Raw genomic sequence first — 57,671 nt, forward strand, 5'->3', positions numbered from 1 at the left:
TTTTTAAATAAATTGTATTATCTACATTAAAAACCTTTACATCAAGACAAAATATAAAGATAATAGAAAGAAATAAATTAATGGCTGTAAGGTGATGGTGATTCCATTGATCGAACAAGTAATAGAAAAAGCAAGTTCATATCTACCTACAAAAGATGTGCAATTTTTAGAAAAAGCATATGAGTTTGCATTAAAAGCACATGGCGAACAGTATCGTAAATCAGGTGAACCGTATATTCTTCATCCTATTCAAGTTGCAGAAATATTAATTGATTTGGAAATGGACCCTGACACAATCGCAGCTGCTTTTTTGCATGATGTAGTTGAGGATACTGATGTGAGCTTAGAACAGTTAAAAAGTGAATTTAATGATCAAGTAGCAATGTTGGTAGACGGAGTCACAAAGTTAGGAAAGATTAGATATAAATCACACGAAGAACAACAAGCTGAAAACCATCGGAAGATGTTTGTGGCAATGGCAAAGGACCTTCGCGTTATTTTAATTAAACTAGCTGATAGACTCCACAACATGAGGACTTTAAAACATTTACCGGCGGAAAAACAACGGAGAATAGCAAATGAAACATTAGAAATTTTTGCTCCATTAGCTCATCGTTTGGGTATTTCAACAATTAAGTGGGAGCTAGAAGATACTGCACTACGTTATCTGAATCCACAGCAATACTATCGTATCGTAAACTTAATGAAGAAAAAACGAGCTGAGCGAGAAGAATATATTGATGATGTAATCGGAAAAATCAGAGAGCGATTAAAAGAAGTCGGTGTAAACGCAGACATTCACGGTCGAGCTAAGCATATTTATAGTATTTATCGAAAGATGGCATTGCAAAATAAGCAATTTAATGAAATATATGATTTATTAGCCGTTAGAATAATTGTTGAAAATATTAAAGATTGTTATGCAGTTTTAGGAGTTATTCATACATGTTGGAAACCGATGCCTGGACGTTTTAAAGATTATATTGCTATGCCTAAAGCAAATATGTATCAATCGTTACACACAACGGTTATTGGTCCTAAAGGCGACCCTATGGAGGTGCAAATTCGGTCAGAAGAAATGCACAAAATAGCTGAATTTGGGGTTGCTGCTCATTGGGCATATAAAGAAGGAAAGACAGTCAATAATGCTCAAACATTAGAAAAGAAAATGTCTTGGTTTAGAGAAATATTAGAATGGCAAAATGACGCTCATGACGCCCAGGAATTTATGGAATCTTTAAAGATTGACTTATTTTCTGATACAGTGTTTGTGTTTACACCAAAAGGTGATGTGATTGAACTTCCGGCAGGATCAGTCCCATTAGATTTTGCATATCGAATTCACACTGAGATTGGTAATCGATGTATAGGTGCTAAAGTTAATGGGAAGATGGTTACATTAGATCATCGTTTAAATACAGGTGATATTGTTGAAGTTTTAACTTCAAAACATTCATACGGTCCAAGTCAAGATTGGATTAAGATTAGTCAAAGTTCTCATGCAAAAAATAAAATTAGACAATGGTTTAAGAAAGAACGAAGAGATGAGAATGTAGCAAAAGGTAGAGATCTTGTTGAAAAAGAAATCAAGAAGCATTCTATCGAGCCTAAAGAAGTTCTTACTACAGATAATATTGAAGTCGTTGCAAATAAGTTTAACTTTCAAGGTGAAGAAGATATGTATGCAGCTGTCGGCTATGGGGGTATTACTGCATCACAAATTGCTACAAGATTAACAGAAAAAATACGAAAGAAACGTGGACAAGAATTAGAAGAGCATGCACTAACCGAAAAGGTTTCTGATATTAAAAAATATACGCCTACGAAAAAAACGAGTATAGGTGTACGGGTAAAAGGAATTGATAACTTATTAATTAGGTTATCTAAGTGCTGTAACCCTGTACCTGGAGATGATATTATCGGTTTTATTACAAAGGGGCGCGGAGTATCTATTCATCGTGCCGATTGTACTAACGTTCAGACAGATGATGCAAAAACACGACTTCTCCCTGTAGAATGGGAAGGTAATAACCAAGAAACGAAAAATTATAATGTTGATATAGAAATCTCGGGATACGATCGTCGTGGATTACTAAATGAGGTCTTACAAGCCGTGACAGAAACACGGACCAATATGAATGCTGTATCAGGAAAATCAGATAAAAATAAAATGGCTACTATTTTAATGACGATTTCTATTCACAATGTTGATCATTTACAAAAAGTAGTTGATCGAATAAAGCGAATTAGAGATATTTATTCGGTTAGAAGAATTATGCACTAAAGGAGTTTAGGTTGTGAGAGTAGTTGTACAAAGAACGAAAGAAGCTAGTGTGACGGTAAATGAAGAAGTGGTTGGTAAGATTGATTATGGTTTCATGCTATTAGTCGGAATAACTCATGAAGATACAGAAGATGATGTTGCTTTTCTAGCAGATAAAATTGTTCATTTAAGAGTGTTTGAAGACAAAGATGAAAAAATGAATTTATCAATACTAGATGTCAAAGGACAAATTTTATCAGTATCGCAATTTACTTTGTATGGTGATTGTCGCAAAGGTAGACGTCCAAATTTTATGAGTGCAGCTAAACCAGATTACGCCAAGCATCTTTATGATCTTTTTAACGAAAAGCTTCGCGAAAAAGGAGTGACAGTTGAAACTGGTATATTCGGTGAGATGATGGATGTTCAACTTTTGAATCATGGACCTGTCACGTTAATTGTAGAAAGTAAGTAGGATACGAAGAGCTAAAACGTATGGGTTTTCAATACGAAAATCACATACGTTTTTTGTGTATCAGAATTTATAAATTTCTAACTTGGAAACTGTCTAGCGCAAGTAGCCTACGAACTCGATCACTTCAGACCTTCTCTTTCGGTCAAAAACCCGACCGCTACGTGCAGGTCTTCCAGTGTTTGTCGCCGATGGCGGGCGCCTTGCGCTTTTTTCTTGTGCTCAATTCTTTTTATCTGCAAAAAAACAAAGAGTTTTTAGCAGTCCTTTATAAAGTTAGGTTTTTTATTTGGAAAAGTGGACAAGATAAAGGGAAAAGAGTTTGAAAGGAAGTCGATTATGAGAGCAGGAAGTAAACAAGAAAGTGTAGGAAATGGGCACCATCAACTTATTGGAGTTGACTTTCACGACTTTATTCAGAAAGAGCAACAATTTACTAATTATGAATTAGCAGAAGAGTATGGAATTTCACTGAGGAATGTTAAAGAACTTAAAAGGAAGTTGTCTAGGAATTAAAAAAATTGTCGTTTATAGTATTGACAACAGTTCGGTTCCTACGTATGATAGAGTACAATGATTGGTAAATAATCTACAACCATTGAGGGAGCAAAGTAATTAAGGTTTTCATGGTAAGAGAGGAAATGTCGTGGCTGTAAACATTTCTCCATGTGCTTAATGAATGAACACTCCTTAGGTTTTTCCTTGAATCTTGGTAGGGGAAAACGTCAACAGGCGTTAACTGTTTAAAGTGGGACCTTTATTAATATATAAAAGTCCAATTAGGGTGGCACCACGGGATTTAACTCTCGTCCCTGGTATGTATATATCAGGGACGAGAGTTTTTTTGTATGTACATAATATTAGTCAAAGTTTTTATAGACATATTTAGATTTAAGGAGGAACATAAATGAATTTCAAAATACCACGAGGAACCCAAGACATATTGCCCGGGAAAGTAGAACTTTGGCAAATTGTCGAAAGTAAAGCTCGAGATATTTGTCGTCGTTATAATTATAGAGAAATTCGCACACCGATTTTTGAACAGACAGAATTATTTATGCGAGGTGTCGGTGACACGACAGATATTGTACAAAAGGAAATGTATACCTTTGAAGATCGTGGTGGAAGGAGCATTACACTTCGTCCGGAGGGGACAGCTTCAACTGTTCGATCTTTTGTAGAAAATAAGCTTTTTGGTGAACCTAGTCAGCCAACAAAGTTATTTTATATTGGACCGATGTTTCGTTATGAGCGACCACAATCAGGAAGAATGCGACAATTTGTTCAATTTGGTGTTGAGGCATTAGGAAGTGCAGACCCAACCATTGATGCTGAAGTTATTGCATTAGCGATGGAATTTTACAGAGAGCTAGGTTTAAAAAATCTTAAATTAGTTATTAACAGCTTAGGTGACGCTGAAAGTAGAAATGCCCATCGACTTGCATTAATTAATCATTTTCAACCAAGAATCCATGAGTTTTGTAGCGATTGTCAGGCAAGATTAGAAAAGAATCCACTTCGTATTTTGGATTGTAAAAAAGATCGTGATCATGAGTTAATGGGGAACGCACCTGCAATATTAGATTATTTAAATGAAGATTCAAAAATATATTTTGCAATTGTGCAAAAAGTCCTAAGTGATATGAAAATAGAATTTGTAATAGACCCTAATTTAGTAAGGGGACTTGATTACTATAACAATACAGCATTTGAAATTATGGTAGATGGAGAAGGCTTCGGGTCAATTACTACGTTATGTGGTGGCGGACGGTATAATGGTCTAGTACAAGAAATTGGTGGACCAGAGACGCCAGGTATTGGATTTGCTTTAAGTATTGAGCGTCTTCTCATGGCCTTAGAAGTTCAGCAAGTATCGTTACCATTAAACAAACACCTTGATTGCTATGTTATTGCAATGGGCGATGAGGCCAAACTTGTTGCTTCTAACATTAGCTTTAAAATTCGACAAGCTGGATTTTCATGTGACCAAGATTTTCTTAATAAGAAAATGAAGGCGCAAATGAAAGCAGCTGACCGCTTTAAAGCAAAGTATGTTGTAATCATTGGTGAAAGTGAAATAGAGAAGAATACAATTGTTATTAAGGAAATGGAAACAGGGGATCAACAAGAAATTCCTGTAGATAAATTAATTAACTTTTTAGGCGAAAAGCTGAAATAATAAGGAGGCAATACTTGTGATTGGAAGAACGCATAATTGTGGAGAGGTATTAGAAAAAACGATTGGTGAGAAAGTTCGTTTAAAAGGATGGGTACAAACTCGTCGTGATTTAGGACAAGTGATTTTTATTGATTTAAGAGATCGTTCAGGTATTGTACAAATTGTATTTCAACCTGAAGTTTCTGCAGAAGCTTTAGCGATTGCAGATAAAGTACGTACAGAATATGTTTTGGATGTGGAAGGTACAGTAATCGCTCGTGAGGAAGCTACAATTAACCCGAAAATGAGTACAGGTACAGTTGAAGTTCTTGTAGAAAAAATTGAAGTTTTAAATAGAGCGAAGACGTTACCATTTCAAATTGAGGATGAGACAAATGTATCTGAAGACATTCGTCTTAAATACCGTTACTTAGATTTACGTCGTCCTGAAATGCAAGAAACATTTAAATTAAGACATAATACTACAAAATTAATTCGTGACTATTTAGATGAGAAGGCATTTTTAGAAATTGAAACACCGATGCTAACAAAAAGTACTCCAGAAGGCGCACGTGACTATTTAGTACCTAGTCGTGTACATCATGGAGAATTCTATGCATTACCACAGTCACCGCAAATTTTTAAACAGTTGTTAATGGTTTCAGGTTTTGAGCGCTATTATCAAATTGTACGCTGTTTCCGTGATGAAGATTTACGTGCAGACCGTCAGCCTGAATTTACACAAGTAGATATTGAGACTTCGTTTATGGATAAAGAAGACTTGATTTCCATGATGGAAGAAATGATGATTAAAGTGATGAAAGAATTTAAAGGAATCGACATATCTTCTCCATTCCAACGTTTAACTTACGAAGACGCAATGAACCGTTATGGGTCAGACAAGCCAGATACTCGTTTTGGTTTGGAACTTGTAGAATTATCGGATATTGTTAAAAATTGTGGTTTAAAAGTATTTACAAATGCTATCGAAAATGGTGGTATTGTAAAAGGGTTAAATGTAAAAGGTGGAGCAACGAAGTTATCCCGTAAGGAAATTGATGATTTAGCAAAATTTGTTGCTATCTACGGTGCAAAAGGTCTCGCTTGGTTAAAAGTTGAAGAAGACGGTTTAAAAGGTCCTATTGCAAAATTTTTCACAGAAGAAGAAATTGAAGCAATGAGTAGGGCATTTAATGCTGAAGTTGGTGACTTACTATTTTTCGGAGCAGATAAAAAGAAAGTTGTTTTTGATAGCTTAGGAGCTCTTCGTTTGAAATTCGGAAAAGACCTAGGACTAATTGACAAGAACAAATTTAATTTCTTATGGGTGACAGAGTTCCCACTGCTATCTTATGATGAAGATGAGAAGCGTTATGTTGCTGAACACCATCCGTTTACAAGGCCTGTAAAAGAGGACGTAGAGTTATTAACAACTGCTCCAGAAAAAGTACGCGCTGAAGCTTATGATTTAGTGTTAAATGGATATGAATTAGGTGGTGGCTCACAACGTATCTTTGAGAGAGAGCTTCAAGAAAATATGTTTAGAGCGCTAGGATTTTCTGAAGAAGAAGCAAGAAATCAATTTGGGTTCCTAATGGATGCGTTTGAATACGGAACACCTCCACATGGTGGTATTGCTCTAGGGTTAGATCGTTTGGTTATGATTTTAGCGGGCCGTACAAATTTACGTGATACAATTGCCTTCCCGAAAACAGCAAGTGCAAGTTGTTTATTAACAAATGCACCTGGTGAAGTTAGTGGTGCACAATTAAAAGAATTAAATTTATCTGTTCTACCTAGAAAAGAAGAGAAAGTAAAAGCTTAACGATAGCCCTATTAATTTTAAAAATAATTTATAAATTTCTAATAGAGCTTGAGACAAAAAATGTTAATAGTGTTTACATTTTTTTGCTCTCATGTTATAGTTTGTTTACTTACGAATTCTAAATAGTTTTACTATTTTAAAAAATGAACAACTAACAATTAAATATACTTATCAAGAGAGGCGGAGGGACTGACCCGATGAAGCCCGGCAACCTGTTATACTTTTGTTTTGCTATTTAAGGCTAAATAAAAACAAAAGGCTATCTAAACAAGGTGCTAATTTCAGCAGAGCAAATGCTCTGGCAGATAAGTGAGGATATAAAAAACCTTTCCTTGTCTGGAAAGGTTTTTTTGTAGTATCAGAATTTATAAATTTCTAACTTAGAAACTGTCTAGCGCAAGCAGCCTACGAGCCCGCTCACTTTAGTTAAGCAACGGACTTCAATTACTGCTTGAGATCCTTCTTCGATTAGCCTCATGCAGCTTTGCTCCTGCGGTTACTCGTCGCACAAAACACTGCTTCGAGGAAGCTTGCTACGAAGCTATACTAGAAGACGCAGAAGTACATAGATTGCGGTCAAAGAGCAGACCGCTACTTGCCGACCTTCCAGTGTTTGTCACCGATAGGCGGGCGCCTTGCGCTTTTCATCGATTTTTATGTGGGTAGTAAGGTATTCGGGATTTAGGCTTAATATAATGAGATTTTTTTGAAGATTACGTGAATTAAGAAACACTTTTTGTTAATTATAGGGTAAGGGAGCTGTTTACATTGATTAAAATTGGTTTTTTAGGGTTTGGGACTGTAAATTCAGGTGTGTATGAGGGTATTACAGAAACTTTGGATTATTTAGAGTCTGTAATTGGTGAGGAGTTATGTATTACTAAAATATTAATTAGAAATAAATGTAGATACGTAGATGTAGCAAACTTTGAACTTATGACAGATAGACCAGAAGATTTTTTTAGCAATGAGTTTGATATTGTTTTTGAGGCTATGGGTGGAGAACAACCAGCGCTAGATTACATTACATTACTTTTAATGAAAAAAATACCTGTAATTACAGCGAATAAAGAGCTAGTCGCTAAACACGGACCTCTACTTGAAAATTTAGCAAGTAAATATAATTCATTTATCGGTTATGAGGCAACTGTTGCAGGAGGAATACCAATTGTCAACACACTCAATAGTCAGTTACAATGGAGCGCGGTAGAAAAGGTATCTGGAATTTTAAATGGAACTACAAATTATATCATTACAAAGCTTGCAAATGGAAAACGGTCGTTTGAAAGTGTCTTAAAGGAAGCACAACAATTAGGATTTGCTGAGGCTGATCCTACTGCTGATATTGAGGGATTTGATGCGTTATACAAACTTCAAATACTCTGTAAACTCTGTTTTGGATCTTGGGTTAGTGAAGAACAGTTTCAAAGAAAAGGAATGTCTCATCTCAAAAGTTGGCATTTTAAAGCTGGAGAGGCTCTTGGTTTAAAATTAAAGTATATAGCAGAAGCTTATTATGATGGTAGGGAAGTTCATGGTACAATCTCACCGTGTTTCATTGACAAAAACCATCCATTATCAGCAATTGAAAATGAAAATAATGGAGTTCATATTAAAGCGGCTTGGTTAGGAGATTTCGTCACTGTTGGTCCTGGAGCAGGTAAAAGACCAACGGCTACTAGTATGATTGAAGACTATCTCCATCAGTTATTAAAAAAGAACAATCAAACTAATAGAAAGAAACGTGTAAAGGCATATCTTCCAGATAGTCAACAATTTGTAATCTTTTATGAGAAAAGCAAAGAAAATGAAATCTATCAAAAGATAATAGACAGTACTTATGACGTGGAAGAAGTTTTACAGATTAATGATACTGAAAAAATAGCTATGATAATAAAAGCACGTGAAAAATGTTTGTCTATATTTGATGAAATTGATCAAGTTGATATTTTCCCTATACAGCGAGGCTCAAATGATAACAATGATCATGGAGATGGACTAACTACAGGTGGTCAAAATAAAATAAAAGCATATAATTGAGTGAATTTATATACTTAGCGTCATAAAATATATAACTAGTGACGCACAATTTAACGTTACTAGTTATAGTTATCTATAGAAGCTAAAATCTAATCCATTTAAGGGTAATTAACTAAAAAAATGTTTGTTTTACGTTAACGTGCATCTCAACTTGAAATCTAAAAAAGATCGTGATATTATAAAGTTAATCCATTAGAGTCCTGAGGTGTTCGTAGGATACTATACGTTTTGAGCCAACACTTTTAATATGGGAGCTTGAAGTTTTAGCTTGGCGTGCAGGCCTTCTTGAAAGGAAGTACAAGAAGTTAAACAGGGCACCCACCTGCGAGAGCAGGTTCAAAACTATGTTTTTACGGCACATTGGGACTCTAACTTTATACTAACTTTTTAAACCTAGGAGAGTTCCTAGGTTTTTTGTATAGCCTTGTTAGTTTTGGTTGATAGTATAAGAAGGGATATAATCGCCCCTAAGATGCAATAAACTTTCAAAACTTGAGAAAATCCAAAGCTTTCTGTGCATAGCTGACCGATTAATTGCTCAAAAGGTAGGATAAGTTAAATGAACAAAAAATGTAGATTGGAGAGTTTCCCTTGCTTATTGAAGTTTCAGCTTCTTGATAAAAATAATTGTTATTATTCAATCCGTGGGGAAAAATTTTCTGTTTAATGAAGATCTAAATTTACATCTAATGAAGTTTTATGATATATTCAAAATCGTGAAATAAGCATATAGGTATTTTGGAAGGAGAATTAACTAATGTTACATCAATTTTCTAGAAATGAACTAGCAATTGGACATGAAGGATTAACTATTTTAAAAAACAGTACGGTTGCTGTTCTTGGTATAGGGGGAGTCGGTTCATTTTCAGCTGAGGCTCTTGCCAGGTCGGGGGTAGGTCGGCTAGTTTTGGTAGATAAGGATGATGTTGATATTACAAATGTAAATCGCCAAGTTCATGCGTTATTATCAACAGTTGGAAAACCTAAAGTGGATTTAATGAAGGCAAGGATTGCAGATATTAACCCTGAATGTGAAGTGATTGCATTAAAGATGTTTTATACTGAAGAAACATATGAAACGTTTTTTGATTATGGGCTTGATTTTGTTGTAGATGCTTCTGATACTATTTCATATAAAATCCATTTAATGAAAGAATGTTTAAAACGCAAAATCCCTATTATCTCTAGTATGGGAGTTGCAAATAAAATGGATCCTACAAGATTAAGAATAGCGGACATTTCCAAGACTAGCTACGACCCAATAGCAAAAGTCATTCGAACAAAACTTAGAAAACAAGGTATACATAAAGGAATAAATGTTGTTTTTTCTGATGAACAACCGATTAAAATTAGAGAAGAAATAAGAAAAGAGATTGTATCCAAGGCACAAGAAGAATCTCCAATTCGAAAAGCTAAAATGCCTCCTTCATCAAATGCATTTGTCCCTTCTGTATCAGGTCTTATAATGGCAGGTCATGTGATTACCTCTTTACTCAAAGATATAAAAATAGAGCGCTAATAATTACTGTTACACCGCCCCTAAATGTCCGATATAGAATAACTTTCATCAGTGAAAGCTGATGATTAGTTACTCTTATGCCTGTGGTATAAGTTAAACTAACAATCAGTGGGGGATGAAGCAAAACTCCCTCTGATTGAAGTTCAGCTTTATATACAATTCAACATTCAAACACCCTCCTAATTAGACCTTTCCAAGATAAATTAATATTTTAATGAATTTCATTCAACTAATTTTGAAATTTTAGTGTCAGTCTTGTAGTTTTTATTCTTAAATAAAAATAAATTTTGTATGAATGTACAAAAAACAATCTTAATATTATACTAGATTTCTTATATATAACTAAAAAATGAAAGTTTGTGAAATTTTTTTGAACGATCTCATTGATTACTTTCAAAATCTTACATACAATGAAAGCGGTTACAACTAATGTTTACTAATCAAAAATAGTAATTTGGGTGATTTTACAAGGATTGGAGGTAACTTAGCACTAATGGTTTGTTGGGGATAAGCATGAATTTTATGGGGGGGTTACATTATGCAATTATTAGCAGCATTTAGTGCAATTATCGCGCCATTTATATTTTTAGTCCTTTTGAGAATGCCTGCAAAGCGTGGGATGCTTTACAGTGCAGTGATCGTAATTTTGTTTGCTTTTACAGTATGGGGATTAAATATCGAAATATTGTCTGCGTCTATTTTGCAAGGTTCACACAGGGCAATAACGATTTTATTTATTCTTTTCGGGGCCATTGTTTTGTTAAATACTTTAAAGAACACTGGAGCTGTTGATAGAATTAATGAAGGTTTCCGGAATATCTCTCCGGATATGAGAGTTCAAGTTGTTATAGTGGCTTTTCTATTTGGAAGTTTAATTGAAGGTGCGGCGGGTTTCGGAACACCTGCGGCGGTTACTGGACCATTGCTAGTGGCTCTTGGATTCACTCCTTTAGCTGCTGCCGCTACAGCACTAATTGCCGATAGTACAGCGGTATCATTTGGGGCTGTTGGAACTCCGATTATTGTGGGGCTAAGCAATATTGAAGGAGCAGGGGTCGAGCTCTTTAAAGAGGTTGGAATTTTAATTACATTAATGGATTTATTGGTAGGTACATTAATACCATTTATTCTAGTTCTTGTTTTAACAATTGCTTTTGAAAAGAAAAAAGGGCTATCAAGTGCATTTTCACTATTACCTTGGACGTTACTAGTAGGTGCATCCTATACTCTTTCAGCTGCTTTATATGCTTGGTTGTTCGGACCAGAATTTGTTTCAATTTTAGCGTCGATTACGGCAATGGCTATTGCGACATTAACAGCAAAGAAGAATATTTTCATTCCAAAAGTTGTATGGCAAGATGCTTTGGCTAAGGATTTTAAAGCGGAAGAGAAGAAATCTGATATGAGTCTTGTATCTGCATGGAGTCCATATTTTATTGTCGTTGTCTTGCTTTTGTTAACAAGAATTGTTACGCCAATTAAGCAATTCACGCAAAATACAATTGACCTGGGTTGGAATAATGTACTTGGAATAGAAGGAATTAATTCAGCGTGGCAAGTGCTATATTCTCCAGGAGCAGTTCTTGTACTCGCTGCAGTGATCTCGGTATTTATACAAAGGAGTACTTTTTCAAGTTTTACGAAAGCTTCTAAGGAATCATTAAATTCTGTTAAGGGGGCAGCACTAGCGTTAATTCCTACTTTGGCACTTGTGCAAGTATTTTCGAATTCTGGAATGAACACGAGTGATCTCGTGTCGATGCCGGAATATATTGCATTATCTATGGCGTCTACGTTTGGTGGCGTATGGCCATTTGTTGCACCTTATCTCGGAATTCTTGGAGCTTTTATCACTGGAAGTGCAACGGTATCAACACTTACTTTTGCTCCGATTCAGTACAGTGTAGCGATAGAGACAGGATTAAACACAAACCTTATTTTGGCGCAGCAAGTGGCAGGAGCAGCTGCAGGGAATATGATTTGTGTACACAACGTTGTTGCAGCTTTAGCGGTTGTTGGGCTTGTTGGTAAAGAAGGGGAAGTTATTCGTAAAACATTGGCCCCTGCCCTTATATATGGGCTATTAGTAGGAATTGCTGCTACAGTTTTATTTTTGACCTTGTAAACACAATTGCTTTACTCTTGGTTATGGAAATAATTTCATGGTAACCCAAATCTATTATCTTATATAATAGATTTGGGTTACTAAATTATTTAGTAGTTCAGTTGAGAGCGCATCCATCTAAGTTTAATCGCGTAAAATTCATATTTGTCATTATTAATGACCTAGGGGGAGAAAAAGTAAATGAAGGTTTCCTTATTTTTAACCTGTTTAGCAGATGTTGTTTATCCAGCATCAGTAGGGAAAAGTACAGTAGAAATTCTTGAACGGTTCGGCTGTGAAGTAGATTTTCCGAAAAAGCAAACGTGCTGTGGTCAGCCCGCTTTTAATAGTGGCTACCACCGTGAAACAAAAGAAGTAGCGAAGCACATGATTAATGTGTTTAGAGATGCCAAGTATGTTGTTTCACCTTCGGGTTCATGTACTTCTATGTTACATGAATATATTCATTTATTTGAAGATGATCCTGAATGGAAACAAAAAGCCGAAGAACTAAAAAGTAAATCCTATGAATTAACTCAATTTCTTGTTAATGTTTTAAAAATTAACGATGTGGGTGCAAAACTTCAAGCAAAGGCCACTTACCATACGTCATGTCACATGACTCGTTTATTAGGAGTAAAGGATGCACCAATGAATTTACTGAGAAACGTTGAAGGTTTAGAGTTTACAGAGCTTCCACATAAAGAGCAATGTTGTGGATTCGGAGGAACATTTTCAGTTAAAATGGTACCTATTTCAGAGCAAATGGTTAATGAAAAAGTACAACATATTGAAGAATCAGATGCAGAAGTTTTAATCGGAGCTGATTTAGGTTGTTTAATGAATATTGGCGGAAGAATTAATCGTCAAGGTAAACAAATAAAAGTCATGCATATTGCAGAAGTATTAAATAGTAAATAAGGTGGTGAAAGAATGGCAATAAAAATTGGGGAAGAAAAATTTTTTAATCGTGTAGAAAATGGAATTAACAATGATTTTATGCGTAAAGCCGTTGCTAGTGCACAAGAACGAATGCAAGGTCGTCGATTAGACTCAATAAATGCGTTAGGAAATTGGGAAGATTGGAGAAACCTTGCTGAGGAAATTCGCCAACATACACTTGAGAATTTAGACTTTTACTTGGAGCAGTTAGCAGAAAATGTGGTAAAGAATGGTGGCAATGTCTTCTTTGCTGAAACTGCCCAAGAAGCAAATGACTACATTAAAGGTGTGGTTTCAAAAAAAAGTGCTAAAAAGATTATAAAGTCAAAGTCAATGGTTACCGAAGAAATAAGTATGAATCAAGCTCTAGAATCTATTGGTTGTGAGGTAATTGAAACAGATCTCGGAGAGTGGATCTTACAATTAGATGACCATGATCCGCCTTCCCATATTGTTGTCCCAGCTCTTCATAAAAATAAAGAGCAAATTCGGGACACATTTATGGAAAAAAAAGGTTATGAGAAAACAAGTGATCCAAAAGAGTTAGCTCTATTTGCACGTGAAGTATTACGAAAAGATTTTTTAGAAGGTGAAGTAGGTATAACAGGTTGTAACTTTGCAGTTGCAGAGTCAGGGTCAATTTCACTCGTAACAAATGAAGGAAATGCAAGACTAGCAACAACAATACCTAAAACACAAATTACAGTAATGGGTATGGAGAGAATTGTACCTACTTGGGAAGAACTAGATATTTTAACTAGTATGCTTGCTAGAAGTGCGGTTGGGCAAAAACTAACGAGTTATGTTACGGGTTTAACTGGACCAAGAGAAGATGGAGAAGTCGATGGCCCGGAAGAATTCCATTTAGTAATAGTAGATAATGGTAGGTCAAAAATATTAGGTACTCAATTTCAAAGTGCCCTACAATGTATTCGTTGTGCTGCTTGTATCAATGTCTGTCCTGTTTATCGTCATGTAGGTGGACATTCTTATGGTTCTATTTATCCAGGGCCAATTGGAGCAGTTTTAAATCCATTATTAAGCGATTATGATGAATATAAAGAATTGCCCTATGCATCAAGTTTATGTGCCGCCTGTACAGAAGTTTGTCCTGTTAAAATCCCACTTCATAATCTATTAATTGAGCATCGGCGTGTAATGGTAGAAGAAGAAGGGAAAGCACCTTTTGCTGAAAAGTTGGCTATGAAAGGATATGCGTTTGCTGCATCTTCACCGAGTGTTTATAGTGTAGGAACGAAAACGGCTCCAACTGTAATGGGTCCGTTTACAAAAAATGGGTTTATCTCTGAAGGTCCTGGTCCGGTTAAGCTTTGGACAGATATTCGCGATCTTCCTGAACTGAGTAAAGGCAAAGATAAGTTCAGAACATGGTTTGAGAATCGTGACAAAGGAGGTAACTAATATGGCAGTTGGAACAGTTCATAATAAAGATAAATTTCTCAATAATATTGCTAAATCCCTAGGTAGGGAGCGTAAAGCAGAAGGTGTTATTCTCCCCGAGTGGAAAAACCGTCCGCAATATGAAGTTTTTAAGGGTCTGTCACAAGATCAATTAGTAGATCAATTAGAGGATCAGTGTCAACGAATTCACACTGTAGCTAAACGTGCTACACTACAAACATTAACAAATGTTCTAAAGGAGGCCATTTCAGAACTCGGTGGGAAATCTATCGTTAATTGGAAAGATCCTCGATTTGAAGAATATAACCTAATAGATACTTTTGCAGAATTTGCTAATGATGAAGGAAAAGAATATCATGTTTGGGATCCTACTCTAGGAGAAGAAAATGTTGAAATTGCAGAACGTGCGAACATTGGGATTACATTCTCTGATATAACGTTAGCTGAATCTGGTTCTGTCGTATTATTTAGTGATAAGGGAAAAGGGCGTTCTGTTAGTCTACTTCCTGCAACCTATATTGCTATTATACCAAAAAGTACAATTGTACCACGAATGACACAAGCTACTAAAAAGATACATGAAATGGCTCAAGAAAGTCGTCTCCCTTCCTGTATTAATTTTATATCGGGTCCAAGTAATAGTGCTGACATTGAATTAAATTTAGTAGTTGGGGTTCATGGACCAATAAAAGCTACGTATATTATTGTAGAAGATAAATAATAAATATTAAATAAAGCATCGGATTTTCCGATGCTTTATTTAATAATCAGGATTTATAAATTTCTATCTTGAAAACTGTCTAGCGCAAGCAGCCTACGAGCTCGGTCACTTCAGTCAAGTTACTGACTTCAATGTCTTCTTGGATTACTTCTTGAATATGCTCCATGCTACTTTGCTCCTGCGATTACTCGTCGCACAAAACACTGCTTCGAGGAAGCCTACTTCAAAGCTATGCTAGAAGACGCAGAAGCACGTAGATTTCGGTCAAAAACCCGACCGGTACGAGCAGGTCTTCCAGTGTTTGTCGCCGATAGGTGGGCGCCTTGCGCTTTTCTTGTAAATGGCATGCACTATCCTATTTACTTTGCAATCTTTTCTAAGTTTCCATTCTTGTCCATACGAAATTTTGGTGCTTGAACGTGTTCATCTTCATCTTGTAACAGTGCCATACGTCTTGCCCTATTCATTATTTGAATTAGTGATTGATAGTCTTCCTCAACAACTCGATGATCTTTTTCGAGTTTTGTAAGCTTTGTTTCTATTTCTTTTTTCTCGGTCATTAACTGTAAGTTTTCTTTCATTAATTTCTCGTTTTCTTTTCTTAATTCTAATGAACTACCTTCCTTAGATGCCATAGACTGAATAAATTGAAGTACATCTTTTAGACTTATACTTTGTTTTTGATCAGTTGTAACTCTCATTTCAGGTAATGGCATCATCGCAGTTTCCATTTCCGGTTGAAGGGTAGTAGGTTTATTTAACAATCTTCTTTTCATTTCTTTTCGTTGTTTTTTTGCTAGTTTTATTGCCTCATTATACTGATTTCTAACAACTGCATTCCATCGAAAACCACAGGCTGCTGAAGTTCTGTTTAGTTCATCGCCTACTTCGTCGAATGCTTTTAACTGAGTTCCACCCTCTCTAATGTGGCGTAATACAGTCTCTGCTAGTAATAAATCATCTTCTGATGACCAGGCATCTTGTCTTATTTTCATTAATCATTCATCTCCTAAAAATATTTGTTTTCTATTTTTCTACGCAATTATTTAAAACTTTTAATGTCAATTATTAGTAATACTTTTTCCAGTATTAAAAAAAAATATACATAGTCAGTTTGATTTTTTCATAGATGTAATATTTAAAAGTTAGAAGTCACTCATCTTTAAGTGGAATGTAGTAATCTAGTTTTTTCATTTTACAAGAATAGTTAACTATCTTGATATTCTTATCTTTCAAACTATTTAGAAGGCAGGTATTATATGTATTACTACAATGCTGAAACTAACTTGATAAATTCATCAGTTTGGGAATGATCTTATTTCACAACACAAGGACAACCAAACATATAGTTTGAGTTTTCTGAATTTGAACTTAAGTGTGATTAAGGCTCTGGGAACTAGATTGTTTAAAGAGTGGGGATAGTTTTGATTTAACTTGTAGTAAACATTAAAATAAAAAATGTAGAATGTAAGTAACTGCTCTAAAGCAATACTATTCATTCTACATTTACATTTAAATTCGTTGCTTAAAGTATTGAAGTCGCTTGTTTACGGTCATTTCATACCCGTTCTCCGAAGGGGTATAAAATTGTTTCCCAACCATATGGTCAGGTAAATATTGTTGTGGTACATAATTCTTTTCGTAGTTATGAGGATATTTATAGCCGACTCCGTGTCCTAATTCCTTTGCTCCTTTATAATGAGCATCTCTTAGATGAACAGGAATTTCACCTGTTTTTTCTTTTTTAACTGCCTCAAGAGCTTGGTCTATTCCTACAATTACAGCATTACTTTTAGGGGCTGTTGCTAAATATAAGGCAGCCTCTGCTAAAGGGATTCTTGCTTCAGGCATCCCGACAAAGTCAACAGCGTATGCTGCTGCTTGAACGATAAGTAGAGCATTAGGATCGGCAAGACCGATGTCTTCAGCTGCATGAACATATAGTCTTCTTGCAATAAATTTTGGATCTTCCCCAGCATATAGCATTTTAGCTAGCCAGTATAAAGTGGCATCAGGATCTGAGCCCCGTATACTTTTAATAAATGCAGAAATAGTATCATAGTGATTATCACCTTTTTTATCATAGCGGACAATCCTTTTTTGGATTGACTGTTCTGCAATTTGTAATGTAATAATAATTGTGCCATTTTCATTAGGTTCAGTTGTTAAAATAGCAAGTTCGAGTGCGTTTAATGCTGAACGTGCGTCGCCATTTGCGATATTTACTATATGATTAAGTGCACCTTCTTTTAATTCAATTGAGTAGTTACCAAAGCCGCGTTCTTTGTCACTAATAGCTGCTTTCACTATTTTTTTTAAGTCATTATCAGAATGTGGTTTTAATTGAAACAGCCTCGAGCGTGAAAGTAATGCTTGATTAATTTCAAACATTGGACTTTCTGTTGTAGCTCCAATGAGGATAACTGTACCATCTTCTACATATGGTAATAAAGCATCTTGTTGACTTTTGTTGAAGCGATGGATTTCATCGATAAACAGTATAGTTTTTTTCTCATACATCAGTAATCTTTCTTTTGCAATTTCGATAACACGACGAATATCAGCAATACCAGCTGTAACTGCATTCAGTTGCTCAAAAGCAGCAGAAGTAGAATTTGCAATAACCTTTGCAAGTGTGGTTTTCCCTGTTCCAGGTGGTCCAAAAAAAATCATAGGCGTCAAACGATCTGCTTTAATTGCCCTTCGTAATAAAGTGCCTTTTCCTAAAATTTCTTCCTGCCCTATAACCTCATCTATCGTTCTTGGGCGCATTCGACTTGCTAATGGCCCTTTAAGATTTTCATTTTTTTTTGCTGAATAATTAAATAAATCCACTGTATTCGTACTCCTCATAGTTTCTTTGAGTCAAAAATACATGATGACTGATCTAATTGCAACGATTATCTTATATATCTTTATTTCGGCTCCCTACAATTTTACGATTCGTGCTATAATTGATGAGGAATTTTAGGTTAGCTTTTACAAAATGGGGAAATATCATTTGATATAGAATACTCTAGCTCTGGTGCAATTGATGAATGAATTCATTTCTTTCGTTACGGCATACCACTGACTACTTTGTGTAGTCCTTTAAGTGTTTTTTGTCTGTGCTCTTGGTGCTTGTGTTTTTCTTACAGTGTCAGAATTTATAAATTTCTAACTTGAAAACTGTCTAGCGCAAGCAGCCTACGAGCTCGGTCACTTCAGTCAAGTTTCTGACTTCACTGACTTCCTGGATTGCTACTTTGCTCCTGCGATTACTCGTCGCACGATAAACAATTGCTCCTGCGATTACTCGTCTGACAGCAATGCTTCGAGGAAGCCTCCTTCGAAGCATTGCTGTCAGACGCAGAAGCACATAGATTGCGGTCAAAGAGCAGACCGCTCCTTGCCGACCTTCCAGTGTTTGTCGCCGATAGGCGGGCGCCCTGCGCTCGTGACCAAGGCGCTTGTGCTTTTCTTATGAGAGGATGAAACTAGTTGAGAAGAGAAAATGGAAGTATGATAAAAAGATGGCTAATTTTCTTAGTCGGGTTGATGGTGATGTCTCTAGGGGTAGTTCTAATGATTGAGGCTAATCTAGGGGTTGCACCATGGGATGTATTGCATATTGGGTTAACTAAAAAGATTGGATTGACAGTTGGTACTTGGTCAATTTTAGTAGGTATTTGTATTATTGTAATTGCAAGTTTAATAATGAAAGAATGGCCCAAGTCAGGAGCATTAATAAATATGTTATTAGTAGGTGTGTTTATCGACACATTTAGATTATTTATTGATACACCTACGACAATTGTGGGACAATATGTTATGCTTTTTACAGGAATTATTGTAATAGGCTATGGAATTGGGCTTTATATTGCACCAAAGTGTGGAGCAGGACCTAGAGATAGTTTAATGATTGCCATTACAGAAAAGAGTGGCTGGAAAGTTCAGTATGTTCGAGCAGTAATGGAAATTGTTGTTTTATCAATTGGTTGGAGTTTAGGAGGGCCTGTTTTTATAGGTACAATCCTATTTAGTTTAACAATTGGTAATATAGTAGGAATTACATTACCTCAATGTCAGCGTTTAGTAGATCGTATTATAGAAAGAGGGGTTAAAATTGAAGATTTCGACAAAAGGACGTTACGGATTAACCATCATGATGGCGTTAGCAAAGAAGTACGGTGAAGGACCAATCTCCTTAAAATCAATTGCAAAAGACCATGATTTATCAGAACATTACTTAGAGCAATTAATTGCACCACTTCGAAATGCCTTACTAGTGAAGAGTGTTAGAGGCGCATACGGTGGCTATATGTTAGCAAAAGAAGCAAATCAAATTACAGCTGGTGATATTATTCGTGTCTTAGAAGGGCCAATTAGTCCTGTAGAAGTTCTAGAAGATGAAGAACCAGCAAAAAGAGATCTATGGATAAAGATTAGAGATGCGGTAAAAGATGTTCTTGATAATACAACCTTAGAAGATCTGGCAAACTTTGAAGATAAGGGTGATCAAGAATACTATATGTTCTATATTTAGTCCATAATAATTTAGAATGTAATGTTTTGTAGAAAATCTAATTAATAATTCCTTAAAGTTTATTAATTAGATGTATCTTCATAGGTACATTCTATATTGATATTTAAGAAGGTGAAAATGAAAATAATGAAATCGATATATGTAGATCACGCAGCGACTTCACCTACACACTTGGCTGTTGTTGACGCGATGATACCGTTTTATTATGAGAATTTTGGAAATCCATCTAGTATTCATCAATTCGGTCGAAAAGCAAGACTTGTAGTAGATGAAGCTAGAGTTGTAATTGCAAAAACGATAAATGCATGTGAAAAAGAAATTATTTTTACTAGTGGTGGTACAGAAGCCGACAATTTAGCGGTAGTTGGCTATGCTATGGCTAATAGAGCGAAAGGAAAACATATTATTACAACTTCTATTGAACACCACGCTCTACTACATACATGTGGGCATTTAGAGAAAAATGGTTTTGACGTTACATATTTAAAGGTGAATGAATACGGCGAAATCATATTAGAGGATTTACGAAATGCAATTCGTGAAGATACAATTCTTGTGTCCATTATGTATGGTAACAACGAGGTTGGAACACTCCAACCAATCAAGCAAATTGGTGATCTTCTAGCTGAGCAAGGTATTGCATTTCACACTGATGCAGTTCAAGCGTATGGAATAGAAGAAATTAATGTGAAAGAAATGAAGATTGATTTTTTAAGTGCTTCTGCTCATAAGATCAATGGTCCAAAAGGTGTAGGGTTTTTATACGCTAACAGTAAACATAAAATACAACCGCATCTGTTTGGAGGAGAACAAGAAAGAAAAAGACGAGCTGGAACGGAAAATGTTGCTGGTATTGTAGGTCTGAGAGAAGCAGCACAAATAGCTATCACTGAAAGACAAGCAAAAAGCAAGCAATATCGTGCTTTTCGTGATAAGATGATTTCCATATTTAATGAACAAGGATTAACTTATGAAATAAATGGAAAAAAGACTTCCTGCCTGCCACATATTTTAAATGTAAGTTTTCAAGGGGTTGGAATAGAGTCATTATTAGTTAATCTTGATATAGCTGGAATTGCTGCATCTAGTGGTTCGGCGTGTACAGCTGGAAGTCTAGAACCATCCCATGTATTAAAGGCCATGTTTCCTAGTGATAAGGAAAGAACTATGTCGTCGATTCGTTTTAGTTTTGGTTTAGGAAATACTATAGAAGAAATTGAGCAAGTTGCCTATGAAACGGTGAAAATTGTTCAACGCATTAAAAAGTAATTGAGAGGTGGTGAGGTAATGCTCAATCATCAGCAAACTAAAGCTCCAAAAGATACTCGTGTTGTTGTAGGGATGTCAGGTGGAGTTGATTCTTCAGTAGCAGCATACCTCTTAAAAGAACAAGGTTATGATGTTATCGGAATATTTATGAAAAACTGGGATGATACGGATGAAAATGGTATATGCACAGCTACAGAAGATTACAACGATGTCATCCGAGTTTGTAACCAAATTGGAATTCCGTATTATGCTGTAAATTTTGAAAAGCAGTATTGGGACAAAGTGTTTACGTATTTTTTAGATGAATATAAAGCAGGTAGAACACCTAATCCAGATGTAATGTGTAATAAAGAAATAAAGTTTAAGGCTTTTTTAGAGCACGCGATGTCTTTAGGTGCGGATTATTTAGCTACTGGTCATTATGCAAGAGTTGAATATCGTAATGGTGAATACAAAATGCTTCGTGGTATAGATGATAACAAAGATCAGACTTACTTTTTGAATGCTTTGGGTCAGGAGCAACTCTCTAAAACGATGTTTCCAATTGGAGAACTGCCAAAAAAAGAGGTCAGAGAAATTGCAAAAAAAGCTGAACTTGCAACAGCGAATAAAAAGGATAGTACTGGAATTTGCTTTATTGGCGAACGTAACTTTAAAGAGTTTTTAAGTCAGTATTTACCTGCCCAACCTGGAGATATGCAAACTCTAGATGGGGAAGTAAAAGGAAGACACGATGGGTTAATGTATTATACGTTAGGTCAAAGGCACGGTCTAGGAATTGGCGGATCTGGAGAGCCATGGTTCGTTGTTGGAAAAAATTTAGAACAAAATGTTCTTTATGTAGCCCAAGGGTTTCACCATGAAAGTCTTTACTCTGAGGGTCTAACGGCTATTAATGTTAATTGGGTTAGTGAAAAACCTGTCAGTAGTAACTTCCAATGTACTGCTAAATTTCGCTACCGTCAGCCGGATAACGGTGTAACTGTTAATGTTAAAGATGAACGCATCTTAGAAGTAATCTTTGATGAACCACAACGAGCGATTACACCAGGGCAAGCTGTTGTTTTTTATAATGGTGATGAATGCCTAGGTGGCGGAACTATTGATAAAGTTATAAAAAAAGTGGACTAACCCCTTTTATTGGTGGAAGTCCACTTTTTCCCATTAAAATAATGTAGTTTTACTTTGTTTTTGTTAGACTTAATCTTAAAGAAATAAAGCGAGGGAATTAACTATATGGAAAATAAACATTTAGAAGCAGCCCGCCTCATTCAAGAAGGAAAAATTGAGGAAGCTGCTACGTTATTAAATGAATTGATTGAAAAAAATCCAAATGATGCATTGGCATACGTTAATTTTGGTCATTTGTTATCGATAATCGGAGATAAAGAACGAGCTATTGTTTTTTATAATAGAGCAATAGAAATCGATTCGAAATTAGCAACTGCCTATTACGGTGCTGGGAATACATTTTTTGATCAAGAGAAATATGAGGAAGCAATTGAGAAATTTAAAGCTGCTATTCGTTATGGTTTAGATGAAGCAGACGTATATTTTATGCTCGGACTATGTTACTACAATTTAAGACTTCTCCCTTATGCTTTAGCTAATTTGCAAACAGCCATTGAAAAAAATCCGAATGACATTGAATCATTATTTCAATATGGTTTAACGCTAGCGCAACTTGAACAAGTTGATGAAGCTATTCGTGTTTTTGAGCAAGTAGTAACAAAAAAAGAGGATCATGCTGATGCTTATTATAATTTAGGTGTAGCTTATGCATATAAAGAAGATGCCCAAAAAGCAATTAATATGTTTGATAAAGCATTAAAAATTCAACCAGATCATTTACTTGCGGGAAATGGAAAGAAGCAGCTAGAAGCATTACTCTCAGAACAATAATCCTTGAGAGAGGTAGTTATTATGAAGAATGAATACGAAAATGATGAACCTTATATTAAAGGTGAATTAATAAATTTAATTTTTAATAATGAGGAAAACTTTTATACGGTTGCTCGTGTTAAGATACATGCTACAAATGTTGAGATCTCTGAAAAAGTAGTTGCTATCGTTGGTACTCTTCCAAAGTTAGACGAAGAACACCTCTACACTTTTTTTGGTAAATTAACCGATCACCCTAAATTTGGTGTGCAGTTTCAAGTGAGCCATTTTGAAAAAGAAATGCCAAAAACAACGGAAGGAATTATTCGGTATTTAAGTAGTGATCGCTTCAAAGGTATTGGGCGTAAAACTGCTGAGGCTATCGTAAATAAATTAGGAGAACAAGCCATTTCCAAGATCATTGAAGATAAAGAAGTTTTAAAGAAAATTGCTTCATTAAACGATGAAAAAATTCAGCTTATACATGATCAAGTAATTGAAAATCAGGGAATTGAACAAATATTAATTGAACTTTATAAGTTTGGGTTTGGAGCACAGCTTGCTATAAAGATTTTTCAAACGTATAAAGATGAGACGTTACAGGTAATTCGATCAAATCCCTATCAATTAATTCAAGATGTTGAAGGAATAGGTTTTGCAAAAGCTGATACGTTAGGGCAAGCAATTGGTTTTACGAAAGATCAACCAGAACGAATTCATGCGGGATGTCTACATATCGTTCAGGAAGTATCTATGCAAGAGGGTCATGTGTTTATTAATAAAGCTAATCTTATTGAAGAAGCTATATCATTACTTAGTGATCAAAGTTTTTCAATAGTTATGAAAGAGGTTGAGAAACAACTACTTTACCTAGAAGAAGAAGGGAAATTAATTGTTGAGGGAGATCACGTTTATTTACCTTCACTATTTTATGCAGAAAAAGGGTTAGTAACTAATATTTCAAAACTCATAAAAAATAAGGATCATATTGAAGAATTTCCTGAAGCTGAATTTTTAAAAGCGATTGGTGAAACAGAGGAAGATTTAAAAATCGAATATGCTTCGTCTCAAAAAGAAGCTATCAAAACAGCATTACAATCTTCAATCATGATACTAACTGGTGGACCAGGTACTGGGAAAACAACTGTTATAAAAGGAATTGTTGAGTCATTCGCTAAATTACATGGTATATCTCTTAATAAAAAAGATTATGGAAAGAATAATCCCTTTCCAATTGTACAAGTGGCTCCTACAGGGAGGGCAGCAAAAAGAATGGCTGAAGCCACAGGGTTACCTGCAGAAACTATTCACCGTCTTTTAGGTTGGAAAGGTGGTCATACAGGTTTTGAAAAGGATGAAGATAATCTTATAGAAGGAAAATTGTTAATCATTGATGAGACTTCAATGGTTGATATTTGGCTTGCAAATCAGCTTTTTAAATCATTACCAAATACTATTCAAGTAATATTAGTTGGTGATGAGGATCAGTTACCCTCTGTAGGCCCAGGACAAGTGTTAAGTGAACTTATTCATTCAAATGTAATACCTACAGTTAATCTTGTCGATATATACCGTCAGTCAAAAGAATCCTCAATTATTCAGTTAGCTCACAGCATGAAGGAAGGGCAACTTCCGATGGATATTTTGGAGGCGAAGCCAGATAGACGTTTTTTTTCTTGTCACCAAGACCAGGTCGTAACAGTTATTGAACAAATTTGCACAAATGCAATTAATAAAGGTTATACCGCTAAAGAAATACAAGTTTTGGCTCCTATGTACAGAGGTAATGCCGGTATAGAGGCACTTAATCTAAAGCTCCAAAACATTTTTAATCCTAAGAAAGAAAAGCAAAGGGAAATGCTCTTTGGTGAAGTTACTTATCGAGTAGGAGATGTTGTACTACAATTGGTAAATAACCCAGATGAAAATGTATTTAATGGAGATAGAGGAGAAATTGTTGCCATTATTTATGCTAAAGAAAATATTGAAAAACAGGATCAAATGGTTATTTCTTTTGATGGAATAGAAGTTATCTATACGAAACAAGATTTAAATCAAATAACATTAGCCTATTGTTGTAGCGTTCATAAATCTCAAGGAAGTGAATTTCCAATTGTAATCATGCCAATTGTCAGAGGTTACCATCGGATGCTTAGACGAAACCTTGTCTATACTGGAATTACAAGAGCAAAAGAATACTTAATCCTTTGTGGCGAAGTAAAAGCCTTCCAAACTGCAATTGATCAACAAAATGAGATGAAACGAAATACATTATTAAAGGAAAGGCTAATTAATCACGTTACTTTGTCGACTTAATATTTTGATTGGTAGTAGTTCACTAGCATGTTTTTTGTATATAAACAAATCATATTAATGTTCGGAAAGGTGGAGGATATTCTTTGCGAACATTTTCTGTTCTTAATGGTTTATCCGTCATTTCTTTAGCAAATGGTGAAGAAATTGGCAAAATTATTGATTTATTGTTCTTTGAAACAAACGTCAAAGGGGTAATGGTTGATAAAAAAGGGTGGTTAAATCGTCATTTATTTGTACCAATTGAAGAAATTCATGCAATAGGTAAAGATGCATTAACAATTAAAGATGTAGAAAGCCTACTCATTTATGATAAAAAGAAATATCCTTTCTATACACTTCATAATGGAGTAAATCATATAGGTGGTAAGCCACTAATGACAACTGAAGGGGAAACAGTAGGCTTGGTCGAAGATGTATATTTTAATGAAAAATTGGGAAACATCGTAGGGTATGAGGTGACGGACGGTTTAATCGCTGATATTAAAGAGGGAAAACAAGTATTAAAAACAAATTCTCCTTTAACAATTGGTGAAGAGGTTCTGATCATCGACTTAAATTGTTAAAAGGAGGCTCTTTCCTTGCGGTGTCCCAATTGTAAAGGTAAAGATATCGGTAAAATTGGTACAAATCAATATTATTGTTGGCATTGTTTCATTGAGTTATCGATCGTTAATGGCCGTTATTCACTCCACCAGGTTGAAGAGGACGGAAGTTTAAGTTCACTTGATGATCTATTTGAAGATGAAGATATGAGTGTAGAAAGTGGTTAAATGTCCTTCGATTATCATAGCTGATAAATAGCCATTATCTGTAAACTTGTATCTTCAAAAAAACGTTCATCTAGTGTTAGAGGTTAAAGAGTTTGACCAAAGTCAAAGAAATAACACTCTAAAATTGGTGGTGAATGAAGTGCGAAGAACTACATTATTGGCATTAGGTATAGGTGCTGCTGCGTTCTCTATGACAGACAGAAAACGCCGTAAAAGAATGGCACGTATTATTGAACCGATTAAAAACATGGAAATGGCACAAATGATGCCGTCAAAACGTACAGTGAAAAAACTTCAAAAGCGCATGATGCGTACATTTTCGTAAGCTAAAGGTCCTTTAGGCAAAAAACTAGACCGTTCAGTTTTGTGAGAGAAAAAGTGAATTCACAAGCTAAATAACGGAGAATTTCGCATTCAAATCCCATAATATCAACATTGTAATAAGCATAAAAACCGCACAGATATAACATCTGTGCGGTTTTATCCTGTTTTCTTTTCCTATTGTAACTCACTGCTAACGGACACAGTGGACCTTATTTTACCGATTTGATCAAATGAAAAGGTTCACTAGCTTCCCATCACATCTTGATCGAAATTTCTTTGCCTTATTACTAGATATTTTGCAAGCAAAAGTACTTGGTATTCCTATTATATTTTAACAGTTTTTGTTAAAGACTAGAGTAGTAAGTATAAATTTTGGGGTGTTTAAGATGGATCTACTACCAATGAAATGGCTATTACGTTCAGTTAGTCTTTTAGTTATTCTCTTATGTCTTTACGTATTTTTATTACTATCTCCGATTTGGGAGCCACTTGTAACCGTAATTATTCGAATTTTTATTCCCTTTATCATAGCTGGAGTAATTACATATTTATTGCATCCAATTGTAGAACAATTAAAAACTATAGGGATAGCCAGACCCATATCAATCTTACTCATTTACATTGTCATTATTGTAATTTTTTCTTATTTATTATTGAAAGGAACCCCATATATTATTGAGGAGATAAAAGACTTATTAGAAAATATTCCTCATTTTGCAAATATATATCGAGAGTTAGTTAGTGATTTTTATAGACAGACTTCAATGATGCCAGAAGGTTTTAGGGCTACTGCAGAAGGCTGGTTGACTAACATTGAAACAATAGCTGCTCAAGGTCTTGTAGGAACAGTGGCAAATTTACGTGGTATAGTAGATTACTTCTTTATGTTAATCATCATTCCATTTATTGTATTTTATTTACTAAAAGACTTTAATTTATTAGAAAAAACAACTTGGTATTTAACACCTAGAAAATGGAGAAATTCTGGGCGAGAGCTTCTAAGAAATATTAATATTTCATTAGGAAATTATATTAGAGGACAATTGTTAGTTTGTTTATCAGTAGGTTTTATCGCAACTATTGGTTTATGGTTAGTTGGAATGCCTTATGCAGTAATTTTAGGGATTTTTATAGGAATAACGAATATAATACCATATTTTGGTCCGATTATTGGTGCGTTACCAGTAGCTATCATTGCTTTTACAGAATCTTTTCAATTAGTTATGCTAGGGTTGTTAGTAAATTTCGGTATTCAACTAATTGAAGGTAATATTCTTTCCCCTTTGATTGTTGGTAAGAGTTTACACATGCATCCAGTATTAATTATCTTTGCCTTAGTAGTAGGTGCTGAAGTTGGTGGAGTAATTGGGTTAATTATAGCTGTGCCAATTTTAGCTATAATAAAAGTATTAATTATGCACATTCGTGAATCGTTGCAAAAAGTCAATGAAGAGTAATTGAAAAGATTTATCGTGTTAAAATTATCGATCTTATTTTGACTGCCAGTAAGTAAATATCATGAAAATTACCGTAGAAAAAATAAAGTGCTAAGGGTTTGTTGACAAAGGGATTTTCCGTATCTATAATGTCATTTATAAGTGTAAATATTGTTAACTTGATGAAGGAAAAAATTTTGTTAAAGACCATCTAACTAATGGAAACATTATGCAGAGAAGGATTTCCATGGCTGAGAGAAATTCTAGATGAAGATTAACAAATAGCTAGTCCTGAAAGCAGGCAAAACCTGCCGGTGTAAAAACCGTTATTATTGTAAGGTGATGAACGTTTTTAACGTTTATAACTAGGGTGGTACCGCGTGAGCTCAGCTCTCGTCCCTTTTAGGGATGGGGGCTTTTTTATATTTTTCTTATGCAAAATTAATATATAAGCTTAAGAAGTACATAATGCAATATGTATATATTTAATTAAGGAGGAAATATTGATGAAACGATTAACTTCTGCTGAAGTAAGACAAATGTTTTTAGATTTTTTCAAAGAAAAGGGACATGCAGTTGAGCCAAGTGCTTCTTTAGTACCTCATGATGATCCGTCTTTACTATGGATTAATAGTGGCGTTGCTACATTAAAAAAATACTTTGACGGTAGAGTAATACCTGAGAACCCACGAATAACAAATGCCCAAAAATCAATTCGTACAAATGATATCGAAAATGTAGGAAAAACGGCTCGTCATCATACGTTTTTTGAAATGTTAGGTAACTTCTCAATTGGTGATTATTTTAAAAGGGAAGCTATCGAGTGGGCTTGGGAATTTTTGACAAGCGAAAAGTGGATCGGTTTTGATCCAGAAAAACTCTCAGTTACAATTCATCCAGAAGATCATGAGGCTTTTGATATTTGGGTAAAGGAAATCGGCTTACCAGAGGAAAGAATTATTCGATTAGAAGGTAACTTTTGGGACATCGGTGAAGGACCTAGTGGGCCTAACACGGAGATTTTTTATGACCGTGGCGAAAAATATGGAGCTGATGAAAATGACCCAGAACTTTACCCGGGTGGAGAAAATGAACGCTATTTAGAGGTTTGGAACTTAGTTTTTTCACAATTTAACCATAATCCTGACGGTACTTATACTCCGCTTCCGAAAAAGAACATTGATACAGGAATGGGACTAGAAAGAATGGTATCAGTCATTCAAGATGTTCCAACAAACTTTGATACTGATTTATTTGTTCCAATTATAAAAGTAACAGAAGAAATTTCAGGAGTTTCTTACGGAGGGGATAAAGAAATTGATGTTTCATTTAAAGTAATTGCAGATCATGTACGTACAGTAAGTTTTGCAATTTCTGATGGAGCATTGCCTTCAAATGAAGGGCGAGGGTATGTACTACGTCGTCTAATTCGTAGAGCGGTTCGATATGCGAAATTAATTAACATTGATCGACCATTTATGTATGAACTTGTTCCAGTTGTTGGAGAAGTTATGGTAGATTTCTACCCAGAAGTAAAAGATAAAACTGAATTTGTACAAAAAGTAATTAAAAATGAAGAAGAACGTTTCCATGAAACATTAAACGAAGGTTTAACTATTTTATCGAAAATCATTGAACAAGCGAAATCATCAAAAGAAGAAACGATTTCAGGTGTCGACGTATTCCGTTTATATGATACGTATGGCTTCCCAGTAGACTTAACAGAGGAGTATGTAGTTGAAGCGGGACTTTCAATTGATCGTGATGGTTTTGAAGTAGAAATGGAAAAGCAAAGAGAAAGAGCTAGGTCAGCTCGTCAATCTGAATCATCAATGCAATCACAGGATCGTGTTTTAGGTGAACTTACAGTTACCAGTAAATTTGTAGGTTATGATAATCTCTCTTGTGATTCAACTATTAATGCAATAATCAAGGAAGCAGAACTTGTAGAAGAAGCTACAAATGGAGAGGTAGTAAAGGTAATCGTTGATCAAACTCCATTTTACGCCGAAAGTGGTGGGCAAGTTTCAGATAAAGGAACAATGAAAGCCGATGGTGTTCATATCGAGGTTGAAGATGTACAAAAAGCTCCTAACGGACAAAATATTCACACAGTTCGAATTGTTGAAGGGGTAATAAAAAGTGGTATGTCAGTAACGTCAACTGTTGAAGAGACAGAACGCAATGGAATTGTAAAAAACCATACTGCAACACATATTCTACATCGAGCACTTAAAGATACTCTCGGAGAGCATGTTAACCAAGCTGGTTCTTTAGTTTCTGAAAATCGATTGCGCTTTGATTTTTCACATTTTGGTCAAGTAACTACCGAAGAAGTAACAAAAATTGAAGCTATTGTTAATGAAAAAATTTGGGATGCAATTAGCGTGAATATTTCTAATAAGAAGATTGATGAAGCAAAGGCAATGGGGGCAATGGCACTTTTCGGCGAAAAGTATGGAGACGTTGTACGAGTTGTACAAGTTGGAGACTATAGTCTTGAGCTATGTGGTGGTTGTCACGTGAAAAATACAGCTGAAATTGGTCTTTTCAAAATTGTATCAGAATCTGGCATAGGTGCCGGAATCCGACGTATTGAAGCTGTAACTGGTAAAGGCGCATATGAACATATGAACAGCCAAGTAGATATAGTGAAAGATGCAGCAAATCTTCTTAAGTCGAATATGAAAGATGTGCCTGAGAAGGTGAAACAATTACAAACCCAAATACGAAAATTGCAGCGCGAAAATGAATCGTTGGCAGCGAAGTTAGGAAATATTGAAGCAGGCGGTTTAGTAGATGATGTACTGAAGGTAAATGAAATTTCCGTTATTGCTAAACAAGTAAATGTAGCAGATATGGATAGTATTCGTGGGTTAGTAGATAATTTGAAAAATAAATTAGGTTCAGGTATTGTTGTGTTAGGTGCTGTCAATAATGAAAAAGTAAACATTGTTGCGGGCGTAACCAACGACTTAGTTAAAAAGGGTTATCATGCTGGTAAAATTGTCAAAGAAGTAGCTACTCGTTGTGGTGGTGGCGGTGGTGGTCGTCCTGATATGGCCCAAGCTGGAGGGAAGAATCCAGCTGAATTACAGTCAGCATTGGAATTTGTTCCAGAATTTCTTAAAACAATTTCCTAAATAATTCATGTTAGTGTACAATACAGTTATATGAAAAAATTTGTCCAAATTTGTTGGAAGATAATGGACATGAATAATCAATGTGCATTGTAGGAAAAGAGGTGTTTGTGATGAGTTCAATGGATAATACGATGAAATTTAACTTCCAAGATGACTCAGTAGATACGAATGTTCAAGAAGTACTACTTACTGTCTATGAAGCGTTGGATGAGAAAGGATATAATCCGATTAATCAAATTGTTGGATATTTATTATCAGGTGATCCAGCATATATTCCAAGGCATAAAGATGCAAGATCACTAATTCGTAAGCTTGAAAGAGATGAATTAATAGAAGAATTAGTAAAATCGTATTTATCACAGCACCAAGAGGAGTAATATGAGAACATTAGGTCTAGATGTAGGAACAAAAACAATAGGAGTTGCAGCAAGTGATGAACTAGGTTGGACAGCCCAAGGGATTGAAACGATTAGAAGAGATCAGGATGATCCAGAAAAAGATTGGGAGAAGCTTAAAGGGTTAATCTCAGAACTGGATATAAACAAAATAGTCGTAGGCTTACCTAAAAATATGAATGGTACAATTGGTCCAAGTGGAGAAGCTTGCAAAGCTTTTTCAGAAGAAGCTAAATTCCGATTTAATTTACCTGTTATTTTATGGGATGAACGTTTAACAACAGTGGCAGCTGAAAGAATGCTTATTGCTGCTGACATGTCTCGTAAAAAAAGAAAAAAAGTTATAGATAAAATGGCAGCAGTCATGATTTTACAAGGGTATTTAGATTCGGTATTAAAATAAGTGTATGTTAGCAATAGTATTGCAGATATTATATCTATGTCATTACACTGATTAGATAAAAAATTAATGAGGTGTTATTTGTGGAAAAAGCAGAAAGAGAAAGAATTATTATTCCTGATGAAAATGGAGACGAGCATTTATTTGAAGTGTTATTCACATTCGACGTGGAAGAAACCGGCAAATCTTATATGGTATTAATTGCAGCCGGAGACGAAGAAAACGATGAAGAAGAGGTTGAGGTTCATGCTTTCCGTTACGAAGAAAAAGGTGACGGAGACGATGATCTATCACTTCATCCAATCGAAACTGATGAAGAATGGGATATGGTTGAGGAGATGCTTAACACATTCTCTGAAGGAGAAGAAGAGTAATAACTAACTTAAAGGACGGAACTCTCTTTACTGAGTCCTGTCCTTTTTTTGTATAATCAGAATTTATAAATTTCTAACTTGGAAACTGTCTAGCGGAAGCAGCCTACGAGCGGTTACTTCATTCAAGTTTCTGAGTTCAATGCCTTCCTGGATTACTTCTTGAAGATGCTCCATGCTACTTTGCTCCTGCGGTTACTCGTCGCACAAAACACTGCTTCGAGGAAGCCTACTTCAAAGCTATGCTAGAAGACGCAGAAGCACGCGGAAGCCAAAGAGCGGCTTCTGTCAAAGGCCGCCCCAGTGAAGCTACTACTTAGATTACTACGAAGTGGTTTTGCAACGAGCATACGGAGTGGCACAGGAGCAGCTGCTCGTGACCAAGGCGCTTGCGCTTTTCTTGTTCAAAGAAAGTGAAAGTATAAAATTTTGAAGCTAGAAAGCTTCCCTCGCCTCGTCGATAAGTCGAGAGCGAAGGTATATCGTCTGTTCGTCGCATAAACATTGCTTTAAGGAGTGTTGTAGGAGAAGTTGCTTATGAGACTAAGCGTTTGGATTTTTCTTAATATGATAGGCTAGTCGAATTTTACATATAGGTTTGAGTGGATTGAATTCCCACAACAATATTCTACATTTTTAATGATATTTTGTAGAAATATAGTATAATAGGGGTATTGTTTGTATGAATATGTAATGAAAAAATAAAAGAAATACCCTCTATTAGTGGGTTTTGAGGGGGAAAAATGGATGGAGAAAGAAGAAAAAAAGAAACAAAAGCTCGAGATAAAAAGAAAAAAATTACAAGAACGTCAAGAAGAAGCGAGCATTGTTCGTAAAATTGTTTTAGCGTGTTTATTATTCATTATAATTGCTTTGGGTATTGCAGGGACATCGGCATATTATTATGTGAAATCAAGTTTAGGACCAATGGATGAAACTGATGAGGAAATGATTGATATTCATATTCCTATTGGCTCCACTAGTACTCGAATTGGAAATATTCTAGAAGAAAATGGACTTATCAATAATTCTAGCTTTTTCCGGTACTATATTCGTTATAGAAATGAAAGTGGATTTCAAGCTGGAGATTACCAATTATCTAAATCTATGACTATGGATGAAATTATCGTTGCTTTAAAAGAAGGAACATTACTTCAAGACTACGCTGTGAGTTTTACTATTCCTGAAGGAAGATGGTTGGAGAATATCTTAAAAACCATCTCTGAAAATACGAATCATGAATTGAAGGATTTAGAGGAAAAAGTAAAAGATGAACAATATCTTAAAGAGTTAATTAATCGCTATACAGTTTTAACTGAAGATATTATAAACGAAGAGATACGTTGGCCACTAGAAGGTTATTTATTTCCAGCAAGGTATGACTTTGTTGAAGAAAATCCTTCGATAGAAACTATAATTGAATCGATGTTAACAAGGACAGAGCAAGTAGTAGGTCGCTATTTTGACGATTTAGAGGATAGTGAATATACAACACACGAAATATTGACTCTGGCTTCAATTATAGAAGGTGAAGCTCAAAAGAGTGAGGACCGTTATAAAATTTCAGGTGTATTATATAATCGACTGAATCAGAATATGCGTTTAGAGGTTGACCCAACTGTTGCATATGCTCATGGTGAGCATTTATCAAGAACGTTATATGCTCATTTGGAAATTAACTCACCGTATAATACGTATCGTATCACAGGAATTCCAGTAGGACCTATTAATAATCCTGGTGAAGCTTCAATTAAAGCTGCTCTACAACCAGCAGAGCACAATGACCTTTTCTTTTATGCGACAAACGAAGGTAATGTGATTTACTCTGAAACATTCCAGCAACATCAAGAAGTACTAAGAGAGTATCGTGACTAGTGTTTGATAGAAAACTTTATAATACAACATGCATTATACGTAGATATTTTGGCTAAGCTTTAATAAAGATATTTGTAATCATTACCTGGAGGGATATCTACTCCGTTTTCTCTTTTTTACAATGTAAGAAAGGCTAATATTTTGAAGCTAGAAAGCTGTCTAGCGCAAGCAGCCTACGAGTTCGGGCACTTCAGTCAAGTTTCGAACTTCAATTACTGCTTGAGATCCTTCGTCGATTAACTTCATGCAGCTTGGCTTCGAGGAAGCTTGCTACGAAGCTATGCTAGAAGACGCTAAAAGCACGTAAACGTAAGAAGCCAAAGAGCGGCTTAAAGGCCTTCCAGTGCCTTTCGCTCGTGACCAAGGCGCTTGCGCTTTTCTTGAGAGAGTGTGATATATTCGCATTCTCTTTCTCTTTATGCTAAAATAAATCGTTCTTTTTAATACCTACCTTTTACTATCATTAATCTATCTACTAGAAGATTTTTATTTTATTGAAACATTTTTTAGTTTATAGCACTATTTCAATAGTATAACTTTTTAATAAAGGAGGCTTTATTATGGTCTCAGATCAAATAAATCATTATATCAGTTCATTAATTAAATCTAGAAACCCGCTATTAGCAGAAATGGAAGAATACGCACGTATCCATGATGTACCGATTATGGATATTATTAGTATGGAAGCAATGTTACAAATACTTTCTTTGGCTGGTACAACAAAAGTTCTTGAAATTGGAACGGCTATTGGATATTCAGCCATGAGAATGGCTGAAAGACTCCCAGATTGTGAAATAGTTTCGGTTGAAAGAGACAAAACTAGATATGAGATAGCCAAGGAATATGTTAGTATGTCGGACTTAGAAAATCGCATAACTCTAATTCATGGAGACGCATTAGAAACGGTTGATCAAATTAGAGCATTACATTCATTTGATTGTTTGTTTATTGATGCTGCTAAAGGACAATATAAACGCTTTTTTGAATTGTATAGTCCCCTTGTTGAAAAAGGTGGACTAATTATTAGTGATAATGTTCTATTTAAAGGGATTGTTGCAAGTGAAGGTAAGGTAGCCAAAGGCCTAAGAACGATGGTAGTCAATTTACGTTCATACAATGAAATGTTAATGTCAAATGAGCAATATGATACAACAATCTATCCAATTGGGGATGGAATTGCCATTAGCAAGAAAAAATAGGTGGTGACTAATAATGAAAAAACCTGAAATACTCGTTACACCAACCAAAACTGATGATATAAACCGGTTACTAAAGGTTGGAGCAACTGCTTTTTTAATTGGTGAGGAAGAATTTGGCTTACGTCTTGCTGGGGACTTTAAACGTGATGATATAAAAAATGCTGTAGAAATAGCGCATAAACATGGAGCAAAGGTGTATGTGGCCATGAATGCTCTTTTTCATAATGATAAATTACCTCTGCTACCTGATTATATTTCTTTTTTAGCAGAAGCAAAAGTTGATGCAATTGTATTTGGAGATCCAGCAGTTTTAATGGCGGCACGTGAAGTAGCGCCTACCATGAAGCTTCACTGGAATACAGAAACAACAGCAACAAATTATTTCTCAGCAAATTATTGGAACCGAAAAGGGGCAAAAAGAGCTGTTATGGCTCGCGAAATAAATATGGACTCAATCGTTGAAACAAAAGATCATGCTGAGGGTGAAATTGAAGTTCAAATTCACGGAATGACATGTATGTTTCAATCGAAACGTACGTTAATTGGGAACTATATGGAGTTCCAAGGTAAAGACTTGAAAGTTGAAGGGCGAAGTAAGGATCGATCATTGTTTTTACATGATCCGGAAAGAGATGCAAAATATCCAATTTTTGAAGACAAAAATGGAACACATATAATGAGTCCTAAAGATATTTGTATAATAGATGAATTAGAAGATATGCTTGATGCTGGTATTGATAGCTTTAAAATTGATGGGATATTAAAGAGCATAGATTACATTGAAAAGGTAACTGAATTATATAGTAAAGCTATTGATCTATATCTTGAAGATCCTGATGCTTATCAAGATCAAAAATTTCATTTTTATCAAGAAATTGAGAAAATCCAACCGGCTAATCGAAGGTTAGACACAGGATTTTTCTTTAAAGAGACTGTTTATTAAAAGGAGGGGTGTAAGATGGAACAAATATCAACAATAACTTCAGAAGGAAAACGTGTTATCGTTAAAAAGCCTGAGTTACTTATTCCAGCCGGAAGCTTAGAAAAGTTAAAAGTAGCTGTTCATTACGGTGCAGACGCAGTTTTTATAGGTGGTCAAGAATTTGGTTTGCGTTCAAATGCGGATAACTTTACGATTGAAGAGATGCAAGAAGGGGTAGAATTCGCTAATAAGTATGGAGCAAAAATTTACGTTACAACAAACATCTTCGCCCATAATGAAAATATGGATGGGTTAGAAGAATATTTACAAGATCTTCAAAAAGTAGGCGTTGCTGGTATAATTGTAGCTGACCCGTTAATTATAGAAACATGTAAAAAGGTAGCTCCTAAAGTAGAGGTCCATTTAAGTACACAACAGTCATTAACAAATTGGCAAGCGATAAAGTTTTGGAAGGAAGAAGGTCTTCATCGTGTTGTACTAGCAAGAGAAGTTGGACTTGAAGAAATGCTAGAAATGAAAAAGCAAGTAGATATTGAAATCGAAGCATTTATCCATGGGGCTATGTGTATTTCTTATTCTGGTAGATGTGTCCTAAGTAATCATATGACAGCACGTGACTCTAATAGAGGAGGATGTTGCCAATCGTGTCGTTGGGATTATCACTTGTATGAACATGCGGATCAAGAGAGTTTCAATGAAAATCCATTGTATACCGAAGAACATTTACCTTTTTCAATGAGTCCGAAAGACTTAAATTTACTTGAAGGAATTCCGAAACTAATAGAAGCAGGAATAGACAGTTTGAAGGTTGAAGGTCGAATGAAATCTATTCATTACGTAGCAACGGTAACATCTGTTTATCGAAAAGTTATTGATGCTTATTGTGCTGATCCTGATAATTTTAAACTAGACCCAAAATGGATAGCAGAATTAGATAAATGTGCAAATCGTGATACAGCCCAATCGTTCTTTGAGAATGACACACCTACGTATAAAGAGCAATTGTTCGGAAGAATTGATGGAAAGAAAACGACATATGATTTTGCTGGGTTGGTTTTAAATTATGACGCAGAAACAAAAATCGTTACATTACAACAGAGGAACTATTTTAAACCTGGTGATAAAGTAGAGTTTTTTGGACCTGAAATTGAAAACTTTGAAATTGAAGTTGGCGAAGTGTGGGATGCTGAAACTAATGAAGATTTAGATGCAGCTAGACATCCACTACAAATTGTTAAATTTAAAGTAGACAAGCCTTTATTTCCGAATAATATGATGCGAAAAGGAGTGCAATAATGACAAAGAAGCCCGTTGTCATTGGTGTAGCAGGTGGAACAGGTTCAGGGAAAACAACGGTAGCTAGAGAGCTATATCAGCGATTTATTGAAAAATCTATATTAATGATTGAACAAGATGCATATTATAAGGACCAAAGTCATAAAACAATGGATGAGAGGATAAAGACAAACTATGACCATCCACTTGCCTTTGATAATGACTTATTAATAGAACATTTAGAGCAATTATTATCTTATCAAACCATTGAAAAACCTATCTATGACTATTCAAACCACACTAGAGATAAAGAAAGTGTTTACGTAAAGCCAAAAGATGTTATTATTTTAGAAGGAATATTAATTTTAGAAGATAAAAGGCTTCGTGATTTGATGGATATTAAGCTTTTTGTAGATACTGATGCAGATATTCGGATCATTCGTAGGCTTGTACGTGACATTGAAGAACGAGGTAGAACAATGGAGGCAGTTATACAGCAATACACTTCTATTGTTCGTCCAATGCATCTACAATTTATTGAGCCTACCAAAAGGTATGCGGATATCATTATTCCAGAAGGTGGCCAAAATCGTGTCGCAATTGATCTAATGGTGACGAAAATCAGAACAATCCTTGAAGAAAAAGAAATTTTGTAATAGCATAGGATAGTGAGGTTTTTATACTTGATTAAATTGCTAATCAATAACATATGGTGGTAATGAAAAGCTTGTGTATTAACCAATATATGGTTAATACTGAGCTTTTCTGTATACATATTAATTGAAGTTTATTATTAAAAATCATTTCTTACAATGGAACATATTTTTATTGATGCTGTATAGCGAAATACTATTGAAAACCTTACCAACAAATAATATCTTAACAAAAGACAAAAAGTAATTGAAAATGTAGACATTTAACTAAGGAGTGACGATCAAGATGAGTGAAGACAAAAAGTTTTATATGACGTTGGATGGAAAGGCAAAATTAGAACAGGAGTTAGAGTATCTAAAAACTGAAAAAAGAAAAGAAGTTGTTGAGCGTATAAAAATCGCCCGTAGTTTTGGGGATTTATCGGAAAATTCCGAGTACGATTCAGCAAAAGAAGAGCAGGCCTTCGTTGAAGGAAGAATCGGAACTTTAGAAAAGATGATTCGTAATGCAGTCATCATTAAAGAGGACGAGACAAACTCGTCTGTTGTTTCATTAGGTAAATCCGTTAAATTTAAGGAGTTACCAGATGGTGATGAAGAAATTTATACGATCGTTGGAAGTGCAGAAAGTGATCCATTTGAGGGCAAAATTTCAAATGACTCACCAATGGCCCAAAGTTTATTGGGCAGAACTGTAGGAGATAAAGTAACTGTACAAACACCTGGTGGAGAAATGAAAGTAGAAATTTTAGAAATTAAATAAAGTAAATCCTTGATGCCGGACTCCTTCTTTTTTTGGGGGGTTAGGCATCTTCTTTTGTATGTAATGATTTAACAATTGATTTCTTCCGCCGCTAAGATACTATATCTAGTTGATCAAACTGATTTGTACTTAAGGGTCATAGACTCTCACTTCTAAGCGTAGCGTAGGTGGGAACGTCCATTCAGGTGGAGTTGAGACTCCATCTGAATTTCCGATGTTCTAGCGAAGCTAGAACGAGTTCTCTTTAACACTGTTCGTACATTAATTTAGATTTATGTTGTTTATTTTTGATATTACGAAATACACTCAGATAAAAGATTGTAGATATAAAGAAACGAATTTCTCGCTTTGAATAAATATATCTGTAGAAGGTTAACAATGAATGTATAGAGGTGTTTATATGACTATACATAAACGGATAATTCAAATACTAGTGATATCAGCGGTTATAATGTTTATTATTATTTTAAGACTTGCATATGTTCAACTCTATGCAACGAATCACTTTTCAAAAAATAATATTGATTTAGTGGAAGAAAGTATTAAACAAAGGACACAAACATTTGTCTTACATTCAGGAAGAGGATACTTTACAGATCGAAATGGCAAGGCACTAAATTCAGATTATTATCCTTGTTTAATTTTATTTCCATTTTTACAAACAAGAGATTGGCCAGTAGAGAAAATTTCGAACATCCTACAAATTGAAAAAGAACAGATCTTGGAAGCATTAAATGCCTCCAAAGAACCGTTTATACTAAAAGTTGATGGAAACCCATTAAAACTGTCAGGAAATGATATGGAAAAAATTAATCAGCTTAGAATTCCAGGAGTATTTGTACACAATGTTCAACAACGTACAGAAAATATTGCTCCACACTTACTTGGTGTACTTGGTGAGAATGTTGAAGAAGTAAAAAGAAGATATGAAACTCAAGTTGCAAATGGAAGTATTTCTGTTCATTCAGAAATCGGTGTTTCAGGAATGCAAAGAGCTTTTGACCCGTTTCTTATTTCTCAAGGAAATAGTAGTTTAGCTTATTTTGTTGATAATTTAAACCAACCATTATTTGGTTTTGATGTAAAATATAACGCGCCTGCTAATCCCTATCATCCTACGGAAGTAATTACAACAATAGATAAAGACATACAAAAATATGTTATAAACGTATTACGAGAAGTTGGTTTGACGAAGGGAGGAGCAGTAATTTTAGATGTAGAATCGAATGATCTACTTTCTCTTGTTAGTTTACCTACTTATAATGTGAATTTTCCTTTTGATGAAGGGGCAGTAAATCATATTGTTACATCCTATACACCAGGTTCAATATTTAAAATTGTCGTAGCTGCAGCAGCTATTGACTTAAATCTAATTAATAAAAATGACTTATTTGACTGTAATAAGGATTTATATGGAGATGGAGATGAACCTCGTCAATTAGGAAAGTTAACCTTTCATGAGAGTTTTGCTCAGAGTTGCAATTTTACCTTTGCCTATCTTGCATATGAGTTATTGAAGAAAGATGATAAAGTATTACAAAAGTATGCTAAGAAGTTAGGATTGTTGGATAAAGTGGGGTGGAATGGCGATATTTTTCGTTTAGAAAGTATAGCTCATTTTCCTGAAGAAGAAAAGGGAATAATTTCAGAGGGTGAGATTGACCTCAAAGATAAGTATGCTATTGCACAAACAGCAATTGGTCAAAAAAATGTACGTATCACTCCTTTAGCAGTTGCCAATATGCTAGCAACTATAGCGAGAGGTGGGGAAAAAAAGCAAGTTCGAGGAGCTTCTAAAATAAAGTACGAAAACGGTACTACGTTTGTAGATTTTCCAATCCATACTATTAATGATCATGAGAATATATCGAGATATACCGCAATGAGACTACAAGAGTTGTTAAGATCAGTAGTAAAAATGGAATTAGGTACAGCTCATCATGTATTACAAAAGAATCCTTATCCTATAGCAGGAAAGACTGGAACAGCACAAAAAGGTATTGAGAAAAAGGATTTAACTCATTGGTTTGCAGGCTATTTTCCCACAGATAATCCTAAATATGTAATGGTAATTATTGATCTGGATCATCGGAACGGGGATATGAAAACTTTAAAGGCTTTTAATAAAATAGTTGAGTATCTACATAAAGTAGATAGTTTATAAATAAGATTGGATAAATTTTAATGAATAAAACTTCATTCTATCTATCGAAAAAGTTTTTCTCTTTGATTATAATGGTAACTAAGTATTTCATAATGCTATATAAAATAGCTTTATTAAAGGTAGTTCGTGATACTTATCTATATGATGAAATCATTAACCATTGAAGAACAAAGATGGAATCGAGAAGGGCTTGGTTTTACACATCCATTTCATCAAAGAGGAGAGGGAACATATATGAGTGATGAAGAAAGCTATAACAGTAGGAGTTATAAGAGGAAACGTAAAAAGGTACAAAAAATATTTAATTTAGCGATCATCGTTGTAGTTTTTATGGTTTTACTAGTAGGTGGACAGGTATTATTTAGTGATAAGTCTTCTGAAACAGTCGTTGAGAATAATAATGAAAGAAGCGAAGTAATAGAAGGTGAAGATAAAGAGGTGATTTCAGAAGAAAATAATATAAAGGAAACGGATGGAGTATTGCCATCTAGTGATGATCGTAATGATGAGGAAATAGATGCTTCAAATATAGTCACATCAGAAATGACACCTTCCCAATCTGGAGAATGGAAGCCTATCGGTACTGTGCAAGAAGAACCATTTAGTGCTGTATACAGTAAAGAACACATTAATTGGAAAGAAATGACGCAGGCTTTCCAATATGCAACTGGTCTTGGTGAAGATATGACAATTTGGCATGTTGGTAACGGCGGTGACCATCAAAGTGCTGTAGGTATTGTTGCAGATGCAACCACTCGAGCAACACCGTATCAAGTACGAATAGAATGGGTAACAAATGGAGGTTGGATGCCAGTAAGTGTACAACAACTAGATGAAAACCCCTATATGTCAAGGTAATCCACCAACAATGCAAGTAGTGATTAATAGCAGCCTTGAAATTTTGTAGCTACTTGCTTTTTACCGAGGTTTTACTATCATTAAAATGATTAACATTTATTTCATGTATGTATTAGAAAGGAAAATTTGATATGAGAATTGGGATTATAGGAGCAATGGATGAAGAAGTTGATCTTCTGAAAGAAAAGCTTGAAAATAAGAAAGAGGAAACAATTGCTGGATGTGTATATTTTACAGGGATGTTAAATGGAGTAGATGTTGTCCTTTTAAAATCAGGAATAGGAAAAGTAAATGCAGCAATAGGAACTACGCTCTTAATAGAGAAATTTTCTCCTAATTATGTAATAAATACAGGGTCAGCTGGTGGTTTTGAAGAAAGCTTAAAGGTTGGTGACATTGTCATTTCAACAGAGGTTCGCTACAATGATGTTGACGCAACTGTTTTTGGATATGAGTTTGGGCAAGTACCAAGAATGCCAGCATATTATGAACCTAATGAGATGTTAATTTCTCTCGCTGAAAAGAGCGCTACAGAAGTCGGGGTTCATTCAGTTAAAGGCTTGATTTTGTCAGGAGATTCATTCATGAGTGATGAAAAACGAGTGATTGAGTTGAAAGAACTCTTTAAAAATTCTTATTGTTCAGAGATGGAAGCAGGTGCTATTGCGCAGGTATGTTACCAATTTGGTTGTCCATTTGTTATTATTCGATCATTAAGTGATATAGCTGGAAGTAATGCGAAAATTTCTTATGATCAATTTTTAGAAACGGCAGCTGTTAATTCAGCTAAGCTTGTTTTATTAATGCTTGAACATATAAAAAATTAATTTTGCTAATAGTCGACGTCCCTGTACGTCGACTAGACTATCTACGTTTATCCATCTCCTTAGTATACAATTTATCATGGGATGAAGTTAACTTCTTTCCATGTATTAAAATAACGTAACGTTACTAATATTTACTTGTAACCTTAAACTCTAGCACATGCTATACTTAAATAGTAATTGAAATGTGTGATATTGTCGTAGAGTTGGGGGTTGTAATGATGGATAACGATAACAATCATATTAAGCTATTAAAAGATAAAGTAACTGATTACAAGAGATTTGCTTTTATTTTGTTAGCATTAACTACTTTTATGTTTGTTGGATTACTGGTTCCTAACGAAGATGCAACTCAAATTCAACATATTTTGCTAATAGGATTAAGTATATGTGCAATTTTATGTGCTGCGTTATTTCATAGAAAAGCAATGAAATTTCAAGAACAGTTATACAGTGATGAACAATAAACTCTACCCAATAAAGGGAGAGTTTTTTTCTTGGATGTTACAACTAAATCATTGTGTTAGTTGTAACATCTAAGAAAAAAATAATATATAACTATCTAAAAATATTTATGGTAAAATATGATAATAACAGCTTAATCATTTGAAAAAAGGGAGGAAGTGCTTTATGAAATTAAAAGTATTAACACCAATTTTTGCTGAGTCAGCTAGTAAGTTAGTAAATGTAGCTAGTAAGTATGAAAGTACAATCCTAATTAAAAAGGATCATTGGGTCGTTGATGCAAAGAGTTTATTAGGCTTGCTAGCCCTTGCTCTGCAACCTGGTCAAATCGTAGAGTTGAGTATGGAAGATGAAGAGGAACTTGTAACAGTACTTACTGATTTGAAACTTTTTGAAAAAGTGGAATAAATAAAAAAAAGGTGTTAAAACTCTTTAATTAGAGTTTTAACACCTTTTTTTTACAGTATCAGAATTTATAAATTTCTAACTTTGAAACTGTCTAGCTCCAGGCGCCATCGGCTCGATCACTTCAGTCAAGCTACTGACTTCAATAACTACTTGAATAACGTCTCTGAATAGCTTCATGCAGCTTTGCTCCTGCGGTTACTCGTCGCACAAAAAACAATTGCTCCTGCGGTTACTCGTCGCACAAAACACTGGTTCGAGGAAGCTTACTTCGAAGCAGTGCTTCAAGACGCAGAAGCACGTAAGAAGCCAGTGAGCGGCTTCTGTCAAATGCCGCCCCAGTGAAGCTACTACTTGGATTACTACGAAGCGGCTTTGCGACGAGCAAACGGAGTGGCACATGAGCAGCTGCTCATGACTAGGCGCTTGCGCTTTTCTTGTGATAAATATTCTTTTGTTAGAAAATCGTAATTTTACTAGGTGTGAACATTTATCAAAAATTTATAAAAATACTTGATATTATATACATGAAAAGAATATAATGACATTGAAAATTATTATCAATGATTGGAGGTAGGAATGACATGGTTTATCTTTTGATCAGTTTAACAATAGTCGTATATTTTCTCATTGTCATCCGTATTTTTCATGGGATTAATGATGAAAAAACCATTTCTATCGTTTCCAAGGTCAAGAATTTTTTTAAAGCAAATAGTATGAATACGTTTAAAACGAATATAAAATAGGTAAGCTGAATAATAGCTTACCTATTTTTTTGTTATTGTAAAAGTTACAACATTAGGATGAACGAGGATGTAAAACAAATTCTTGATAGGTCATTTTTCTTGTGAATAACATAAAATGTTGGTACGATAACTTTAGAATCATTATTTTCTAATGGTTAAATTTTTTTAGAGGTGAAAAAATGAAAATTACAGATGAAGCTAAGTCATTCATTCAAGGAATTCTTGATGAAAACAATGCAAAAGGGATTAAAGTAATTTTTGCAGGAATGGGCTGAGGTGGCCCTAAATTAGGACTGTCTCTGGATGAGGCAGCAGATGAGGACATTATTGAAACAATTAATGGAATTCAAGTTGCATTTGAAAAAAGTGTATTGGAACAAACGAAAGTATTAACCTTAGATTTCCAACAAACACCAGAAGGTTCTGGATTAGTTATGGTTGGAGTTAATGATTGTTGTTAAAAATAAAGCTAACCTCATGTGGGTTAGCTTTTTTTACAGTATCAGAATTTATAAGTTTCTAACTTGGAAACTGTCTAGCGCAAGCAGCCTACGAGCTCGGTCACTTCAGTCAAGTTTCTGACTTCAATGACTTTTGGATTCCTTCTTTGAAGATACTTCATGCTACTTTGCTCCTGCGATTACTCGTCGCACGGAAAACAATTGCTCCTGCGATTACTCGTCGCACGGAAAACAATTGCTCTTGAGCGAACGGAGTGGCACAGGAGCAGCTGCTCGTGACCAAGGCGCCTCGCGCTTTTCTTAGTTGTTATTTAAATAATCAACTACATAATACAAAATTTATCAAAATCACGATCTGATTGTATCAAAAACTAAAACTGGTATCCATGTTTTACAAAGTGGAAGGAAAGAAGAGCTCCATTTTCAACAAGGTGGGCCTTATTATGCTAGGTATGATCAAAGATGGATGATAAATGGGAAATATGATACTTTAGATTTAGATATTAATGACAAATACATCCGATATGGAAATTTCCCTGAGGCGTTTAGAAGGATAGAAGCAGCAATGAATCCCCATGAAGGTACGTTTATTGTAGTAAATGCTAAGACAGTTTTGAATTTATAGCAAGCTACTCCAAATCAATTAGGTGGTGCAGCTCATTGGTCCCTTTACAAACAAGAATCTTTAGTACCGTTACTATTTATAGGGACAAAATAAAACCTAAGTATCATCGGTTGGTTGATATAAAAGAATGGCTATTCAAATTATTGATGAAGAATTAGCTTTTTGATTAATGGAGAAATATATGGTAAATTAATACGAAATTATTAATAATGTTATTCGTAAACCATTGAGATTATGTTTATCCCATATCGAATGGTAGTTTTACTTCTAACCCAACTATCTTCTCTAATTTTCTTAAGTTTTGATGTTGGATAGTAGCCGTACCTTAGGCTAGGATAGAATATTATGAAGCGAACGTTTAGAAATTAGCCAATTATTAGGAGGTTTTATACATGAGTGTACATATCGGTGCAAATGAAAATGAAATAGCTGAATCAATGTTATTACCAGGAGATCCGTTACGAGCTAAATTTATTGCTGAGAAATTCCTTGAGAACCCAAAGTGCTACAATGAAGTACGTGGTATGCTTGGCTACACAGGTACTTATAAAGGAAAACGTGTTTCTGTTCAAGGGACGGGTATGGGCATCCCTTCAATTTCAATTTATGCTCAAGAATTAATGCAAAGCTATGGAGTGAAAAATTTAATTCGGGTAGGAACATGTGGCGCAATTCAAGAAGATGTAAAGGTAAGAGATTTAATTATTGCTATGAGTGCCTCTACTGACTCAGCGGTAAATAAAATTCGTTTTAAAGGAATTGATTTTGCACCTACTGCAAATTTTGATTTATTAAAAACGGCTTATGATATTGCAGTGCAGAGAAACAAACAAGTTAACGTTGGTAGTGTATTTACAAGCGATACTTTTTACAACGAAGACAAAGAAGCTGTCCAAAATTGGGCTAAACATGGGATTTTAGCGCTTGAGATGGAAACAGCTGCCTTATATACACTCGCTGCAAAGTTTGGAGTAAAAGCACTTTCTATTTTGACAGTAAGTGACCATGTATTAACTGGGGAAGAAACGTCTGCAGAAGAACGTCAAAAAACATTTGGTGAAATGGTAGAAATCGCATTAGACACAGCTATTCAATTTTAATACGTTCAAAACGAAGGGTCTTTATGTAGGATACCTTCGTTTTTTTATTTTAAAGCTTAAAAGAAAATTTTTAGTCCGATACTTAATAGGCCAACAGCTGATACATATAGCCATAATTTTAGCTTCCAAATTTTCTTTTCAAGTAATTCTTTTGTAACTAAGTTTTCTTTTCTTATTGTATCTTGAATAAGTACGATAATTTTTTCTTCTTTTGGAAGAGAATCAATGGATCGATTAATCATATTTTCTATTTTTTCAAAAGTAGGAATTTTACCGAATTGCTTTTGGCGATCTTCTAATATGGCAATTTTTGTCTTAATCTCATTAATATCATCATATAGTTCTTTCGGTTCATTTGACAAATTTATCATCCTCTCCAAAAAGTCATATGTCTTCCATACAATATTTTATGCGCTGTAAGTTAATAAGAAACGGATATGTGTCATGAATTTAACGTTCGTTTCATTATTTCTAGTAAAGAATTTTCTTAAGTAAATGATAGAAACATGATTTTATTATGAGAGTGGTTTAGGGATGGAAAGAGGTCAACTGTTGTACAAGTAAATAATTTCTCCCACTCCTAAGGTGCAGATGAAGGAAAACACCCACGGATGGAAGTCCAGCTTTATTAAATAAAAATAGTTCTTTTTTATTAGTACAGACACATACAAGCTCACGACAACATAAATATAGAATAAATGCATTTGGAGGTGAGCTAATGTCTAGTATTATTGCAGCGCTCGGCTATTTCTTCAAAGAATTTATCTTTTTTGTTTCTTTTGTAAAAAACAATGCATTCCCACAGCCATTAAAAGAGGAAGAAGAACAAAAGTATCTAAAGCTTATGGCAGAAGGTGATGAAATAGCAAGAAATCGACTGATTGAGCATAACCTTCGACTCGTAGCACATATAGTTAAAAAATTTGAGAATACACGTGAAGATAACGAGGATTTAATTTCTATCGGTACGATTGGATTAATGAAAGCAATTGATAGCTATTCAACTGGAAAAGGAACAAAATTGGCCACGTATGCTGCACGATGTATTGAAAATGAAATACTAATGCATCTACGTGCTTTGAAGAAAGTAAAAAAAGACGTTTCTCTTCATGATCCAATTGGAACTGATAAGGAAGGCAATGAAATTACTTTAATTGACGTCCTGCAGGCAGATACTGCAGATGTTGTTGATACAATTCAGTTAAAGATGGAAAAAAAGCAAGTATACGACTACATCCATATTTTAGATGACAGGGAGAAGGAAGTCATTATTGGTCGATTTGGTCTTGACATGAAAAAGGAACGAACGCAAAGAGAAATTGCAAAAGATTTAGGCATTTCACGTAGTTATGTGTCACGGATTGAAAAAAGAGCATTAATGAAACTGTTTCATGAGTTTTATAAGCAAAGTCAAAAAGGTCGGAAAAAATAAAAACTTTTAAAAAGAAGGTACTTCAAATTATACATTTTGAGGCACCTTCTTTTTATTGTGTTGAAAAATCAGCGTAATTTTTTCAAAAGTATTTTTGCATTCTAATAAAATGCAACTAGTTTGATAAGGGAAAAGTATAATTTGGCGGTGAGGAATTGAGTCGAAAAAATAAACCGAAAATTGGAATTACAAGTTCTATAGAAAAAAATAATAATAATAACCCGTGCGTTCATGATCCAAACATGGTGCAATTGTTTAAAGACTTTATCAGCAAGTGTAGTTCGATTCAATAATTTAGTACGTTATAAAGGTGTGACTGTATGAATACTAAGACGAAAAAGAGAAAGTACGTTCGGTATGTAAGTTATGGTTCAAATTTAAGTCGAGATAGATTTTTATGTTACATAAAAGGGGGACAACCTAAAGGTTCAGAAAAAATAGAAGTAGGATGTCTCGATAAATCCCTGCCAATAAAAGAAGAAACATATATAATAAATCACCCTTTGTATTTCGCAAAAGAATCAATTCGTTGGCAAGATCAAGGAGTTGCTTTTATTGGGTTAACTAAAGATGAGAAGTACAAAACATATAGTAGAAAATATTTAATAACGCTTGAGCAATTTTTAGATGTAGTTAAACAAGAAAATAATGGTGCTACCTTTTCGATTAAATTAGAGGAAGTAATGCAAAGCGGTTCAAAAACCTTCCGAGAATCGTGGTATGGAACTATTTTATATTTAGGTGGTGACGATGAGGGTATTCCAATATTCACCTTTACTTCTGGTTGGGATTTAGATGTTCCTTTCAATAAACCGTCAAAAGAATAATATTTAAGCATAATTATTGAGGGGTTAAAAAAGAATGTTTTATTAGAGGATATGGAAATTGTTAATTATTTATTTTCAAAACAAGGTGTAGAGGGTAATTATAATAAGGTTGATATTGAAAATCTAATTAAAAGTTCTCTGAAATTCTTGTAAAGTATAAATTCATTCCTTGCTAGAAACAAATGGTTAAAGAAAATAGAAATTCACCAATATATAAAGTATATTATATAATAGACTTTATATAAACGAAATTTCATAGACACAAAGCAGTATAGACAAGCTTTTGGTGAAATTTTAGGGGGGGACTTTCAATGCTTAGTGTACGAATAATTTCTATTTTTCGTGAGTTATTAGCCGCTGAAGAACCGATAACAGGTGATTATTTAGCCAATATTATTCAAGTTACATCACGAACAATTAGAAATGATATGAAAGAATTAGACATGTTATTATCTAAACATGGTTCCTCAATAAAATCGGAACGAGGGAAAGGCTATGTTTTAGAAGTACATGATGATAAGCTTTTTCGGAAAATGCTTCAAGAAATGTTTCAAAATGAACAGATAGAACCTGACTTTGTACCAATTTCTCCAGAAGACCGTGTTCAGTTTCTTATAAAGCAACTGCTTCTAAAAGATGATTTTATGAAACTCGAAGATTTGGCTGATGAACTATTTATTAGTAAATCGACACTGCAGAATGATTTACAAGAAGTAAAGAAAATTCTTAAAAAATATGATTTGATTTTGGAGTCGCGACCGAATTATGGATTTAGGTTAAAAGGGAATGAATTAAAAAGGCGATTTTGTATGTCTGAATATTTATTTGATAGAAGTGAATCGGAAATTGATGCAATTAATTCAAAAATTTCAATTATTCCAAATGAAGATATGTTGTCGATCAAATCCATAATCATTAATCATATTAATATGCACGAAATAGAGTTATCCGATATCGGGATAAATAATTTAATTATTCATATTGCAATAGCTTGTAGACGAATAAGAAATGGCAATCACGTGTCGCTTATTCCAGACGAGTTAAAAGAAATAGTTAATAAAAAAGAATATGAAGTTGCCAAGGAAATAGTAGGTGAAATCGAAAAGAGTTTAAATGTTGTATTCCCTGAAACAGAGACTGCATATATAGCTATTCATTTACTAGGAACTAAAATGGTTGTAGAAGAAAAAATAAGTCAAAAAGAAATTAAGTCATTAATGGATGATGAAATATATAAATTAGTCGAGAAAGTACTAGATGCAGTAGAAGAACAGCTAAGGCTAGGTATTAAAGAGGATAAAGAACTTATAGTAGGGTTATGTATTCATTTAAAACCTGCAATAAACCGTTTTCGTTATGGAATGAACTTACGTAACCCAATGATAAATGCGATAAAATCTTATTATCCAGTAGCCTTTCAAGCAGGTGTGGTTGCAGGAATGGTGTTGAAAAAAGAAATAGGAATTTCCATTCATGAAAATGAGATTGGTTATATTGCTCTTCATTTAGGTGGAGCATTAGAAAGAAAAAAAATGACAATTCGTCCAAAGCGATGTATTGTCGTATGTGCTTCTGGAATTGGAAGTGCAAAGTTATTAAATTATAAACTTCAATCTAGATTTGGTTCAAAAATAGAGATATTAGGTACGACGGAATATTATAAGCTTAAACAAATGTCATTACATTCTCTAGACTTTATTGTTAGTACGATCCCAATTTCAGAACCTTTATCAATTCCTGTTATTGAAGTTAATACGATATTGGGTGGACAAGATCTTGAAAAAGTTGAAGTTATGCTAACTGACGCTGTGGATGATACGTTTGAATATACAAGAGAAGAATTAGTGTTTCTTCAACAAAAGTTTGAAACAAGAGATGAAGTGATTAACTTTTTAGGAGAAAAACTATACCAATTGAACCTTGTAGGTGAGGGTTATTTAGATGCGGTCTACGAGAGAGAAGCGGTCTCACCCACATGCTTTGGAAATCTTGTAGCAATTCCTCATCCTATAACATCCCAAACAAACTCTACATTTTGGGCTGTATGCACATTGCAAAAACCAGTTATGTGGGCAGATAAACCTGTACAATTTGTTTGTTTATTAAATGTTGAGAAGAACAACAAATCTGATTTACAAAAAATGTATAATATATTAGGAAGTGTTGTTGATAGTAAACAATTAGTTCAGCAGTTATTAAAATGTAAAACGTATCAAGAGTTTATAAACATATTTATTCAAAAAAAATAATTGATCCAAAAAGCTTGTTAATGATCTCTTCTATTAACAAGCTTTTTCTTATTTAACCAGAATTTATAAATTTCTAACTTGGACACTGTCTAGCTCCAGGCGCCATCGGCTCGATCACTTCAGTCAAGCTACTGACTTCAATAACTACTTGAATAACGTCTCTGAATAGCTTCATGCAGCAAGGCTTCGAGGAAGCCTACTTCGAAGCCTTGCTGTAAGACGCAGTAGCACGCGAAGCCAAAGAGCGGCTTCTGTCAAAGGCCGCCCCAGTGAAGCTACTACTTGGATTACTACGAATCGGCTTTGCTCCTGCGGTTACTCGTCGCACGGAAAACAATTGCTCGTGTGCCACTCCGCTTGCGCTTTTCTTGTCACTCAAGTTGGAAAGCCGTTTATAAAAATGGGTTAGCTATAATTTTATTATTACTAGCATAAACCGCGATGAAAACGCTTCAAATGATTTCCGTTGATTAACGGAAAAAGGTTATGTTTAAATGAAAGCGCTTTTGAATTAAGATGTACTTAAGCAAGGGAAACACAAAAGGAGTTAAAAAAACAGGAAAGTTACTTAGACAAATTTTAACAAAAATAAACTACTTAATATTTTATCTAGGAGGAATTTAGAATGAATATTTTATTATGTTGTGCAGCGGGAATGTCTACAAGTTTATTAGTTACAAAAATGGAGAAAGTGGCGGCTGAACAAGGGTTAGAGACAAAAATTTGGGCAGTAAGTGCAGATACAGTACCAAACGAAATTGATAAAGCAGATGTATTATTATTAGGACCACAAGTTCGTTACCTATTAAACCAAATGAAAAAATATGAAACTGAGAAAAATATTCCAGTTGATGTTATTAACCCAGTTCATTATGGAACTTGTAATGGGGCAGAAGTTATAAAATCAGTACAACAACTTTTAACAAAATAAATAATAAAAAATCTCCTTGGTATAGGTTGCAGCCTACCAAGGAGAAATAAAAAAACAGAAAAAACGTTAAAGTAATTTTAAAGAAATTACTAGAAATTGTCAAATGACAATCAAATAGGAGTTGAACTAAATGAGTAAAGTAAATACATTTTTAGAAAATAAAGTTATGCCAGTAGCAGGTAAGGTAGCAGGTCAACGTCACTTAAACGCCTTACGTGATGGAATTATATTAACAATGCCACTTATCATTGTCGGATCGCTGTTCCTAATTTTAGCGTTCTTACCAATCCCAGGTTATGCTGACTTTATGGCTGGAGTTTTCGGAGATCAGTGGATGTCAAAATTACTTTATCCTGTTGGAGTAACGTTTGACATTATGGCGTTAATTGCTTGCTTCGGTATCGCTTATCGACTTGCTGAAAGATATGGAATTGATGCTCTTTCCTCAGGGGCGATTGCCATTTCATCGTTCTTATTAGCAACACCATTTCAAATTTCATTTACACCAGAAGGTGCAGCTGAAGCTGTTCAAGTAGGTGGAGGTATTCCGTTAGCACTAATGGGAAGCCAAGGTTTATTCGTAGGGATGCTTATAGCTATATTTTCAACAGAAATTTATCGTTATATTGTATCAAAAGATATCGTTATTAAAATGCCAGATGGTGTACCGCCAGCAGTAGCAAAATCATTCGTCGCGTTAATTCCAGGATTTGTTGTAATTTCATCAATTTGGATATTGAGAATTTTTGTAGAGATGATATCATTCGGAAGTATTCACGCACTTGTAACACAAATCGTAGGTGCACCACTTACTCTAGTAGGTGGAAGTTTAATTGGTAACTTATTCGTCGTATTCTTCGCAATGCTATTATGGAGTGTTGGATTACACGGAATGAACATTGTAAGTGGTGTAATGGCGCCAATTTGGATGGGTGCTATGGATGAAAACCGTATTGCGTTCCAAGCAGGTGAAGAATTACCAAACATCTTTACAACACAATTTATTGAAATGATGAACGTTGGTGGAAGTGGAGCTACCTTTGCCTTAGTAATCATGATGCTTTTATGGGCACGAAGCCAGCAGATCAAGCAATTAGGAAGGTTAGCAGCGGGACCAGGTGCATTTAATATTAACGAGCCGATTATTTTCGGTATGCCGATCGTAATGAACCCGCTATTAATTATTCCATTTATTATAACGCCGTTAGTAACAGTAATAGTAACATATTTTGCAATGTCGTTAGGTATTGTTGCGAAGCCAGCCGGTATCGCCGTTCCATGGACAACACCACCGATTTTACACGGATATTTAATCACAGGTGGAAATATCTCAGGAGCAATTATGCAAGCAGTTAACATTTTAATTGCCTTTGCGATTTGGTTCCCATTCTTCAAGATTTTTGATAAGCAAAAAGTAAGAGAAGAAGGTGGAGTTTCAACACCTGATGAAAAAAAAGTAGGTTAACATAATAGTAAATTAATAGAAATCTAAAATAGTAACATCCAGTGTGGGAAAGTTATCCACACTGGGGATAATAAAAAAATATTAACGACACAAAAAGATATAGATTGGAGAGGAAATATTATGATAAATGAAGAGTTGATTTTTCAATTAATACTACACGCAGGTAATGGGAAAAGTTCGGCTATGGAAGCTTTAGCTGCAGCGAAGCAAGGTGAGTTTGTAGAAGCAAGAGAAAAATTAAAACAAGCAGGGCAAGAGTTAAATGAAGCTCATCATATACAAACATCTCTTATTCAAGGTGAAATAAGAGGAGAAAAAACAGAAATTTCATTGTTAATGATTCATGCACAAGACCACTTAATGAATGCGATCACTGTAAAAGATTTAGCAGCAGAAATTATTGACTTAAATGAGCTTGTGAAATCTAATGGGGGTGTAAGATCTTGAGTAATACAAAAGGATTAAAAATCGCAACAATTGGTGGGGGCTCTAGCTACACACCAGAACTAGTAGAAGGTTTTATTAAACGTTATGATGAACTACCAATTCGTGAGCTTTGGTTAGTAGATATTGAAGCTGGTAAAGAGAAAATGGAGATTGTTGGGAACTTAGCGAAACGTATGATTGAAAAAGCAGGTTTACCAATTGACGTACATTTGACATTAGATCGTCGTGCCGCGTTAAAAGATGCTGACTTCGTTACAACACAATTCCGTGTCGGCTTATTAGAAGCACGGGCAAAAGATGAAAGAATTCCTTTAAAATATGGCGTTCTTGGTCAAGAAACAAATGGTCCTGGTGGATTATTTAAAGGGTTACGTACAATCCCTGTTATTTTAGATATTTGTAAAGATATCGAAGAGTTATGCCCAAATGCATGGTTGATTAATTTTACAAACCCTGCTGGTATGGTAACTGAAGCTGTTCTTCGTTACTCAAATATTAAAAAAGTTGTAGGTTTATGTAACGTACCTATCGGAATTGAAATGGGAATTGCGAAACTGTTAGATGTTGATCATTCTCGCATCCGTATTGATTTCGCTGGATTAAACCATATGGTTTACGGATTAGATGTATATGTTGATGGCGTAAGTGTGAAAGATGAAGTCATTGAAAAGTTAACAGATCCTGCTAACAGCAGTTTCGTTAAAAATATTGAAGGGATTGGTTGGGAGCCAGAATTCATTAAAGCACTTGGCGTACTAACTTGCCCTTACCATATGTACTATTACAAAACGAGACAAATGCTTGAAAAAGACATGAAAAACGCTGATGGCGAAGGAACTCGTGCTGAAGTTGTGCAAAAATTAGAGAAAGAATTATTCGAACTTTACAAAGATCCGAATTTAGCTATTAAACCACCTCAACTTGAAAAGCGTGGTGGAGCTTACTATTCTGATGCAGCTGTACGTTTAATTACGTCAATTTATACGGACAAACGTGACATTCAACCGGTTAACACGATTAACAACGGCGCGATTGCTAGTATTCCTGCAGATTCTGCAGTTGAAGTTAGCTGTGTCATCACAAAAGACGGTCCAAAACCTATTTCCATGGGTGACCTTCCAGTTCCAGTTCGCGGACTTGTTCAACAGATTAAATCATTTGAGCGTATTGGAGCAGAAGCTGCAGTAACTGGAGACTACAACAAAGCCGTTTTAGCAATGACAATTAATCCACTTAGCCCATCTGATACGATTTCAAAACAAATCGTCGATGAAATGATGGAAGCTCACAAAGAGCATTTACCACAATTCTTTAAAAAAATTGAAGCTTAAAAAAATGGTTCTAGTGAAAATTCACTAGAACCATTTTTTTAAGTTGATAAGAAGACCTCACATTGTACCTAGCACAGTTAACTCGAATTGAAAAGATCAGATTCTAGCCAAAAAGGTCTAAGAGCTGAATGCAGTGTATTTGTTTATTTCTAAGGATAAAATTAACTACACCTTTCTCTTCAGTAAGAATGCATAAGGCATAAATTTCAATTCGATAGCATGGCGTCCTACCCAAGGCCATCGTCTATTCAACGCGACTCAAGCTACCGAGCTTAACTTTCTACATGAAATACATCTCTGAATAACTTCCAGCTGCTTTATCCTGGGATTACCCGTCCCAAAAAATGTTTTGAGGAAGTGAACGTCGACCTATGCTAAAAGACCAACAGAATATTGTAAGCGTAATCAACCTTTTCCGTTACCTAAAGGAAAAAAGTTAAGTTTATATGAAAGCGCTTTTACTGTAAGATGTAATTAAGCAACAGGAAACAAAAATGAAAGAAAAAACATGTATGGTTTGAAAATATATTCTACATAATTTTCATTCTCTAAGTTGAAAGTTGCTTGCTAATTATTTTTTATGAAATTATTTATATAACTATTACTTAGGAGGAATTTAGAATGAATATTTTATTATGTTGTGCAGCAGGAATGTCTACGAGTTTACTAGTTACAAAAATGGAAAAAGCAGCGGCTGAACAAGGTTTAGAAACAAAAATTTGGGCAGTAAGCGCAGATACTGTACCAAACGAAATTGATAAAGCAGATATATTATTGTTGGGGCCTCAAGTTCGTTACCTTTTAAACCAAATGAAAAAATATGAAACTGAGAAAAACATTCCAGTTGATGTTATTAACCCAGTTCATTATGGAACTTGTAACGGTGCGGAAGTAATAAAATCAGTACAACAACTTTTAGCAAAATAAATAAAAAAGACTCCTTGGTGTAGGCGGCAACCTTAACCCAAGGAGTTCCAAATCTAAGAACAAGATTTTAGCGTAATTATATCATAATTTTTATTAAATACCAATACAAAATGGTAGGAGTTGAACTAAATGAGTAAAGTAAATACATTTTTAGAAAATAAAGTTATGCCAGTAGCAGGTAAGGTAGCAGGTCAACGTCACTTAAACGCCTTACGTGATGGAATTATATTAACAATGCCACTTATCATTGTCGGATCGCTGTTCCTAATTTTAGCGTTCTTACCAATCCCAGGTTATGCTGACTTTATGGCTGGAGTTTTCGGAGATCAGTGGATGTCAAAATTACTTTATCCTGTTGGAGTAACGTTTGACATTATGGCGTTAATTGCTTGCTTCGGTATCGCTTATCGACTTGCTGAAAGATATGGAATTGATGCTCTTTCCTCAGGGGCGATTGCCATTTCATCGTTCTTATTAGCAACACCATTTCAAATTTTATTTACACCAGAAGGTGCAGCTGAAGCTGTTCAAGTAGGTGGAGGTATTCCGTTAGCACTAATGGGAAGCCAAGGTTTATTCGTAGGGATGCTTATAGCTATATTTTCAACAGAAATTTATCGTTATATTGTATCAAAAGATATCGTTATTAAAATGCCAGATGGTGTACCGCCAGCAGTAGCAAAATCATTCGTCGCGTTAATTCCAGGATTTGTTGTAATTTCATCAATTTGGATATTGAGAATTTTTGTAGAGATGACATCATTCGGAAGTATTCACGCACTTGTAACACAAATCGTAGGTGCACCACTTACTCTAGTAGGTGGAAGTTTAATTGGTAACTTATTCGGCGTATTCTTCGCAATGCTATTATGGAGTGTTGGATTACACGGAATGAACATTGTAAGTGGTGTAATGGCGCCAATTTGGATGGGTGCTATGGATGAAAACCGTATTGCGTTCCAAGCAGGTGAAGAATTACCAAACATCTTTACAACACAATTTATTGAAATGATGAACGTTGGTGGAAGTGGAGCTACCTTTGCCTTAGTAATCATGATGCTTTTATGGGCACGAAGCCAGCAGATCAAGCAATTAGGAAGGTTAGCAGCGGGACCAGGTGCATTTAATATTAACGAGCCGATTATTTTCGGTATGCCGATCGTAATGAACCCGCTATTAATTATTCCATTTATTATAACGCCGTTAGTAACAGTAATAGTAACATATTTTGCAATGTCGTTAGGTATTGTTGCGAAGCCAGCCGGTATCGCCGTTCCATGGACAACACCACCGATTTTACACGGATATTTAATCACAGGTGGAAATATCTCAGGAGCAATTATGCAAGCAGTTAACATTTTAATTGCCTTTGCGATTTGGTTCCCATTCTTCAAGATTTTTGATAAGCAA

51 protein-coding genes, 1 other RNA gene, 1 riboswitch and 1 other annotated feature (1 of these 54 only partly in view) are annotated in these 57,671 nt (G+C 34.9%); of the genes, 49 read left to right on the forward strand and 3 right to left on the reverse strand.

Going from position 1 to position 57,671, the window contains the following annotated elements:
- Positions 1–106: 106 nt before the first annotated feature.
- From BKP37_RS04960 to BKP37_RS05020, 12 genes are all read left to right on the forward strand, one after another.
- Complete coding sequence (locus BKP37_RS04960; protein ID WP_245712447.1) at positions 107–2,284, forward strand: RelA/SpoT family protein; 2,178 nt, start codon at positions 107–109, stop codon at positions 2,282–2,284.
- Positions 2,285–2,297: 13 nt separating this feature from the next.
- Positions 2,298–2,738 carry a D-aminoacyl-tRNA deacylase gene (dtd, locus tag BKP37_RS04965; protein ID WP_071308579.1) on the forward strand — a complete coding sequence of 147 codons (441 nt, stop codon included), beginning with the start codon at positions 2,298–2,300 and terminating at the stop codon, positions 2,736–2,738.
- Between the two features lie 336 nt (positions 2,739–3,074).
- On the forward strand, positions 3,075–3,251 hold the full coding sequence (locus tag BKP37_RS04975) for an RNA polymerase subunit sigma-70 (RefSeq protein ID WP_071308581.1): 177 nt from the start codon (positions 3,075–3,077) through the stop codon (positions 3,249–3,251).
- 73 nt (positions 3,252–3,324) lie between these two features.
- Positions 3,325–3,552: a binding site (T-box leader), on the forward strand.
- A gap of 90 nt (positions 3,553–3,642) precedes the next feature.
- Positions 3,643–4,914: a histidine--tRNA ligase gene (hisS, locus tag BKP37_RS04980; RefSeq protein WP_071308582.1), complete on the forward strand. Its 1,272-nt coding sequence runs from the start codon at positions 3,643–3,645 to the stop codon at positions 4,912–4,914.
- Between the two features lie 16 nt (positions 4,915–4,930).
- Positions 4,931–6,718, forward strand: coding sequence for an aspartate--tRNA ligase (gene aspS, locus BKP37_RS04985; RefSeq protein WP_071308583.1), 1,788 nt, complete (start codon positions 4,931–4,933; stop codon positions 6,716–6,718).
- 165 nt (positions 6,719–6,883) lie between these two features.
- A riboswitch (SAM riboswitch) is annotated at positions 6,884–7,030 on the forward strand.
- A gap of 456 nt (positions 7,031–7,486) precedes the next feature.
- The gene (locus tag BKP37_RS04990; RefSeq protein WP_071308584.1) at positions 7,487–8,758 is read left to right on the forward strand and encodes a homoserine dehydrogenase; all 1,272 of its coding nucleotides are present in this window, start codon (positions 7,487–7,489) and stop codon (positions 8,756–8,758) included.
- 194 nt (positions 8,759–8,952) lie between these two features.
- Positions 8,953–9,129, forward strand: a non-coding RNA gene (ssrS, locus tag BKP37_RS04995) — 6S RNA.
- Between the two features lie 386 nt (positions 9,130–9,515).
- Positions 9,516–10,277 (forward strand): tRNA threonylcarbamoyladenosine dehydratase, encoded by a 762-nt coding sequence (locus BKP37_RS05000; protein ID WP_071308585.1) that lies wholly within the window; start codon positions 9,516–9,518, stop codon positions 10,275–10,277.
- Between the two features lie 538 nt (positions 10,278–10,815).
- Positions 10,816–12,402 carry an L-lactate permease gene (locus BKP37_RS05005; protein ID WP_071308586.1) on the forward strand — a complete coding sequence of 529 codons (1,587 nt, stop codon included), beginning with the start codon at positions 10,816–10,818 and terminating at the stop codon, positions 12,400–12,402.
- A gap of 180 nt (positions 12,403–12,582) precedes the next feature.
- Entirely contained in the window at positions 12,583–13,302 is a 720-nt protein-coding gene (locus tag BKP37_RS05010) for a (Fe-S)-binding protein (protein WP_071308587.1), read from the forward strand.
- A 12-nt stretch (positions 13,303–13,314) separates the two neighbouring features.
- A complete protein-coding gene (locus BKP37_RS05015; protein ID WP_071308588.1) occupies positions 13,315–14,745 on the forward strand; it encodes a LutB/LldF family L-lactate oxidation iron-sulfur protein in 1,431 nt (476 codons plus the stop codon).
- 1 nt (position 14,746) lies between these two features.
- Positions 14,747–15,466 (forward strand): LutC/YkgG family protein, encoded by a 720-nt coding sequence (locus BKP37_RS05020; RefSeq protein WP_071308589.1) that lies wholly within the window; start codon positions 14,747–14,749, stop codon positions 15,464–15,466.
- A 359-nt stretch (positions 15,467–15,825) separates the two neighbouring features.
- Here BKP37_RS05020 and BKP37_RS05025 read toward each other — a convergent pair whose 3' ends face one another.
- The gene (locus BKP37_RS05025) at positions 15,826–16,461 is read right to left on the reverse strand and encodes an RsfA family transcriptional regulator (protein ID WP_071308590.1); all 636 of its coding nucleotides are present in this window, start codon (positions 16,459–16,461) and stop codon (positions 15,826–15,828) included.
- Between the two features lie 517 nt (positions 16,462–16,978).
- Positions 16,979–18,301: an AAA family ATPase gene (locus BKP37_RS05030; RefSeq protein WP_071308591.1), complete on the reverse strand. Its 1,323-nt coding sequence runs from the start codon at positions 18,299–18,301 to the stop codon at positions 16,979–16,981.
- Positions 18,302–18,967: 666 nt separating this feature from the next.
- Here BKP37_RS05030 and BKP37_RS05035 point away from each other — a divergent pair.
- The 28 genes from BKP37_RS05035 (at position 18,968) to deoD (ending at position 46,652) form a co-directional block, all read left to right on the forward strand.
- The gene (locus BKP37_RS05035) at positions 18,968–19,639 is read left to right on the forward strand and encodes a YczE/YyaS/YitT family protein (RefSeq protein WP_071308760.1); all 672 of its coding nucleotides are present in this window, start codon (positions 18,968–18,970) and stop codon (positions 19,637–19,639) included.
- The gene (cymR, locus tag BKP37_RS05040) at positions 19,572–19,991 is read left to right on the forward strand and encodes a cysteine metabolism transcriptional regulator CymR (protein WP_071308592.1); all 420 of its coding nucleotides are present in this window, start codon (positions 19,572–19,574) and stop codon (positions 19,989–19,991) included. Before BKP37_RS05035 ends, cymR begins: the two co-directional genes overlap by 68 nt.
- 126 nt (positions 19,992–20,117) lie before the next feature.
- The gene (locus tag BKP37_RS05045; RefSeq protein WP_071308593.1) at positions 20,118–21,260 is read left to right on the forward strand and encodes a cysteine desulfurase family protein; all 1,143 of its coding nucleotides are present in this window, start codon (positions 20,118–20,120) and stop codon (positions 21,258–21,260) included.
- Positions 21,261–21,278: 18 nt separating this feature from the next.
- Positions 21,279–22,391: a tRNA 2-thiouridine(34) synthase MnmA gene (gene mnmA, locus BKP37_RS05050; RefSeq protein ID WP_071308594.1), complete on the forward strand. Its 1,113-nt coding sequence runs from the start codon at positions 21,279–21,281 to the stop codon at positions 22,389–22,391.
- A gap of 105 nt (positions 22,392–22,496) precedes the next feature.
- Positions 22,497–23,162 (forward strand): tetratricopeptide repeat protein, encoded by a 666-nt coding sequence (locus tag BKP37_RS05055; RefSeq protein WP_071308595.1) that lies wholly within the window; start codon positions 22,497–22,499, stop codon positions 23,160–23,162.
- 21 nt (positions 23,163–23,183) lie between these two features.
- Complete coding sequence (gene recD2, locus BKP37_RS05060) at positions 23,184–25,457, forward strand: SF1B family DNA helicase RecD2 (RefSeq protein ID WP_071308596.1); 2,274 nt, start codon at positions 23,184–23,186, stop codon at positions 25,455–25,457.
- Positions 25,458–25,540: 83 nt separating this feature from the next.
- Positions 25,541–26,020 carry a PRC-barrel domain-containing protein gene (locus BKP37_RS05065; protein WP_071308597.1) on the forward strand — a complete coding sequence of 160 codons (480 nt, stop codon included), beginning with the start codon at positions 25,541–25,543 and terminating at the stop codon, positions 26,018–26,020.
- A gap of 15 nt (positions 26,021–26,035) precedes the next feature.
- Positions 26,036–26,227 carry a hypothetical protein gene (locus BKP37_RS05070; protein ID WP_071308598.1) on the forward strand — a complete coding sequence of 64 codons (192 nt, stop codon included), beginning with the start codon at positions 26,036–26,038 and terminating at the stop codon, positions 26,225–26,227.
- A gap of 139 nt (positions 26,228–26,366) precedes the next feature.
- Positions 26,367–26,552: a hypothetical protein gene (locus tag BKP37_RS05075; protein WP_071308599.1), complete on the forward strand. Its 186-nt coding sequence runs from the start codon at positions 26,367–26,369 to the stop codon at positions 26,550–26,552.
- 385 nt (positions 26,553–26,937) lie between these two features.
- Complete coding sequence (locus BKP37_RS05080; RefSeq protein ID WP_071308600.1) at positions 26,938–28,008, forward strand: AI-2E family transporter; 1,071 nt, start codon at positions 26,938–26,940, stop codon at positions 28,006–28,008.
- A gap of 485 nt (positions 28,009–28,493) precedes the next feature.
- Positions 28,494–31,130, forward strand: a complete 2,637-nt coding sequence (alaS, locus tag BKP37_RS05085; RefSeq protein ID WP_071308601.1) for an alanine--tRNA ligase — start codon at positions 28,494–28,496, stop codon at positions 31,128–31,130.
- A gap of 110 nt (positions 31,131–31,240) precedes the next feature.
- Entirely contained in the window at positions 31,241–31,507 is a 267-nt protein-coding gene (locus BKP37_RS05090; protein WP_071308602.1) for an IreB family regulatory phosphoprotein, read from the forward strand.
- A 1-nt stretch (position 31,508) separates the two neighbouring features.
- Positions 31,509–31,928, forward strand: coding sequence for a Holliday junction resolvase RuvX (gene ruvX, locus BKP37_RS05095; RefSeq protein WP_071308603.1), 420 nt, complete (start codon positions 31,509–31,511; stop codon positions 31,926–31,928).
- Between the two features lie 80 nt (positions 31,929–32,008).
- Positions 32,009–32,299: a DUF1292 domain-containing protein gene (locus BKP37_RS05100; RefSeq protein WP_071308604.1), complete on the forward strand. Its 291-nt coding sequence runs from the start codon at positions 32,009–32,011 to the stop codon at positions 32,297–32,299.
- Between the two features lie 744 nt (positions 32,300–33,043).
- The gene (mltG, locus tag BKP37_RS05105; RefSeq protein ID WP_071308605.1) at positions 33,044–34,171 is read left to right on the forward strand and encodes an endolytic transglycosylase MltG; all 1,128 of its coding nucleotides are present in this window, start codon (positions 33,044–33,046) and stop codon (positions 34,169–34,171) included.
- Between the two features lie 560 nt (positions 34,172–34,731).
- Positions 34,732–35,370, forward strand: coding sequence for an O-methyltransferase (locus BKP37_RS05110; protein WP_071308606.1), 639 nt, complete (start codon positions 34,732–34,734; stop codon positions 35,368–35,370).
- 13 nt (positions 35,371–35,383) lie between these two features.
- Positions 35,384–36,313: a peptidase U32 family protein gene (locus BKP37_RS05115; protein ID WP_071308607.1), complete on the forward strand. Its 930-nt coding sequence runs from the start codon at positions 35,384–35,386 to the stop codon at positions 36,311–36,313.
- Positions 36,314–36,328: 15 nt separating this feature from the next.
- The gene (locus BKP37_RS05120; protein ID WP_071308608.1) at positions 36,329–37,609 is read left to right on the forward strand and encodes a peptidase U32 family protein; all 1,281 of its coding nucleotides are present in this window, start codon (positions 36,329–36,331) and stop codon (positions 37,607–37,609) included.
- Entirely contained in the window at positions 37,609–38,244 is a 636-nt protein-coding gene (udk, locus tag BKP37_RS05125; protein ID WP_071308609.1) for a uridine kinase, read from the forward strand. Before BKP37_RS05120 ends, udk begins: the two co-directional genes overlap by 1 nt.
- Before the next feature lie 283 nt (positions 38,245–38,527).
- On the forward strand, positions 38,528–39,004 hold the full coding sequence (gene greA / locus BKP37_RS05130) for a transcription elongation factor GreA (protein ID WP_071308610.1): 477 nt from the start codon (positions 38,528–38,530) through the stop codon (positions 39,002–39,004).
- A 400-nt stretch (positions 39,005–39,404) separates the two neighbouring features.
- Positions 39,405–41,168 carry a peptidoglycan D,D-transpeptidase FtsI family protein gene (locus tag BKP37_RS05135; RefSeq protein WP_071308611.1) on the forward strand — a complete coding sequence of 588 codons (1,764 nt, stop codon included), beginning with the start codon at positions 39,405–39,407 and terminating at the stop codon, positions 41,166–41,168.
- A 126-nt stretch (positions 41,169–41,294) separates the two neighbouring features.
- Positions 41,295–42,026 carry a YrrS family protein gene (locus BKP37_RS05140; protein WP_139193066.1) on the forward strand — a complete coding sequence of 244 codons (732 nt, stop codon included), beginning with the start codon at positions 41,295–41,297 and terminating at the stop codon, positions 42,024–42,026.
- A 131-nt stretch (positions 42,027–42,157) separates the two neighbouring features.
- On the forward strand, positions 42,158–42,853 hold the full coding sequence (mtnN, locus tag BKP37_RS05145) for a 5'-methylthioadenosine/S-adenosylhomocysteine nucleosidase (protein WP_071308613.1): 696 nt from the start codon (positions 42,158–42,160) through the stop codon (positions 42,851–42,853).
- A 215-nt stretch (positions 42,854–43,068) separates the two neighbouring features.
- Entirely contained in the window at positions 43,069–43,317 is a 249-nt protein-coding gene (locus tag BKP37_RS05150; RefSeq protein WP_169823081.1) for a YrhC family protein, read from the forward strand.
- A gap of 163 nt (positions 43,318–43,480) precedes the next feature.
- Positions 43,481–43,723, forward strand: a complete 243-nt coding sequence (locus BKP37_RS05155; protein ID WP_071308615.1) for an HPr family phosphocarrier protein — start codon at positions 43,481–43,483, stop codon at positions 43,721–43,723.
- Positions 43,724–44,304: 581 nt separating this feature from the next.
- Positions 44,305–44,466 (forward strand): hypothetical protein, encoded by a 162-nt coding sequence (locus tag BKP37_RS19910; RefSeq protein WP_169823082.1) that lies wholly within the window; start codon positions 44,305–44,307, stop codon positions 44,464–44,466.
- Positions 44,467–44,645: 179 nt separating this feature from the next.
- A complete protein-coding gene (locus BKP37_RS20850; RefSeq protein WP_342707762.1) occupies positions 44,646–44,927 on the forward strand; it encodes a HesB-like (seleno)protein in 282 nt (93 codons plus the stop codon).
- A 1,017-nt stretch (positions 44,928–45,944) separates the two neighbouring features.
- Positions 45,945–46,652, forward strand: coding sequence for a purine-nucleoside phosphorylase (gene deoD / locus BKP37_RS05160; protein ID WP_071308616.1), 708 nt, complete (start codon positions 45,945–45,947; stop codon positions 46,650–46,652).
- Between the two features lie 56 nt (positions 46,653–46,708).
- Here the strand turns inward: deoD and BKP37_RS05165 are convergent, their stop codons facing one another.
- The gene (locus BKP37_RS05165; protein ID WP_071308617.1) at positions 46,709–47,014 is read right to left on the reverse strand and encodes a hypothetical protein; all 306 of its coding nucleotides are present in this window, start codon (positions 47,012–47,014) and stop codon (positions 46,709–46,711) included.
- Positions 47,015–47,370: 356 nt separating this feature from the next.
- Here BKP37_RS05165 and sigK point away from each other — a divergent pair, with 356 nt between their 5' ends.
- The 9 genes from sigK to celB (BKP37_RS05210) all read left to right on the forward strand — a co-directional run.
- Positions 47,371–48,084: an RNA polymerase sporulation sigma factor SigK gene (sigK, locus tag BKP37_RS05170; RefSeq protein WP_071308618.1), complete on the forward strand. Its 714-nt coding sequence runs from the start codon at positions 47,371–47,373 to the stop codon at positions 48,082–48,084.
- A 320-nt stretch (positions 48,085–48,404) separates the two neighbouring features.
- Positions 48,405–48,911 carry a hypothetical protein gene (locus BKP37_RS05175; protein WP_245712448.1) on the forward strand — a complete coding sequence of 169 codons (507 nt, stop codon included), beginning with the start codon at positions 48,405–48,407 and terminating at the stop codon, positions 48,909–48,911.
- A 311-nt stretch (positions 48,912–49,222) separates the two neighbouring features.
- Positions 49,223–51,160, forward strand: coding sequence for a BglG family transcription antiterminator (locus tag BKP37_RS05180; RefSeq protein ID WP_071308619.1), 1,938 nt, complete (start codon positions 49,223–49,225; stop codon positions 51,158–51,160).
- A 625-nt stretch (positions 51,161–51,785) separates the two neighbouring features.
- Positions 51,786–52,091: a PTS sugar transporter subunit IIB gene (locus BKP37_RS05185; protein WP_071308620.1), complete on the forward strand. Its 306-nt coding sequence runs from the start codon at positions 51,786–51,788 to the stop codon at positions 52,089–52,091.
- A 130-nt stretch (positions 52,092–52,221) separates the two neighbouring features.
- Positions 52,222–53,556, forward strand: coding sequence for a PTS cellobiose transporter subunit IIC (celB, locus tag BKP37_RS05190; protein WP_071308621.1), 1,335 nt, complete (start codon positions 52,222–52,224; stop codon positions 53,554–53,556).
- A gap of 120 nt (positions 53,557–53,676) precedes the next feature.
- A complete protein-coding gene (locus BKP37_RS05195; protein ID WP_071308622.1) occupies positions 53,677–54,003 on the forward strand; it encodes a PTS sugar transporter subunit IIA in 327 nt (108 codons plus the stop codon).
- Complete coding sequence (locus tag BKP37_RS05200) at positions 54,000–55,334, forward strand: 6-phospho-beta-glucosidase (protein WP_071308623.1); 1,335 nt, start codon at positions 54,000–54,002, stop codon at positions 55,332–55,334. The genes BKP37_RS05195 and BKP37_RS05200 overlap by 4 nt, the downstream gene beginning before the upstream one ends.
- A gap of 621 nt (positions 55,335–55,955) precedes the next feature.
- A complete protein-coding gene (locus tag BKP37_RS05205; protein WP_071308624.1) occupies positions 55,956–56,261 on the forward strand; it encodes a PTS sugar transporter subunit IIB in 306 nt (101 codons plus the stop codon).
- Between the two features lie 129 nt (positions 56,262–56,390).
- A protein-coding gene (celB, locus tag BKP37_RS05210; protein WP_071308625.1) for a PTS cellobiose transporter subunit IIC crosses the window boundary here: on the forward strand, positions 56,391–57,671 show its 5' portion. The gene runs 54 nt beyond the window's last position; 1,281 of the gene's 1,335 nt are visible here — the first part of the coding sequence; its start codon is at positions 56,391–56,393; the stop codon falls past the right edge of the window.

Source organism: Anaerobacillus alkalilacustris (assembly GCF_001866005.1).
GTDB classification, from domain to species: Bacteria; Bacillota; Bacilli; order Bacillales; family Anaerobacillaceae; genus Anaerobacillus; species Anaerobacillus alkalilacustris.

Coding starts and splice junctions, on each gene's coding strand:
- BKP37_RS05205 (WP_071308624.1), top strand. CDS start 55,956: ATGAATATTTTATTATGTTGTGCAGCAGGAATGTCTACGAGTTTACTA.
- ruvX (WP_071308603.1), top strand. CDS start 31,509: ATGAGAACATTAGGTCTAGATGTAGGAACAAAAACAATAGGAGTTGCA.
- BKP37_RS05010 (WP_071308587.1), top strand. CDS start 12,583: ATGAAGGTTTCCTTATTTTTAACCTGTTTAGCAGATGTTGTTTATCCA.
- BKP37_RS05115 (WP_071308607.1), top strand. CDS start 35,384: ATGAAAAAACCTGAAATACTCGTTACACCAACCAAAACTGATGATATA.
- BKP37_RS05005 (WP_071308586.1), top strand. CDS start 10,816: ATGCAATTATTAGCAGCATTTAGTGCAATTATCGCGCCATTTATATTT.
- BKP37_RS05195 (WP_071308622.1), top strand. CDS start 53,677: ATGATAAATGAAGAGTTGATTTTTCAATTAATACTACACGCAGGTAAT.
- BKP37_RS05035 (WP_071308760.1), top strand. CDS start 18,968: ATGATAAAAAGATGGCTAATTTTCTTAGTCGGGTTGATGGTGATGTCT.
- BKP37_RS05120 (WP_071308608.1), top strand. CDS start 36,329: ATGGAACAAATATCAACAATAACTTCAGAAGGAAAACGTGTTATCGTT.
- greA (WP_071308610.1), top strand. CDS start 38,528: ATGAGTGAAGACAAAAAGTTTTATATGACGTTGGATGGAAAGGCAAAA.
- BKP37_RS05000 (WP_071308585.1), top strand. CDS start 9,516: ATGTTACATCAATTTTCTAGAAATGAACTAGCAATTGGACATGAAGGA.
- BKP37_RS05185 (WP_071308620.1), top strand. CDS start 51,786: ATGAATATTTTATTATGTTGTGCAGCGGGAATGTCTACAAGTTTATTA.
- hisS (WP_071308582.1), top strand. CDS start 3,643: ATGAATTTCAAAATACCACGAGGAACCCAAGACATATTGCCCGGGAAA.
- BKP37_RS05080 (WP_071308600.1), top strand. CDS start 26,938: ATGGATCTACTACCAATGAAATGGCTATTACGTTCAGTTAGTCTTTTA.
- mtnN (WP_071308613.1), top strand. CDS start 42,158: ATGAGAATTGGGATTATAGGAGCAATGGATGAAGAAGTTGATCTTCTG.
- BKP37_RS05020 (WP_071308589.1), top strand. CDS start 14,747: ATGGCAGTTGGAACAGTTCATAATAAAGATAAATTTCTCAATAATATT.
- BKP37_RS05025 (WP_071308590.1), bottom strand. CDS start 16,461: ATGAAAATAAGACAAGATGCCTGGTCATCAGAAGATGATTTATTACTA.
- BKP37_RS05015 (WP_071308588.1), top strand. CDS start 13,315: ATGGCAATAAAAATTGGGGAAGAAAAATTTTTTAATCGTGTAGAAAAT.
- deoD (WP_071308616.1), top strand. CDS start 45,945: ATGAGTGTACATATCGGTGCAAATGAAAATGAAATAGCTGAATCAATG.
- BKP37_RS05175 (WP_245712448.1), top strand. CDS start 48,405: ATGAATACTAAGACGAAAAAGAGAAAGTACGTTCGGTATGTAAGTTAT.
- alaS (WP_071308601.1), top strand. CDS start 28,494: ATGAAACGATTAACTTCTGCTGAAGTAAGACAAATGTTTTTAGATTTT.
- BKP37_RS19910 (WP_169823082.1), top strand. CDS start 44,305: ATGGTTTATCTTTTGATCAGTTTAACAATAGTCGTATATTTTCTCATT.
- celB (WP_071308621.1), top strand. CDS start 52,222: ATGAGTAAAGTAAATACATTTTTAGAAAATAAAGTTATGCCAGTAGCA.
- BKP37_RS05055 (WP_071308595.1), top strand. CDS start 22,497: ATGGAAAATAAACATTTAGAAGCAGCCCGCCTCATTCAAGAAGGAAAA.
- BKP37_RS05110 (WP_071308606.1), top strand. CDS start 34,732: ATGGTCTCAGATCAAATAAATCATTATATCAGTTCATTAATTAAATCT.
- udk (WP_071308609.1), top strand. CDS start 37,609: ATGACAAAGAAGCCCGTTGTCATTGGTGTAGCAGGTGGAACAGGTTCA.
- mltG (WP_071308605.1), top strand. CDS start 33,044: ATGGAGAAAGAAGAAAAAAAGAAACAAAAGCTCGAGATAAAAAGAAAA.
- BKP37_RS04975 (WP_071308581.1), top strand. CDS start 3,075: ATGAGAGCAGGAAGTAAACAAGAAAGTGTAGGAAATGGGCACCATCAA.
- recD2 (WP_071308596.1), top strand. CDS start 23,184: ATGAAGAATGAATACGAAAATGATGAACCTTATATTAAAGGTGAATTA.
- mnmA (WP_071308594.1), top strand. CDS start 21,279: ATGCTCAATCATCAGCAAACTAAAGCTCCAAAAGATACTCGTGTTGTT.
- BKP37_RS05090 (WP_071308602.1), top strand. CDS start 31,241: ATGAGTTCAATGGATAATACGATGAAATTTAACTTCCAAGATGACTCA.
- BKP37_RS05135 (WP_071308611.1), top strand. CDS start 39,405: ATGACTATACATAAACGGATAATTCAAATACTAGTGATATCAGCGGTT.
- BKP37_RS05180 (WP_071308619.1), top strand. CDS start 49,223: ATGCTTAGTGTACGAATAATTTCTATTTTTCGTGAGTTATTAGCCGCT.
- sigK (WP_071308618.1), top strand. CDS start 47,371: ATGTCTAGTATTATTGCAGCGCTCGGCTATTTCTTCAAAGAATTTATC.
- BKP37_RS05155 (WP_071308615.1), top strand. CDS start 43,481: ATGAAATTAAAAGTATTAACACCAATTTTTGCTGAGTCAGCTAGTAAG.
- BKP37_RS05150 (WP_169823081.1), top strand. CDS start 43,069: ATGATGGATAACGATAACAATCATATTAAGCTATTAAAAGATAAAGTA.
- BKP37_RS05045 (WP_071308593.1), top strand. CDS start 20,118: ATGAAATCGATATATGTAGATCACGCAGCGACTTCACCTACACACTTG.